Consider the following 57,671-nt stretch of genomic DNA (forward strand, 5'->3'; position numbering starts at 1 on the left):
ATGAAACAGCCTACTGAGGCAAGGCCTCCGACATCTCTGGCCACCTTATCAAAGGCGCTTCCAGGCGACATTGTTGCGGCCCTGGACCGTTTCAGCGCTATGGAGGGCGCGGGCATGACCCGTGAGCAAGCCCTTCTCACGGCGCTCAGAACATGGTCTCATTCACGCGGTCTGCTAAAGACGGACGACGGCGGCAGCGAGGGCTTGCGGCCCGAGCAACTCAACGCCACAAACGATGATTGATCCTTTTGCGCATGAGAGACCCCATGCCCTCCGACGATGAGCGCCCGGTGCTGCTCCTGTTTCGACACGATCTGCGTGTTGGCGACAATCTCGCCCTCTGCGCCGCAGCAGCAACAGGGCGTCCGGTTGTCGCCGCCTTTATCCTTGACGAACAAAGCGAGGGCGCCCGACCAATAGGCGGCGCACGCCGCTGGTGGCTGCACCACAGCCTGACCGCACTGAGAGAAGCGCTCGAAAGGCTCGGATTAAATCTGGTGCTTCGCATGGGACCCATCGTGGAGACAGCCACTGCGCTGGTTGAGGAAGTGCATGCAGGCACCGTCTTGTGGAACCGGCGTTATGATCCCGCCGGCATCGCAATCGACACCCGGTTGAAAGCCATTTTCAAGGAGCGCGGCATCGAAACAGACAGTTTCTCCGGGCACCTGCTTCACGAGCCCAGGCGTCTCAAAACCGCTTCCGGAGGTCCCTACAGGGTTTTCACGCCTTTTTGGCGCTCCATGGTGGACACCATCCAGCTGCGTCCGCCAGCCGACCCGCCAGAAACGATCACCCCCTATGAGGGCCATTTGCCGGGCGATTCGCTTGAAGACTGGGGCCTTCTTCCAAAGAAGCCTGATTGGTCGAAAGGTCTTGGCGAAAACTGGAAACCGGGTGAGGCTGGCGCATGTGAACGACTGGCAGACTTCATGGATGGAACCGGCGAAAATTACAAATCCCGTCGCGACTTCATGGCCGAGACTGGCACCTCGGGCCTCTCACCACATCTGGCGCATGGAGAGATCACCCCTTTTCAGATCTGGCAGGCTTTGGAAGGCGAAAGCGACATCGGCGGGGAGGATCTGCAAACGTTTCGCAAGGAGATCGGCTGGCGTGAGTTCTGCTGGCACCTCCTGTACCACAATCCGCAGCTCGCCACGGAAAACTACAATCGCGATTTCGACGCCTTTCCATGGAGCGAAAACCCCGAGGCGCTCGAAAAATGGCAGCGCGGCGAAACCGGTTACCCGGTGGTCGATGCGGCTATGCGCCAGCTTTGGCAGATCGGCTGGATGCACAATCGGGCGCGGATGGTCGTCGCCTCGTTCCTCGTAAAACATCTAGGCATTCATTGGCGTGAAGGCGAGGAGTGGTTCTGGGACACCCTGGTCGATGCCGACCCCGCCTCCAACCCGGCCAATTGGCAATGGGTGGCTGGATCCGGAGCCGATGCCGCACCGTTCTTCCGCATCTTCAATCCCGTTCTTCAGGGCGAAAAATTCGATCCGAAGGGAAATTACGTGCGCCGATACGTGCCCGAACTGGCCGCCCTCCCGGACAAGCACTTGCATCAGCCGTGGAAAGCTTCCGAAAACGCTCTTGAGAAGGCCGATGTGGAACTCGGTCAGACCTATCCACGCCCGATGGTCGATCACAAAACTGCCCGCGAACGTGCGCTCGACGCCTATAAATCGCTCAAGAATGCCGGCTGATTATGCCTGTCTGCCGGATTTCCTGGAGATGAAATCCGCAGCCACGCGCATCTCCCGAAGAGGCCGCACCTTTGCAGTACACGCCTGATAGGTTGGGTGCGCCTTATACGCCGCGAGTGCGGCTTCGTCGCGGAATTCTGCATAAACGATCACATCCACCTCGGTGCCGATTTGATCGACTTTGCGGTTGAGGCCAATCTCAAAAAAGTCGGAATGCGGAATGGCCGCCAGCATGCCAAGCCCCTCGGCAATCCGCTCCACGTCTGCCTCATCCTTGGCACTGAAGAAAACGATGTGTCGAATCACGGGCTTGCCTCCTGAAATCGTGCCCGCAGATCGCGCCGTACCATCCGAATGTCAATGCAGCGTCACGTCGCTGGAGCGGAATCAATACCTCAACACCGTCGAGCAAAACCCTGTTTCGTAGAACAAAAAGGCCGAGCACATGGCCCGGCCCCTGGAAACTTCCTCTCTAAAGCGCAATGCGATAGAGGGCGAAGCCCTCCTGCCCCTCGCCCGCCGGTTCAATCGAAACCCCCTCGACGCTGGAAGCGAATTCCGCGCCTTTCGGTCCCGTTTCGAACAGGACCGATGTGTCCGGCAATGGTTTGAACGCCCAGTTGGCATCGGCCGTCGGATTGATCGTTCCCTGTTCGACGATATAGCGCACGATCACGTCACGGTTCGTATCTGGCGCAGCAAAGATCACCTTGTCCGGGCCGATGCCGGGGAAGTTTCCACCGCCCCCACCGCGGTAATTGTTCGTCGCGACGATGAATTTCTGAGCCGGCTCAATGGGCAGGCCATTGAATTGCAAGTCGACGATACGGCTTGCCTCCGCGTTGAGAAGCTCGCCCTTGGATGAATATTTGGGCGGCTGCGACAGGTCGATCCGATACGTCACACCGTCGATCACATCAAAGTTATAGGAGGGGAAGGACGGGTCGAGCAGCGGCTGGTCCGCCTTGCCCGGTTCCACCTGGTTAAAAATTCCGGCGGACATCTCCAGCCATTCCTTCACATCCGCGCCCGTCACGAGAACGGCCTGAACCGTGTTTGGATACAGATAGAGATCGGCCACATTCTTGATGGCCACATCGCCGGCCGGCGCGTCCGTATAATAGTCGGGGCCGCCGCGACCGCCCGCCTTGAAGGGCGCTGCCGCCGAAAGGACCGGCAGATCCTTGTACTCGCCGTCCTTCAGCATGTCGGTGATATACCAGGTTTGCGCCTGGCTCACGATCTGCACGGAGGGATCGTCGGCCACCAGCGCGAAATAGGAATGCAGCGGCGCAGACGTCTTGCCCACAGCCGTGCGCACATATTTCAGGGTCGCCTCATGGTCTTCGCGCACCGCCTCCTCGACCTCGGCCTTGCTCTCGACAAGCGGCTCGGTCTGACGTTCCACACGCTTGAAAATCGGACGCGCCTCGGATGCCGCATTCACCACCACCCAGCTCTGCCCGTCTCGTTCAAGAAGCAGGTCGATAAGACCCAGATGCGAGCCCCAGAAACCGCCCATTACGGCCGGTTTGCCCGCAATCGTGCCCTTCGTATTGTCCGCGCCTTCGACGCCCTCGAACTTCGGACCGGGAAAGTCGAGATGGCTGTGACCGGTTACGATAGCGTCGATGCCCTCAACGCCCGCAAGCAACAAAGACGCATTTTCGAGGTTTTCCTCATATTGTGCCGGGCCGATACCGGAATGAGACAGCCCCACCACGATGTCGGCGCCCTCCTCGCGCATCTGCGGCACCCAGGCCTCCGCCGCGCGAACGATGTCGCGCGTCATCGCCTTGCCGGTCAGATGTTTGGAATCCCAGTTCATGATCTGCGGCGGCACAAAGCCGATCAGTCCCACACGGATGGGATGTTCCGTCCCGCTGCCGTCCTTCACCATCCTGTCCAGGATCACATAGGGTTTCAGGAACAGCTCATCGTCGCGTCCGTTTGCGGCAAGCTGCCCTTTGGTCAGGTTGGCACAGACAAAGGGAAAATTGGCGCCCGCAAGCACCTTGAACATGAAATCGAGCCCATAATTGAATTCATGATTGCCCAACGTCGAGCAATCATAGCCCAGCGTGTTCATGCCTTTGATCACCGGGTGAATGTCCCCCTCGCGCATGCCCCGCTCATAGGCGATATAATCCCCCATCGGGTTGCCCTGCAGGAAATCGCCATTGTCGACGAGGATCGAGTTTGTCGCCTCGGCGCGGATCGCATCGATGATCGATGCGGTGCGGGCGAGCCCCATCGTGTCATTGGGCTTGTCAGCGTAGTAATCGTAGGGAAAGACATGCACATGCAGATCGGTGGTCTCCATGATGCGCAGATGCGCCTGGTTGGCCGAAGCTCTGGCTGAAAATGGGTGCATCAGCACCAGAGAACCTGCAGCAACCGACCCAGCTAAGAACGAACGGCGGGACATGGAAGCGTTTGCGGACATCATGATCGTCTCTCCTTGGCCTTTGAAAAAGAACCGGCGAAGGAGCATGATTGCGCCGTCGCGTTGAGACTTCCAGCAAAATCTCATGACACCGGCGTGACACGGGTCAGGACCGCTCGATGAAGGCCTCCTGTCGTGTTCTGAACAGCATTCTGGCAGCGTTTCCCGCAGCCTCTTTGCAGCGGTGCCGCGCGGTCACGGGGGAGAGATGCAATGAGCGATGAAGCAGACAACCGCAGAAAGACCTATGCCTCGCCACCGTGTTTCATGCACGAACTTGCCGGTGGGGCCGATACGTCACAGGAAGATGCTTGGCCGGAAGTTCGCCGCTGGCGCAAGGCCACGCGCGAGCACCTGATCGCCGAGCGCCTGGCAATCCCGGCCGCCGAACGTACACGCCTTGCCGAAGAGATCGCGCAGAAGCTTGAAAGGCTCATCGGCGATCCTTCAGGCCGCGTGGTTGGCCTCTACTGGCCGTTTCGCGGTGAACCGGACCTGCGCCCCTGGCTCGCGTCTCTGCATGATCGCGGTGCTGTGCCAGCCCTTCCGGTCGTCGTTCAGAAAGCCGCGCCCCTCACCTTCCGCCCCTATCGCCCGGGAGACAGACTTGAACGCGGGGTCTGGAACATTCCCGTTCCTGCAGTCGACAAGGAAATCATGCCCGATATCATCGTCTCTCCGCTGGTGGGTTTCGATGCGGCCAACTACCGGCTGGGCTATGGCGGTGGATTTTATGACCGGACCATCGCCGTCCTCCCGAAACGGCCGCTGCTCATCGGCATCGGCTACACCTTCGCGGAAGTGCCGACGATCTACCCGCAGCCCCACGACATTCCCATGAACCACATTGTTGTTGCCGGCTGATTGCCCCACCGTCACGCCATCTGCGGCTTCAATCCCATACCGGTCCGGTCCACCACCTCGCGCAGCGCAAAAGCGGAATTGATCTTGATCACATGGGGCATGCCTGTCAGCCACTCCTTGTGAACCCGCTCGTAATCCTGAAGGTCACGCGCCGCGATGCGCAGTATGTAGTCATATTCGCCAGACATGAGATGGCAGGACACCACATTCGGACAGCGCTGCACTGCCGCTTCAAACTCGCTGAGCGTGCGTTCAAACTGCCCCGAAAGCGAGATATGAACAATGACTGTAACACCGTGCCCGAGGGCTGCATTTGAAAGCCGGGCATGATATCCCTTGATAACGCCGCTTTTTTCGAGATTATCGAGGCGGCGTGAGCAGGCCGACTGGGACAGTCCCACTTTCTCCGCCAGCGCGGAATTGGAAATTCGCCCATCCTTCTGTAGAACTTCCAGAATGGCGATATCAATCCTATCAAGGGCCATTATTCGAAGATCCTCCCGTTCGGCTCTTATTTTACGCAAAAAATAGCGAAAAATCGAGCGCAACGCAAATAACTTCGCAAGGACGTTCGGCCGTTTTTGTGGTCTCATCCATTGAGCCAGAAAATTCGCCACAATGCCCGGAGGAAACGCCCATGCGCGTCGGCTGCCCGAAAGAGATCAAGAATCACGAATACCGTGTCGGCCTGACGCCCGGTTCAGTGCGCGAATATGTGGCACACGGTCACGATGTGCTGGTGGAAACCGGCGCGGGTGCAGGCATCGGCGCCGATGACAATGCCTATCGCGCCGCCGGTGCCACCATTGCCCGATCGGCTGAGGAAGTGTTCGCCAAATCGGACATGATCGTCAAGGTCAAGGAGCCGCAGCCCGCCGAATGGGTGCAGCTGCGTGAAGATCAGATCCTCTACACCTATCTTCATCTGGCTCCGGATCCCGACCAGACGCGCGGTCTCATCGATGCCGGTGTCAGCGCGATTGCCTACGAAACGGTGACCGACGCGCGCGGCGGCCTCCCCCTCCTCGCCCCCATGTCCGAGGTCGCCGGTCGCCTTGCGATACAGGCTGGTGCCACCGCCCTTCAGAAGGCCAATGGTGGACGCGGCGTTCTGCTTGGCGGCGTTCCCGGCGTTCTTCCCGGCAAGGTAGCCATCATCGGCGGCGGCGTGGTCGGCCTCAATGCGGCCAAGATGGCGGTCGGCCTCGGTGCCGATGTCACCATCATCGACCGTTCCATCCCCCGCCTGCGCGAACTGGATGACATTTTCAATGGCCGCGTCCACACGCGCTACTCCACCGTTGAGGCGCTGGAGGAAGAGTGCTTCTCTTCCGACGTCATTGTCGGTGCCGTGCTCATTCCAGGCGCTGCAGCGCCCAAGCTGGTCACCCGCGAAATGCTCTCCGGCATGAAGAAGGGCGCCGTACTGGTCGACGTCGCCATCGATCAGGGCGGCTGCTTCGAAACCTCCCACGCCACCACGCATTCCGATCCCACCTATGAGGTCGACGGCATCATCCATTACTGCGTGGCCAACATGCCCGGCGCCGTGCCCGTCACTTCTGCACACGCATTGAACAACGCCACTCTGCATTATGGCCTTCAGCTTGCTGACAAGGGCATCAAGGCACTTGTCGACGATCAGAACCTGCGCAATGGCCTCAACGTGCACAAGGGCCGCATCACCAATCAGGCCGTTGCCGAAGCGTTGGGCTACGAAATGGCCGAGCCAAAATCTGCGCTCGCTGCCTGACCATACACGATCTGCGTCCAACATAGCCCGCCGGAAACGGCGGGCTTTTTACTGCGCGGGGTTCAATGTGAATGCGGTCAGGCCCGGTCTATCCGCACCTGGTAGCAGTTGTATTGCGCCGAACGCATGTGCAGATAGGCAATATCGTCACGTTGAAAAAGTTCGTGCGCCCGCGTGCAGATATCCTGCTTCGGTGTCACTGCTCCCGTACCGTAGACGATGCGGTCGTCATGACCGTAACCGCGCAGCAGCCACTCCGTGCGGGCGCGAAACAGTTCAGGCATGACATCACTGTCCGGTGCCCGTTCGCATGCCTCCGCACAGAGGAAAATCGGCCCTGTCTCGGCATAGGGCTGGGTTTGCGGAAACGGCCGATACGCCAGGATAAGATAGGGTTTGCCCTCGGGGACCGAACGCAGGCAATGGCGACAGGGAACACCATTGCCGTCCGATAATCTTCGTTCGGGCTTCATTCCATAGGCATCAGGCCCCCCTTTTTGAAAAGCCTCGGCTTCATCGCTTCCCATGGCCACAAACTTGATCAATCCCATGACAGGTCTCCTTCAAAAAATGATGGAGACGAGCTTGCCTGCTGGAACCGCGGCTGCCACCCGAATCCGGCAAAATCCACCTGTTGCACGCCCCTGTCACCCCCTTGGAAGCCCCTTGTCAGCGCAAGAAATCGTCGACGCGCCGCAGGGTCACGCGTCTATTGCGCCAGTTCTCGTTAGGCGTGGGCACCAGGAGGAATTCCTCGCCATAGCCGACCGTCTCCAGCATGCGCGCGGGCACGTTGAACTCGCGCACCAGAACGTTCCGCAGTGAGGCGGCACGGCGTTCGGAGAGTTGCTGGTTGTAGCTGAAAGACCCGACCGCATCTGTGTGCCCTTCAAGAAGCACAATGGCCCCCGGCCGCTGGCGACGCAACTGCCGCAAAGCGTTGGCGATCTCCTCGACCTTCCGGAACTGCGAGTAAGGAATCTCCGCTGAATCGAAGCCGAAATTAATCGCCTGAATGTCGATGGAAGGCGCACGACGGCGCAGATCCGGCCGGCGTTTCAGCTCGCGCACAGTAACTCGGTCCTGCGAGCGTACGCGCTGGGTTGGAGCTGCCTCCAGGCTTCGCTGAATGCGAGATGCCGATGGCATGGAGGATTGCGCCATGGCCGCATCCGGCAACAGGGTCGCCGCAAAGACGGCCCCAAGCATCTGACGGCGGTTCAACATGGAAAGCTCCTTTCAGGAAACAGGTTCGTCCGTTCCGGCAATCTTTGTCCAAGACTGCTGAATTCAGGATGAACGTGCCGTTGCCTGTCTTTCAGCCTTCCTTCCCTGTCACGACTTGTGTGTCTTCACGACCGCCCCATTCACTCCAGGATCCGTCATAAAGCCGGTTGTCCGTGTGTCCCAGAGTTTCTAATGCCAAGGTGATCGCCGCCGCCGTCACACCGGAGCCGCACGATGTAACCACAGGTCGGTCGAGATCGACGCCTGCCTGCTCGAACAGCGCCCGCAGCTCTTGAGGCGCCCGCAGCCTGCCATCCCGTGAAAGCTCGGAAGCAGGCACGTTGCGTGCTCCCGGCATGTGGCCGGAGCGCATGCCTGAGCGCGGCTCTGGGTCTTCCCCCGTGAACCGCCTCGCAGGGCGCGCATCGGCAATCTGCGCCGATCCGTCTTCAACGATCTTCCGCACGGCATCGATGTCGGCAACGCGCGTTTCATCCAGCGCAGCGTTGAAAACGGAGGGAGCAATCTTGGTAGGCTCGTTGGTCAGCGCGCGCCCCTCGGCGCGCCAGCCGTCCAGGCCGCCATCAAGAACCCGCACATCCTCGGCGCCCATGATCCGGAACATCCACCAAACACGTGGTGCTGAGAACAGACCCGGCCCGTCATAGACAACGATCGTGTCCGACTTCGAGATACCCATGGCGCTCACATGCCGCTGAAAGGTTGCGGCATCTGGCAGCGTATGCGGCAGGTCCGAAACGGCATCCACCACCGCGTCCTGATCAAAAAAAACGGCCCCTGGTATGTGGCCTGCCTCATACTCCCGTTTCGCATCTCTCCCCTGTGCCGGCAAATACCAGGATGCATCCACGATGGAGAGGCCGGGTTTATCCAGCCGCTCCTCCAGCCATGCGGAGGAAATGGTAAATTGGGTTGTTTCACTCATGCGATCCTCGCAATCTCAATTTGCCGGCAGAGGGCCGAAACGAATACGGAAGCGGCGGTTCTCCCGCCCCTTTTTCTCGATCTTTCCGATATGGATCTCCCCGACTTCGGCCGTATTCGCAACATGCGTGCCGCCGCATGGCTGGCTGTCGACACTCGCCTCATCGCCAATACAGACAAGCCTGATGCGCCCTGCCCCTCGCGGCGGACGCACATTCTTCGATTTCACCAGCCTCGGATTGGCATCCAGTTCTTCCTCGCTGATCCAGCGCGTGAAGACAGGATGTTTCCCGTTCACCAGCTCCATCAGCCTGGCGCTGACATCCTCCTTGGTGACGCTGGCATCGGGTAGATCTAGATCCACCCGCGAATCGGCCTCATTCACCGAAGCGCCCGTGATTGGAAAAGGGCAGATCACGCTCAGAAGATGGCAGGCCGTATGCATCTGCATCAACTTGAACCGGCGATCCCAGTCGATCGCCAGCTGCAATGTCTCGCCCACTTCCGGAAGCCCCTGCTCGGCGGCCGGCACGTGGATGATCTCATCCTTCGTTTCTCCGGTCACTGTCGCGGCAATCTGGATAGCCGAGCCATCCTCGCGGACAAAGCGCCCGGTGTCGCCCGGTTGTCCACCAGACGTGGCGTAGAAGATGGTCCGGTCCAAAAGAATTCCGCCGCGATCATTGATACCGATGACACGCGCCGCACCTTCGCGCATATAGGCATCATCTCGAAAAAGCGCCTCCGTCTGCACCATCAGGAAACCTCCTCGAAAGGAACGTGGATTTCCGGAGATCGATCCATCCATTCAGGAACCGGCAAGCCCTTTTCACGCAGGAATGACGGATTGAAGAGCTTGGACTGGTAGCGCGTTCCGTAATCGCAGAGGATCGTCACAATCCGATGCCCAGGCCCCAGCTCGCGCGCAAGCCGAATGGCGCCGGCAATATTGATCCCCGTCGAGCCGCCGAGGCACAGCCCCTCCTCCTGCACCAGATCAAAGACGATAGGCAGCGCCTCGTCGTCGGGGATCTGGAAAGAGAAATCGGGCGCAAATCCATCCAGATTGGCCGTGATGCGCCCTTGCCCTATACCTTCGGTGATGGACGTACCCTCGGATTTCAATTCCCCTGCAGTGTAGTAGCTGAAAAGCGCCGCACCCATTGGATCGGCCAAAGCCACCTTCACATCCTTGCTCTTCCCGCGTAGGCCTTCTGCCACTCCGGCCAGAGTCCCCCCCGTGCCCACGGCCGAAACGAAGCCGTCAATCTTGCCACCCGTCTGTTCCCATATTTCTGCGGCGGTCGTACGCACATGACCTTCGCGATTTGCTGCATTGTCAAACTGATTGGCCCAGATGGCACCATTGGGCTCCGATTTTGCGAGCTGTGCTGCAAGGCGCCCCGAAACCTTCACATAGTTGTTTGGATTCTTGTAAGGGACCGCAGGCACTTCGATCAGCTCTGCCCCCAGCACCCGCAATGCATCTTTCTTTTCCTGGCTCTGGGTTTCAGGGATGACGATCACGGTGCGATAGCCAAGCGCCTTGGCCACCACGGTCAGACCGATGCCGGTGTTACCCGCGGTTCCTTCCACGATGACGCCGCCCGGCTTCAGGAGCCCGCGTTTCTCCGCATCACGGATGATGAAAAGACCTGCCCTGTCTTTCACCGACTGGCCTGGATTCATGAACTCGGCCTTGCCGAAAATCTCGCAACCCGTTTCCTCCGAAGCCCGCTTCAAGCGGATCAGCGGGGTATTGCCAATGGCGTCCACAACCGAGTTTTTCATGGCATCCTCTTTCGATTTTTACGGAAGTTAGAAAGCCCGCAGCGGCGTTGCAAGGTGGGATTTTGCGCAATAGGGCAAAAGCAAGCAAAGCAGTCGCTTGTCGCCTGGCTCCGCAAACGTTTTCCGTGTGTACTGCCTACAAGATACTTTTCAACATGCGCATCGCCCGATAAACCTGCCCAAAACTGGAGGGGATTGGGATGGCGCTTTACCGGGCCAATCCAAAGGATGGAGTAGCATGGATCACCGGTGCCAGCACCGGGATCGGGCGTGCGCTTGCGGTGCGTCTTGCCAGCCAGGGATACACGGTCGCCGCCACCGCCCGCGCCGAAGACGGCCTTTCCTCTATCACCCGAGAAGCAGAACATCTTGAGGGGCGGATATTCGTTTTCCCTTGCGACGTGATGAACGAAGCAGGAATGGAGCGCACAGTTGCGCAGATCGAAAAAAATCTCGGCCCGATAACCTTGGCCGTCTTCAATGCGGGAACATATCTGCCCGTGCGGGGTGACCGGCTGGAAACCACCAATTTCGTTCGCAGTTACCAGATCAATGTTTTTGGCACATTGCACGGCCTGATTCCGGTCTCCGATCGGATGCGTGACCGCGGCTTCGGCCACATCGCGGTCATGGGCTCTGTCACCTCATTCTTCGGAATGCCGTCCGCTGCCGCTTATGGGTCCACAAAAGCCGCGCTCAACAATCTCGTTGAAGGGTTGCGCTATGATTTCGAGAAGCTCAACATCCGAACCCAGATCATCAATCCGGGCTTTGTCGCCACACCGCTCACCAAGAAGACAAATTTTTCGATGCCCGCGCTTTTGACAGCATCCGAGGCTGCCTGCCGCATCGATAGAGGCCTTCACAAGGGCGGGTACGAAATCACCTTCCCAAAGCGACTGGTCTGGCCACTCAAATTTCTCCGGCTCTTTCCGTCCTCTTTCATCTTTTTTGTCATGTATCGCCTGACGGGCTGGAATACGCGCGCCACAGGGCCACGCAAGAAATCAGGCAAACGCATCCGCGCCAGAACCTGATCTCAGTCGGTGCGCGCCCGTTCCACCTCTGGCGGCGCATCCTTGCAGGCCAGGTATATCGCCAATGAAAGCGCAATCAGGGCCGCGTAGAAAACGAACAGGGTCTGATACGCTGCCACCGGGTCGCCAGGCACGGTTGATACCGATACAACGCCGCCGGTAAGAAACTGCATCACCCCGGCGCCCCCCACTGAAAAGAAGTTCAGCAGCGTCACGCCGCGCCCCGTCAAATGGGCAGGAACAAACGCCCGACCATGCGCCATCAACAGGCCATAGCTCGCGCCGCACAGGCCTATCACCACGAAGGCGGTTGTCGTCGTGACAATGGACGAGACCGGGGTGATGGCCACAAACGCAATCGCCATAAGACCGATGAAGTTTCCCCCGACCGCGACCCATTTGCGCGTGCGAAAAAAAACATCCAACGGTCCGTAAACAAGGCCTCCGGCCGACATGGCAAGCGCCATGAACAGCGTTGCTTGCCCGATCATCAGCGCGTCCGCGTTATAGACGTCAGAGAGATAAGGCCCTGCCCAAAGTCCGCGAATGCCTGCAGCCGGAGCGTAGTTCAGGGCGGTCAACGGCAGGATGGGCCAGAGCACACGCAGGCTCAGGAGTTCGCGATAGCCTTTGAACCCGAGTCCGGCTTCCCGTTCGGGCACCCCTGCCGCTTCAGGATCCCGGACAAGAAAATGGATCGCGATACCAGTAAGAATCGTGAAAAAAGCCAGCCCGCCCATCACGCTTCGCCAGCCAAAAGCTTCTGCCGCAGCAGCCATCGGCGCAGACCCCACCACATTGCCGAGCGTCCCGAAAGCAACCAGCCAAGAGATGAGGATGGTGAGCCGTCCCGCCGAAAAGGACTTTGCGAAAATGAACACCGAAGCCATTAGAACGGCGGAACATCCTGCCCCATTGAGTGCCATGGCAAGAATGATGGTGCCGGGCGTCGGCGCCAGCGCAAACATAAGCGCGCCACCTCCGCCACAAACCGTTAGCAGAAATGCTGCCGTACGGCGCGGGCCGTAGCGGTCTAGTGAGACACCCACCACAAACTGCATAAGGGCGAAAACGACGAACCAGGCCCCCGACGCCATCGATAGTTCGGCCTTGGTGGCGCCCAGTTCGGTCGTCAAAGCCGGTGTCAGGACAGCCAGAAACGACCGATAGAATTGCGACAGGACATAGCCGATCGCCAGAGCCGCAAGACCGATCATCGTTTCGCCATTCCCTCCCGCGCAGGCAACAAAGCCAGACAGACTTGGCCTAAACGAACAGGCCATCGGCGACAATTGGGCCAGACCGGCCTATCGGCCGATCAGCCCTGACCGCAAATATGAGTCCGAAGGTTAAGCGGCGCGCGCGCCGGGTCGCCTGTTGCGGCTTCTGCGCCGCCGGCGTACGGGCTTGTCGCCCTCGTTTTGAGCCGATTCGGCGCGTTGCGGCGGTTTCGTGGCAGTTCGTGGCGGCTTGCGATTTTCGCCGCCCTTGGCGGGTTTCGCTCCAGTTCGACGCTCACCGGCGTTGTTGGCCGGCGGCTGGCGGACCGGATCAGGTTCCGACGTGTAATCCGCCTTCAACGGCAGTCGCATCCGGATGATCTTCTCGACGGCCTTCAGCTTGTCAGCCTCGGCTGGATCGCACAACGTCACAGCCTCACCGGAAGCGCCGTTGCGGCCAGTGCGCCCTATCCTATGCACATAGCTCTCCGGCTGGTCCGGCAAATCGAAATTCACCACATGGCTGATGCCCGGCACGTCAATGCCGCGCGCCGCGATATCGGTCGCAACGAGAATGCGCACCGATCCGTCACGAAAGCCGTTGAGTGCGCGCTGGCGCGCATTCTGCGATTTGTTGCCGTGAATCACGGCAGCCTCGAACCCGTCACGCTCCAGATCGCGCGTCACGCGGTCGGCGCCATGCTTCGTACGCGCAAAGACGATCACCGATCGCATGGCCTCGTCAGACAGCATGTCGGAGAGGATCTTGCGCTTCTGTTTTGTCCGCGCCATCACCAGATGCTGAGTGATCTCACCGGCCGTGGTCGACTGCTTTGCAATTTCGACCCGCAGGGGATCGTTGAGCAAGCTTTTTGCAAGCCCCTCGATTTCCTTGGGCATGGTCGCGGAGAACAACGCTGTCTGGCGCGCAGGATGTGTTGCACGCGCGATGCGCCGCACATCATTGATGAAGCCCATGTCCAGCATGCGATCGGCCTCGTCGAGCACCAGCCAGCGTGTTTCGGCCAGCGAAAGCTCGCCTGACCGCACGATATCGGTCAGCCGGCCAGGCGTGGCCACCAGGATGTCGACACCCTGGGCGAGCCGCTTTACCTGGCTGCTGCGGGAAACCCCGCCAAGCACCAGCGCCGTCGACAGATGCGCATGCCGGGAAAGCTCGCGCACCACGTCGTCGATCTGCACTGCCAGTTCCCGTGTCGGGCACAGAATCAGTGCCCGGGCGGTCTTGCGAACGCGTTTGGAGCCAAGCGCGATGATCTGCGAGAGAATGGGCAGTGAGAAAGCCGCCGTTTTGCCGGAACCGGTTTGTGCGATCCCCAGAACGTCCCGCTTCTCGAGCATTGCGGGAATGGCCTTCTCCTGGATCGGCTTGGGGGTCACAAACCCCACACCCTCAGCCGCTTTCAACAGTGAGCCCGTAATTCCCAGTTCCGCGAAACCGATCTGTTTCGCATTGTTGTCATTGGTCAATTTGCAATCTTTCCCATGCTGACGCCGACAGGCGTCGCAATTGATAAGTGGCAGGGCGCAACCTGCCGAATAAATGTTTGAATGAACGACGAGACGACGGGGGTGCCCCGTGCGGCTGCGCTGTCGCGCCGGCAGTGCCGGCTTAAGCTCCCGCCCGCAGGCAGAGGCTTCAGACGCAACCAGTCTTTCTAGAAAGCCGGCAGTGCCGACCCATGCGTCTTGGCGTCATATGGGCCATCCGCCAACAAAGTGCAATCGCTAATTTGTGCATTGCAACCGGAATGCCCCTCACCAGACGCGCCAGCGGTGGCAGGGAACAACCGGGATCGGGGTTCAACCTCAGATGATCAACCCGGCGATCGTGTCATTATTCGTAATGTCCTGATAGGCCCAGCCCGCGGCGTCAAACCGTCCGGTAAGGACGTCGAAATTGGCGTGGTTCCGGGTCTCTATGCCGATCAGAACCGAACCGAAGTTGCGCGCCGATTTCTTGAGATACTCAAACCGCGTAATGTCGTCTTCCGGTCCCAGAAGATCCAGAAAATCGCGCAATGCGCCGGGGCGCTGAGGGAAACGGAAGATGAAATACTTTTTAAGTCCCTCGAAGCGGAGCGCGCGTTCCTTGACGTCCGGCAGACGCTCAAAGTCGAAATTTCCACCTGACACCACAGCAATTACGGTACGCCCGGCAAGCTCCTGCGGCGCGAAATTCTTCAGCGTATCGATCGCCAGTGCTCCCGCCGGCTCCAGCACCACGCCTTCGATGTTCAGCATTTCGATCATCGTCGCGCATAGCCGGTTTTCCGGCACCAGATGTACGGCGTCGGCATCAAACGACTTCAGATGCGAAAACGGCTCCGCGCCGATCTCGGCGACCGCAGCCCCATCGACAAAATTGTCCACCTTATCGAGCCGCACAGGCCGGTCCTGCACCAGCGCCTGCTGCAGACTGGCCGCGCCTTCGGGTTCAGCGAAGGCAAAGGAGCCCGCCTCCCCGCGTGCCATGAGATAGCGCGTCACCCCAGAGGCCAGCCCCCCACCGCCGACCGGCAGAATCACCAGGCTGTCGTCCATGCGCACTCCATCGAACGACTGGATTTGCTCGGCGATTTCTCGCCCGACGGTCGCCTGCCCTTCGATGATGTCCGCATGGTCGAAGGGCGGCACCATCGCTCCGCCGCTTTCCTCTGCGAATGCGAGCGCGGCACGGTAACAATCGTCGAAAAAATCGCCGATCAGTCGGATCTCAACGAATTCTCCGCCAAATATCCGCGTTTTGTCGATTTTCTGCTGGGGCGTCGTGACCGGCATGAAAACCACGCCCTTGCATCCAAAATGACGGCAGACATAGGCAAATCCCTGCGCATGATTGCCCGCCGAAGCGCAGACGAAGGTTCGCTCCTGGCCCCCGCGCGCCATCGCCTTGCGAAAGAAATTGAAAGCACCGCGAATCTTGTAGGATCGAACCGGCGTCAGATCCTCACGCTTCAGGAAAACCCGGGCTCCGGTTTTCTTGGAGAGGTAATCGTTCTCCTGAAGCGGCGTCTCGGCAAAAAGCGAGCGCAGCGCTTCGGCTGCCTCCGCGACCGCATTCACGAACTCGTCCTCTCTCGCTGCTGCACTCATGCTCTCTTGCCTATCCCGTGCTTGTGTCCTACGGGCTATTGCATATCGGGGCGCGGGACGCCACTCTCGCGCCAGGGAGGGGGATCGCTTCCCGAACAACAGACGCTTTGATGAGCAGCCTGAGGTTCAGTCCTTGCAGTATCTTGCCATACGCGCCGCACTCCACATCGCGGCGGTCTTTGCAATCTATCTTTCGGCAGCCATGCTCATCCCGGCAGCCGTTGATCTCTACTATGGCAATGACGACTGGCGGGTTTTTGCTTTCTCCGCACTCTTCACCGGCGGGCTCGCCATCGGGGTGTCACTTGCCACCCAGGGGCGCGCGCCTGCCATTTCCTCCCGCTTCGGCTTTCTTGTCGTCAACCTTTTGTGGATGACGGCCTGCATCGCCGGAGCCGTGCCGATGCTCGCCTCTTCGGTGGAATTCAGTGTCGCAGACGCATTTTTCGAATCCGTTTCAGGCGTTACGGCGACCGGTGCGACTGTTATCGTGGGGCTCGACAGCATGCCTCCTGGGCTGCTCATCTGGCGTTCCATCCTGCAATGGATCGGCGGCCTGGGCGTGATCGCTTTGGGTCTCTTCGTGCTGCCGTTCCTCAATGTGGGCGGTGTCTCGTATTTCCGCATCGAATCCTCGGATATCGAAGACCGGCCTTTCGACCGTTTCTCGACATTCGGGCTGGGCCTCATCAGCATCTATTCCCTGCTCACACTCGCCTGCGCAATTGCCTATGCAGCAGCAGGCATGCGGGCGTTTGATGCCGTAAACCACGCGCTGACAACCATCGCCACGGCAGGCTTCTCCACCCACGATGCGTCCATGGGCTATTACGCCGACAATCCTGCGATCCTCTGGATCAGCACCCTTTTCATGTTCATTTCGGCGCTTCCATTCTCAATCCTGATCCTTTTTGCCATTCGCGGCAGGCTCGATGCGCTGAGCGATCCTCAGATCCGCGTCTTCGCCGGCTACGTGATCGTGTTTGTCCTGGCCGTCGCCATTTATCTGCGCCTTGTTCACGACCACACATTCTTCGACGCCCTCACCCATTCGGCATTCAATTTCGTTTCGATCATCACCACCACGGGCTATGCCAGCGACGACTATTCGCAATGGGGGGCTTTCGCCGTGGCGGCGGCTTTCGTCGCCATGTTCCTCGGCGGTTGTTCCGGGTCGACCACCGGTGGGATCAAGGCTTACCGTTTCCTGATCCTTTTCAAGCTTCTGGCCAACGGCTTGCGTCGCTTCGTCTATCCCAACACGATCGTTACCGTGCGATATGGCGACCGGCCGGTGGATGACGATCTTCAACGCGCAGTCGTGCTGTTCATGTCGGCTTTCCTGGTCATATGGGCGGTCATCATCCTCCTGTTGGCGGCGACCGGGCTGGATTTCGTCACCGCCATTTCAGCCGCCCTCACAGGGCTTACCAATGTCGGTCCCGGTCTCGGGCAGATCGTCGGCCCCGCCGGCAGCTTTGCTCCGGTTCCCGATCCGGCCAAATGGATCATCGCCTTTGCCATGCTCATGGGCAGGCTTGAAATTTTGGCGGTTCTGGTCATTTTCACGCCTGTTTTCTGGGAGAGATAGTCTTCCAAACGAAACCTATCGCCCTCGAAGCAGACTTGGGACCCGATGCCCCTGGTCGACAAAGCATGAGCAGGATTGTCGTCGCATGCCGTTCCGCAAGTTCCCAGACCTGTTCGTCCTTTTGCTGCTCTCCCTGATCGCGGGCTGTGCAAACCCGCACGCTTCCCGTCTGATAGCGGAAAGGATCGCGCCCGCACGCGCTGATCAGATTGCCGGGAGCCATGGCATTTTCATCGCCACCAATCGGATGCAGACCAACAAACCGGGCGAGATATTCGCCGGCGGGCGGGCGCCGGAGCCAGCCTTTGCAAAGGTAGAGATCACGGTGCCCACCGTGCATGAAACCGGGAAAATGGAGCTTGCTCCCAATCCTCGCATCGCCGATCCCGCTCGATATTTTGCGGCTCAGCGCGCCATACTCTTTCCCGGTGAAAGCGATTTCGAAAATGCACTCAGGGACGATATCGCCGCGCACAACGGACGCGCACTCGTCTTTATCCATGGTTACAACACCGGCTTCGATGACGCGGTCTACCGCGCCGCACAGATCTTTCACGATTCAAAATATGCCGGCACACCGATCCTGTTCTCCTGGCCGTCGGCCGGGCGCACGATCGATTACGTCTATGACAGCAACAGTGCTACTTCAGCACGCGACGCGCTGGAAGAGACGCTGCAGACACTGGCCCGTGCCGGCGCACGGCGCATCGACGTGGTGGCACATTCCATGGGCAGTTGGGTGACCATGGAGGCGCTGCGTCAGTTGGCCCTTTCCGGAGATCGTGACCTCGGCGGGCGCCTTGCCGACGTCATCCTCGCCTCTCCAGACATCGATATCGATGTGTTTAAGGGGCAGATGCGGCGCTATGGAGTGCCAAAGCGCCCCTTTGCTGTTCTGACGTCCCAGAATGACAGAGCGCTCACACTGTCCGGATTCATTGCCGGCAATCAGCCCCGGCTTGGTGATTATCGCGATGCAGAAGACCTGACATCTCTCGGCGTGACGGTGATAGACGTCACGAAAGTTTCCTCCGGAGACTGGCTCAATCATACCAAGTTCGCGGAAAATCCGGTTCTGGTACGCCTGCTCGGAGAGCGCCTGTCCAGCGAAGGGGAATTAAACGAAGGCGATGACGACGTCGTCATCGGCCAGATGGAGACTCTGGTGCGCGGCCTGGGGCAGACCTTCGGATCCGCGGCCGACATCGTGATCACCACGCCGCTCACCGTCATCGAACTGGCCACTGGTCAGGGCCGACGCCGCTAGCCCCCTACTCAGAGAAACAGGTCGACCTTGCGGAAAGTCGACACATCGATGATGCCGGTGTCGGAAATCCTGAGTTCCGGGATCACCACCAGCGCCAGAAGCGAGTGCTGCATATAGGCGTTGTTGAGGGCGCACCCCATCTTGCGCATGGCTTCGGTCAGTTTCGCAGTCTTGTGAGCCACCGTTTCCGCCCGCTCGTCCGACATCAGACCGGCAATCGGCATCTCGACAAGGGCGAGCTCGCGCCCCTTCGAGAAGAGCACCACACCACCACCGACTTCACCCAGTCGGTTCGCAGCCTTCGCCATGTCCTGCTTGTTGGTCCCTACGACGATCATGTGGTGCGAATCATGCGCGACCGTAGAGGCCAAAGCACAATCCTGCATATAACCGAAACCGGAGACAAAACCGTTCGTCACCATTCCGGTAGCGCGATGTCGCTCAACGAGAGCGATCTGACAGACGTCATTGCGACGATCCATTGCGACGACGCCGTCTTCAACCTCAAGTTCGGCCTCAAGCGCCCGCGTCGGCGCCTGATTTTCGATCACACCGATCACCCGCACCCGCACATGGCTTGCGCCTTCCGGCGCTGCAATGTCGAAATCTTCCGCCGTAAGCTCCTTGCCGAGCCGCACGGTGTTTTTTGCCTTGTCGGGGTAGTCATAGACAGGGATATCCGCTTCCAGCCGGCCGCCCCGCGCCAGCCTCACGCCGCGTGCAAAAACCTCATCAATCGCAAGTTCGGCCAGATCCGAGACAATGAGGAAATCCGCGCGCCGTCCCGGTGCGATGGAGCCCAGCTCACGCTCGAGCCGGAAATGTTCGGCGCTGTTGATGGTCGCCATCTGGATCGCCGTCACCGGTTTCAGCCCCTGGGCAATCGCGTGGCGCACCACACGATCCATATGACCATCTTCTACCAGCGTCCCGGAGTGGCTATCATCGGTGCACAGAATGAAGTTGCGCGGATCGAGCCCTTGCTCCGTCACCGCCTTGATCTGGCTCGCAACATCGTACCAGGCGGACCCCAGCCGCAACATGGCCTTCATGCCCTGCCGCACCCGCGCGATGGCGTCCTCGGCGCGCGTTCCTTCATGGTCGTCCTCTGGTCCACCAGCCACATAGCCATGAAACGGCAGACCAAGATCCGGCGAGGCATAATGCCCCCCAACCGTCTTTCCCGCTTTCACGGTCGCGGCAATCGCTCCACACATCGTGACGTCGTTTGCGGCAACACCCGGGAAATTCATCACTTCCCCAAGACCGACAATGTTCGGCCAGCCCATGGCCTCCGCCACATCCTCGGCTGTGAGTTCGGCACCGGCGTTCTCCAACCCCGGCGCGGACGGCACGCAGGACGGCATCTGCACGAACACGTTTATCGCCTGCGCCATCGCCTCGTCGTGCATCAGCCGCACGCCATCGAGGCCGAGAACGTTGGCGATTTCGTGGGGGTCGATGAACATGGAGGTCGTGCCATGGGGGATTACGGCACGGCAGAATTCCGTCACCGTCACCATGCCGCTTTCCACATGCATATGCGCATCGCACAGCCCCGGAACCAGATAACGCCCCATGGCGTCGACCACCTTCGTCGTCTCACCGATGGTGTGGCTTGCGTCCGGCCCGCAATAGGCAAAACGCCCCGCGACGATGGCAAGGTCGGTAGCGGGAATCACTTCGCCTGAATGCACATTCACCCAGCGGCCATTGCGCACCACCAGATCAGCAGGCGACCGCCCCATGGCAACGTCGACGAGAAGCGGAGCAACCGCGTGCCAGGGTTTGAGATCGGCGGACGGCACGGGTTTGCGGTCGGGCATGGGAATCCTCCAGATGAGGCCGATACTTTCGCAAACCAGCGCGGTTCACGCCAGCCCCGTTTCGGCCTGCTGGACACTTCCGCGTCTGGCAATGTCCATGAAATGAGGAACAGCTCTATCGAGCAATCGTGTCCCAGGCAGCGATGGCGCTGTCGACCACACGTTCGAGCTCTTCGGCCGTTGCACCATCCCGCGCGCGGATCGACAGGCCATGCATGACGGTTGCGTAAAACGCTGCAACACTCTGCGGATTGACGCATTCTGGCACATCACCATCGGCAATTCCGCGCTCCACTCGGCGGCGGAAACCATCTTCACCGCAGCGCCTGTTGTCGGCCAGAAAGCGGCAGACCGGATTGTTTTCCGGCGCTCCGGCAAGAGCGGAGATCACAACCATGCAGCCGCGCGGATTGTCTGGATTGGTGTAGCTGCGCGCATTCACGCGCAAGGCCGTTTCGATGGCAGCGCGGGCGGTCGTCCCGTTTTGCAGAGCCTCGCTCACAGGAGCGCCCTCTTCACGCTCATAAAGCTCGATCGCTTCACGAAACAGCGTTTCCTTGCAACCGAACGCCGCATAAAGGCTCGGCTTGTTGATGCCCATCGCTTCGGCGAGCTCGCTCACCGAGGCCCCTTCGTAGCCGCACGACCAGAACACCCGCATCGCCCGATGCAGGGCCTCATTTCTGTCAAAAGCTCTGGGTCTGCCGCGACCAGCCATCTCAATCAACCTTTTGTACCAAGGCGTAAATAATTCTCTTGACCCGATTTCTCAAGCCTGACTATTTTTATAACGTTCGGTACATAAATAGGAGACACACATGACCGAGACCCAAATCAGGCAGGATTTGCGGGGAAAGGCGGCATTGGTAACGGGCGGCAGCCGTGGCATAGGCGCGGCAATCGCCCACCGCCTGGCAGCCCGTGGTGCGGACGTCGCCATCACCTATGCGGCAAGCACCGCAAAGGCTGAGAGCGTCGTGGCGAAGATCGAGGCTGCCGGTCGCCGCGGCCTCGCCATCCGGGCCGACAGCGCCGATCCCCGCGCCATCAAGGCAGCGGTTGACACGGCGGCGGAAACCTTTGGCCGTCTGGATATTCTTGTGAACAACGCCGGCATCTTCCCCTACGGCCCACCCGATGAGGTCACCCTGGAGGAGATCGACCGCACGATCGGCATCCACGTGAAGGGCGTTTACGTTGCCTCACAAGCTGCCCTTTCGCATATGAGCGAAGGTGGACGAATCATCTCCATCGGTTCCTGCTTCGCCCAGCGTGTTCCTCATGGCGGGGTCACGCTCTATTCCATGAGCAAGTCCGCTTTGATCGGCTTCACGAAGGGGCTGGCCCGTGATGTCGGCTCGCGGGGCACTACCGTAAATGTGGTCGATCCCGGATCGACTGATACCGACATGAACCCGGCGGACGGGCCCGGTGCCGACGGTCAGCGCGCCCTCAATGCTGTCGGCCATTATGGCGCTCCCGACGACATTGCCGCCATGGTCGCTCATCTTGCCAGTCCCGATGGACGATACATCACCGGCGCCGCGCTCGCCGTGGACGGGGGCAGCAACGCCTGAACACCACTTTGTCAAACCCATTGTGGAAACCAATGGGGCGGTCATGCCGCTCCTCTCTCCCCCTCCCCGGTCTGCAGCGCATCGCCAAACCTGTTATGAGAGGATAATCACCCGATTCTCCCGACAGGCCCGACGTGACCGCTGATCCGACCCATATCCTCAAAACTGTCTATGGATACGAAAGCTTTCGAGGACGCCAGGCCGAAATCGTCGACCACGTCATCGCCGGCCATAACGCGTTCGTTCTGATGCCGACGGGTGGCGGAAAGTCGCTCTGCTATCAGATCCCCGCACTCTGCCGTCCCGGCCTCGGCCTTATTGTCTCGCCGCTCATCGCACTCATGGCCGATCAGGTCGCTGCATTGAAACAAGCCGGCATTAGGGCGGCCGCGCTCAATTCAAACCTCCCCCCCGAAGCCCGCCAGGCCATCTGGCGCGCCATGGGCAACGGGTCGCTCGACATTCTGTATGTGTCGCCGGAAACCCTGCTGCGCCCTACGGTCCTGGACCGGCTGAAACAGGTTCCCCTGTCGCTCGTCGCTATCGACGAGGCCCACTGTCTCTCCCAATGGGGCCATGATTTTCGCCCGCATTACCGCCAGCTGGACGCACTGGTCACCGAATTTCCCGACACGCCCCGCATGGCGCTCACGGCAACGGCCGATGCGCCCACCCGCGCGGAAATCATCGCCCATCTGGACATTTCCGAGGGCGACAGTTTCATCGCCGGTTTCGACCGCCCCAACATCCATTACGCGATCGAGGAAAAGGACAACCCGCGCCGTCAGCTCCAGCGCTTTCTGGAAAAGCACAAGGATGAGAGCGGCATCGTCTACTGCCTGTCCAAGCGAAAAACAGACGAAACCGCCGCCTGGCTCCAGTCGCAGGGCTACAACGCGCTCGCCTATCATGCAGGCATGGACCGCGAGGCGCGCGAAGCCAACCAGACACGTTTCCAGCGCGAGGAAGCGGTCATCATGGTCGCCACCATCGCGTTCGGCATGGGCATCGACAAGCCAGATGTGCGCTTCGTCGCCCATCTCGATCTGCCCGGCAGCATCGAGGCCTATTATCAGGAGACGGGCCGCGCCGGCCGCGATGGCCTGCCATCGGAAGCTATGATGCTCTATGGTTTCGACGATATCGCGTTACGCCGCCGGTTTATCGACGAATCCGACGCATCCGACCAGCGCAAGCGCATGGAGATGCAGAAGCTGGACACGCTTCTCGGCCTGGCCGAAACCGCTCAGTGCCGCCGCCAGGTGCTGCTCAACTATTTCGGCGACCATTGCGAACCCTGCGGCAACTGCGACACCTGCGCCAATCCGCCAGAACGTTTCGACGGTTCCATCGCTGTGCAAAAGGCGCTGTCCTGCATCTACCGCACCGGCGAGCGCTTCGGGCAGGCTTATATCGTCTCCGTGCTGCTTGGCGCAGACGACGAGCGCATCGCGCGTTTCGGGCACGACCAGATTTCTACCTACGGGATCGGCAAGGAACACGACCAGCGCACCTGGCGCTCCATCCTCCGCCAGATGGTTGCCCACGGCTTTGTCGATGTCGATTTCAGCGGACATGGCGGCCTTTCCATTTCCGAGCGCGGCGCGCAGTTCCTGCGAGAAAAACCAACGCTGATGCTGCGCGTGCCTCGTCCGGCTGCGAAAGGCAAAAACCGCCGCTCGTCCGGCAATGAAGCCGCCACGGCCCTGGCCCCGGCGGATGCCGAACTGTTCAGGGCATTGCGTGAAAAACGCATCGAGATCGCACGGGCTCAAAACCTGCCGCCCTATGTCATTTTCCACGACCGAACGCTGATCGAGCTGGCCACGGCTCGCCCCGCCTCACGCCGCGCGATGGCAGGCATCTCCGGCATCGGCGAAGCCAAGCTCGACCGTTATGGCGAGGCCTTTCTGGATGTGATCGCAGGCCACGGGTGAGACTCCCAAGTTAAGTCGTCCCTACTGGAAGTGATCGACAGAGAGCAGTTGTTTGCCGGCTTACTTTACGTTAATCTTTGTGAATTAATCGTAACAGCAATCATCTCAGAAAGGATCTGCACAGTAAATATTCGACATCCTTCGCGCCGCAGAAATGGCAGATCCACTCAGTTTCCTGAATATAAGGGATGTGGACCACATAAAAAAAAATAAAATGCGGTGCAAAAACGCCAAATATTGAGGGGCGCATGCATTCCCGCACATCAAGCAAGAAATTGACCGCGATTCTATTATCCGGAAGCGCTCTTGCGAGCGTGCTCGGTTGGCCGGTTTCCAGCGCACACGCCGCCTGCAGTCTCGTGCCGACAGCCGGCAACGATGTGTTCATCTGCGACAGCGGAACGCACGGCGGCAACCTGGTGGACCTTTCAGGAGACAATTCCCTTACAATGCCTGCTGGTGGCACCGGCATCATAAATGGCGACGTGACATTCGGTCCCGGCGTTGACACGGTCGAGGTGCATTCGGGCGCGATCAACGGACAGCTCCAACAGGGCGACGGCATCGATGATTTCATCATGACCGGAGGCCAGATTGACAGCCTGAACCAGGGCGGACATTTCGATACATTCTTCATGTCCGATGGCCACATCGTCAATTACTTCGACGACGGCGACGAAGCGGTCATGACCGGAGGGCGCATCGGTCGTGTCGATATGAAGCTCGCCAACAACATTTTCGATATGTCTGGTGGCACCATCGATGGCAATCTTGTCGCCGGGTTCGGGCACGACACGATCATCCTGTCCGGTGGCTCCATCGGTGGCAACATCAGTGTCAGCGGAGGCACAGATCGCGTCACAATCACCGGCGGTTCTGTTGGCGGCGACATCCGGTTGAGCGTGGGATCCGACACGCTTCTGTGGGATGGTGGCGGCAGCATCGGCGGCGATGTGGATATGGGCGGTGACGACGATACCGCAACGCTACGCAACCTGAACGATACCAATCTCGCGGGCATGAATGCGTTTCTCGGTGGCCTTGGCACCGATGACTTGACACTCGAAGGCGTGGTGACCGACACCCCCGACCGTTTCCAGACACTGGAAACCGTCAATGTGAACGCAGCATCCGCACTGACATTCGCGGGCGGTGAAACACTCACCCTCGGCGACAGCGGGACGGGCACCGGCACCGTGAACATCGATGCATCCAGCACTCTGTTCGGCGGCTCTGCAAATGGCGGCATCAATGCGTTCGGCGCCGGCCAGCGCGCGAATGTTCGCAATGCCGGCACCATCGATCTGACCAATGGCGGCGACAGTGCAACCGATACTTTCACCATCACCGGCGATTACCACGGAGATGACGGCAAACTCTCTTTGAACACGGTGCTGGGAGACGATACATCTTCCTCAGACAAGCTGGTGATTGCCGAGGGGAGCGCTGGCGGTTCCACCGGCATTTCTATCGTCAATGCCGGCGGCAGCGGCGGCGCTACGGTTCAGGACGGGATCATGGTCGTCGAGGCCACGGGAAGCGGCACGACTGCCGCCGGAGCCTTCTCCCTCAATGACCGCGTCGCGGTCGGTGCATTCGAGTATCAACTGTATAGAGGTGGTGTTTCAGCCGGGACGCAGGAAAACTGGTATCTGCGCTCGACCATCGTCAACCCGACCTCGCCCACTGTGCCGCAGCCCGCTCCGGGGCCGGTCACGCCTCCCACTCCAGGCGCGACCCCTGTGACAGGCGGGACGGTAGCACTCTATCGTCCGGAGGTAGCAGCCTATTCCGCCGTTCCACCCGCCCTGCAGCATCTCGCAGCGTCCACGCTTGGGACGTTCCATGAAAGACGCGGTGCGCAACCATTTCTGCGGGATGGCGATGCGGTTTTGCCAGCGAGCTGGGGGCGGTTTTTCGGCCAGAACGTGGAAAGCAATTGGGATGGCACCGTCGCACCGGGTTTTGACGGCAGCTTGTTTGGCTTTCAACTTGGTCAGGACCTGATCGAAAGGGATAGCGGCAATGGTCACGTGGATCGAGCCGGAATCTTTCTCAGTCATGCACGATTGAACGGTGACACCACTGGTCAGGCCGTTGGCTGGAATGACATGGCGGTCGGCGAACTCGATTTGCATGGCACCAGCCTGGGCGGCTACTGGACGCATGTTGCGCCCGATGGCTGGTATCTGGATGGCGTGGTGATGGGCACCTGGTTTGGCGGAGAGACACGATCCAGCGCCGGCGAGGCCATTGATGTGGATGGGGCCGGTATCGCAGCCTCTGTCGAGACAGGTTACCCCGTCGCCATCAACGATCGCTGGAACCTGGAGCCGCAGGCCCAGTTGATCTGGCAACATCTTTCCCTCGACAACCAAAGCGACCGATTTTCGACCGTCACCTTCGAAACGAACGACGTCGTGACCGGGCGGTTGGGAATGCGTTTTGAGGGAGATTTTCAAACCGAAGGTGGTCGCGGCCTGAAACCATATTTCAAGGCCAATCTCTGGCACACATTCTCGGCAGATCAGAACCTGCATTTCGATGGAGATGCGATCACAACAGAGCTCGAAGGCACATCACTTGAACTTGGTGCAGGGCTTGTCGCGAACCTCACCAAACAGGTGGGCCTTTTTGCAACTGCCGATTACACAACGAACATCGGCGGTGAGAAGAAGGAAATATTCGAGGGCAATCTGGGCCTGAGCATCACGTGGTAAGGCAGCGCCTGCGGTTTCGCCAAAATCCGCCGTAAGCTGGATGGCTGGTGCGGACGGCGGGGGTCGAACCCGCAAGCCCGAAGGCGGCAAATTTTAAGTCTGCTGCGTCTACCAGTTTCGCCACGTCCGCACAGGTCAACGACTAGCGGTAGAAACCCTGCTGATCAAGCGGGATACGCATGTTCTTCAAAGAATACGCTTGTTCACAAAAGACAAAGGGAGGGACCGCGCATGGCGGCCCTCGCCCTGGTGAGGCTGATCTTCGATCAGGCTGCCAGCTTTGCAGTGATCTCGGCCAACCGCTTGCCCTGGAATTTTGCGCCCTCAAGCTCTTGTTGGGAAGGCATTCGGGAGCCATCACCATTTGTGGTCGTGGTCATGCCGTAGGGCGCGCCTCCCCGTACCTTGTCGTTGCCCTGCTGATCCTGATAGGCATAGGACAATGGCACAATCAGCATCCCGTGGTGTTGGAGGGCAAGCTGCGTAGAAGCCAGCGCCATCTCTGCGCCCCCATGCTGCGTCGCGGTTGAAGACATCACTGTGGCAGGCTTGTCGATCAACTTGCCATCTGCCCAAAGCGACCCGGTCTGATCCAGGAAATTCTTGATCTGCGAAGCCATCATGCCATAGCGCGTCGAAATGCCGAATATGAAGCCGTCATAATCGGCAAGCTCATCAGGTTCCGCGACAGGTGCTTCCTGGTCGAGCTTGTAGTGCGCCTTCTTTGCCACCTCATCGGGCACCAGTTCTGGCACACGCTTTATGGTCACGTCGGCACCGGCGTCCCGTGCGCCCTCAGCCGCTGCCTTTGCCATGGCTTCCATATGCCCCCAGCTCGAATAGTAAAGAACCAGAATTTTGGTCATGCCTGCTCCGTTTTGCTGCGATTTCAGTTTCGGCCGTCGACCACGACCTTGCGGCGTCAACGGATGTACCCCTTGTCTGGTTCACTAAAAACCGCGCTAAAACCGACACACCGTTCACCGTTGCAAAACCATTGCCCTAACCTGGACACAGGTCTATCTCTTCTCCCGACAAAAGGGGTCCCGAAGAATGAGTGAGCTTGTAACGGCCGGTATGGTGGTCATCGGCGACGAAATTCTGTCAGGCCGAACCAAAGACAGAAATATCGGCCACCTCGCGGACATGCTGACAGCGGTCGGCATAGAGCTAAGGGAAGTGCGTATCGTCTCCGATGATGAGGCGGCGATTGTCGAAGCGGTGAATGCCCTGCGCGTCCGCAACACATACGTGTTCACCACGGGAGGCATCGGCCCGACCCATGACGATATCACCGCTGATTCCATCGCCCGAGCCTTCGGAAGGCCATGCGATTACGACGAAAAGGCTTATCACCTTCTTGAAAAGCATTACGCCAGTCGAGGGACTGAATTTTCTGAGGCCCGCAAACGCATGGCACGCATGCCGGTTGGGGTCGAGCACATTGAAAACCCGATTTCTGTTGCGCCCGGCTTCCGCGTCGAGAATGTTTACGTGATGGCAGGTGTGCCGGCGATTTTTCAGGCCATGCTCGACAACGTGATCCCCACCTTGAAGACGGGCGCGAAGCTCATTTCGGAAACCGTCCCCTCCTCGCAGTCCGAAGGTGCGATCGGCGGTCCGCTGGGTGAAATCCAGGCGGCGCATCCCGAAACCATCATCGGCTCCTATCCAAAATATCAGGATGGCACCTTCTGGACCGAGATCGTCGTTCGCTCTCGCTCAGCCGAGGCGCTTGCCACTGCTGTCGATGAGATCCGTGCTATGCTCGCCTCCATTCCGGACAGGCAGAGGGCAAAAGGTTGATCTGGCGCAAACTTTTTGCTCGGCACAGCGTTAAGAACAGAGAAGGCACTCCATCGCAGCTCCAAGGAGGCTGACATGAGCTACAAAACCATTCTCGCGATTCTTCAAAGCGAAGCTGACGCCCCACGCGTCCTCGACCTCACCCTGCCTCTGGCGGCCCGTCACCGAAGCCACGTGATCGGGCTTCACGCGGAAGCCCTGCCGATGGTCATGGCTTCTCCCATGGGTGGCCCGGTGGTCGACCTGAGTGTCGACATGCACGAAGAGGCAGGCCGCCGCCACGCCGTCATTCGAGAGCTGTTCAATGAGCGTGCGCGCAAGGAAGATATCAGCAATGAATGGCGCGGCTTCGACAGCGTATCAGGCGATTCCGCCATCTCTGGCATTGAAAGCGCCCGCAGTGTGGATCTGGTCATCGCCCAGCAGACCGATCCGGACGCCGCAGGCGCCATGGAAGCCAATGTCGAGGCGCTGCTGTTCGAAAGCGGGCGGCCGGTTCTTTTCGTCCCCTATATCCACAAGGCGCGCGAAGCGGAATTCAACAAGATCTTGCTTGCCTGGAACGGCAGCCGGCAGGCAGCAAGGGCGGCCTTCGATGCATTGCCCTTCTTGAAGGAGGCGGACAGCGTTGAGGTATTCTGCATCGATCCGCAGGACACGCCCCGTCGCGATGCCTCCATGGCTGGCACAGCAATAGCCACCGCTTTGGCCCGCCACGAGATCGATGTCACCGTCAAGGTGGAGCAGTCTGGTGGCGTTTCCCACGGAGAGATTCTCGAAAATCGGGTCTCCGATACTGGCGCCGACCTTCTCGTCATGGGAGCGTTCGGACGGTCGAGGTTGCGGGAGTTCGTTTTTGGCGGCGCCACCCGGACGATTTTGCAGAGCATGACCGTGCCAACATTCATGGCGCATTGAGCACGGTTCAATAAGTGGCAAAGCCGAATACTGGCCGGAAACTCATCATCAATGGGTGTCGGGCTTGCGCACGGCATCCCTTTCCGGCTAATTCACCGCGCATTCCGATCAGCCGACCCGATGCGCCCATGGAGTGCGATGCCGATGTCCCTTCCTGAAAAAGCCTTCCCTGTCTCATGGGATCAGTTTCACCGTGATGCGCGGGCCCTTGCATGGCGGCTCGCTGGCGCGAATGGCAGCTGGAAAGCCATCGTGTGCATCACGCGCGGAGGACTCGTGCCCGCAGCCGTCATTTCGCGAGAGTTGGGCATTCGACTGATCGAAACTGTTTGCGTCGCTTCCTATCACGACTACTCCGAGCAGGGTGATCTTCACGTGTTGAAGGAAATCAATCCGGAACTGCTCAAGGAAGATGGCGAAAACGTTCTGATTGTCGACGACCTGACTGACACGGGAAAGACCGCGGCCATCGTGCGCGCCATGATGCCCAAGGCGCATTTTGCGACTGTCTATGCCAAGCCCAAAGGGCGTCCCCTTGTCGACACCTTCGTGACGGAGGTTTCACAGGATACCTGGATCTATTTCCCCTGGGATATGGGTTTCTCGTACCAGAAGCCGATCGCGGAAGACCAGCGTGGCTGAACTGCCTGGCTGGGCTTCCTGGCTGGGCTTCCTGAAGGAAACGGTTTTGATCGGGTCAGGATATTGCACGAAGACCGCGTGAAGGCGGTGCATGGGATCCCCGAGGGGATGCGGCGTGCAGGGAATAGCAGGGTATGGCAGGGTAGAATGTACCAGGCAAGAGCATGGCTTTCATGCGTGGCCCGAATTCGAAAACGCGGGTGGCGAAAGCGTGGTGATCGCGCAATGCAACGCCACAACGAAAGGTGGACTGCTCGGAAAACCGGCAGAGGTCGACGGCGATACGGCACGTTCTGAACGCCAAACCCTTGATTTTTGTCACCAATTCATTATGTCTGCCGACAGGCCTTCTGCGTTCCACGATTCGAGCGCACAAGCGGTTCAGCGGCTTGGTCTGCTCAGCGCGTGAATTTGGCGTAGAAACAGTTACTTGTAGAAAAGAAGCGAATCCCGGCGCATTGTGTTCGGGCGAAGGAGAAGCACGATTTTCACTCACGGCACACGTTTGCGGTTGACCGAAACGGTCCGGCGTCTGTTCGGCGGCAATCCCCGCCGGGTGCAGGCAGCGGCCCTGCCGTGGCGTGCGAAGGCCGACGGTGACGGCATTGAGATCATGCTCGTGACCAGCCGTGGCACCGGTCGCTGGGTCTTGCCCAAAGGGTGGTCGGAAGGCCCCGAAACGCTAGCCATGGCTGCAGAACGCGAAGCGCGTGAGGAGGCCGGGGTGCTTGGCCACGCCAGCGAGAATGAGATCGGACGCTTCTATTACCACAAGCTCGACGGAACCGGTGTCGAATGGCCCTGCGAGGTTGCCGTCATTCCTCTTGAAGTCACGGAAGAGCGTTCCAAATGGCCGGAACGCAAGCAGCGAACCCGCCAGTGGTTCACGCCTCAGGAGGCAGCCACCGCTGTCCAGGAACCGGACCTGGGCGAGCTTCTCGTACAATTCGCTCACAATCCACGGGAAATCGCGGCCTAAGCCTCCTTTTTCGCCGTCAACTCTTGCCGTTTGGAACATAGTTTCCTAACCGGAGGCGGACTTGTTCGCCGAACGCTCGGCCCGTGGCGTCGCATTGGCAGAAACTGGAAAACGCATGAGCGAAACCGCCACCAACCCGCGCAAACAGACCCTCGACAAGGACCTGGACAAGCTGGTTCATGTGGAGGAGGCCACGACAACCGTCGCTCGCGGGCTGGTCGCACCGGGCCTTGGCCTGCTTTTTCTGGCGCTCACCGCCATATTCGCCGCCACTTACACCTTTGGCGAACCACGCGCGGTCATTATCATTGCCGCCGCCGCGATCGGCGCATACATGGCGCTGAACATCGGCGCCAATGATGTCGCCAACAATGTTGGCCCGGCTGTGGGCGCAAAGGCCATGACTCTCGGTGGCGCATTGTTGATCGCTGCCGTTTTCGAAAGCGCCGGCGCACTGATTGCCGGCGGCGATGTTGTTGACACGATTTCCAAAGGCATCATCGACCCGGCCGCGGTGGGAACACCCGAGGCGTTTGTTCGGGCCATGATGGCCGCTCTCATCTCTTCGGCACTATGGATCAACCTCGCCACCTGGATCGGCGCTCCGGTTTCGACGACGCATTCGGTTGTCGGCGGTGTCATGGGCGCTGGTGTTGCAGCTGCAGGTTTTTCTTCGGTAGACTGGTCGACGATGATGCAGATCGCCGCGAGCTGGGTGGTCTCCCCCCTGGTCGGCGGCGTTATCGCAGCTCTTTTCCTCGCTTGTATCAAAACCGCCATCATTTATCAGGACGATAAGATTTCGGCAGCGCGGCGCTGGTTGCCGCTTTTGATCGCCATCATGGCCGGAGCTTTCGCCACCTATCTTACCCTCAAGGGGCTGAAGAAGGTGTTTCCCGTCAGCGGCATGGGTGCCGGGATCATCGGCCTCGCCTTTTTCGCGGTCACCTGGTTTCTCGCTCATCTGTTCGTACATGCCCAGTCCGAGGGTCTAGAGAACCGCAATCAGTCTCTGCGCAGCCTCTTCAAGGTCCCACTGGTCATCTCGGCTGCCCTCCTCTCATTCGCTCATGGAGCGAATGACGTTGCGAATGCTGTCGGTCCCCTTGCCGCCATCGTTTTCACCGTTCACGAAAGCTCTGTGAACACCACCGTCACAATCCCCCTGTGGGTGATGATCATCGGCGCTGCAGGCATTTCGATCGGTCTCGTCCTTTTCGGGCCCAAACTCATTCGCATGGTCGGCGAGCAGATCACGAAGCTCAATCCGATGCGTGCGTTCTGCGTCGCCCTATCGGCCGCCATCACCGTTATCATCGCCTCCGGTCTCGGCCTGCCCATCAGTTCCACCCATACCGCAGTCGGCGCGGTGTTCGGCGTCGGCTTTTTCCGTGAGTGGTACACGGCCCATTCCAAGCGCCGTCGCGCCTATCTCGAGCGCAAGGGCGTTCGTCTCAAAGCGGACAATGGCGCCAGCGATGACGACGATCTGGAAATCGAATTGCAGAAAACATCTCGCGAAGAGATTGCTCGGCGCAAACTGGTGCGTCGTGCGCATGTCCGCACCATCATTGCTGCATGGGTGACAACGGTCCCGGCGGCAGCGCTACTTTCAGCCGGCATTTTCCTGGTACTCGACTTCATCAGCTGACGTCAGCATTTTTCTTCCGACGGGTCGGCTCGTGGCTTCCCCGCTGTCCGAACCCGGCGCCTCTGCCCGCAATGCACCGGGAACGGTGGGTTTCGCAAACCGCAACAGCGGCTGAGTGACTTCCCCATTATTCACACATGTGACACACAACATCTTGCGGTCATAAATGATCCAAACTCGACTCCTTGACGTCCGGGTACGAGTCGCTTTTTATGGGTTTCGCGCCTGCGTTCGTAAGGTGCGATTGGTCGGCGAAAAATCCGGTCGATTTTCCAATTTTGTATTGAGTTTCCGAGACCTGCCCAAACAGCTTTTGGGTGGAACGGTGTCGTTTGCACCGCGGAAAAATGCAAGCGGGGGTGCGAGTTCCCATCTGGTATAAAGAAGCTGTTAACACTATATTTAGTGTCTTCAGATATTTTACGCACCAGATAATGTGAATGTTATGTGACGGTAGCGTTGCATCGGCGTCAGGTTGGGGGCGATTTCGCCAAGGGCGAGACAACGCTTCGAATGGATCTTCTTCCCGATCCTTTGAGAAGCACCAACCTTCGGTCAAGGAGAGTCATTCGCTGCGGTGGATGGCAGTCGGCGGACACAGCGTCTGCACGGTGAAAATGTGATGAGGCATTCTCCGTTGCAGACACTATATTTGGATTAGGGGCGAAGAGGACAAAATGCGCATCGAACGCCGGTTCACAAAGCAAGGCCAGAGCCCATATGCGGAGATTTCCTTCCGCAAGGCCACGAGCGAAATCAAGAACCCGGATGGCTCCATTGTCTTCCGGCTGGAGAATATCGACGTTCCGGCGCAGTTCTCCCAGGTTGCCAGCGACATTCTGGCCCAGAAATATTTCCGCAAGGCCGGTGTGCCTGCGCGCCTGAAGAAGGTCGAGGAGAATGACGTCCCCTCTTTCCTGTGGCGTTCGGTGGCTGACGAGGAAGCCCTGAAGGACCTGCCGGAAGACGAGCGCTATGGTTCCGAGACCAGCGCCGCGCAGGTGTTCAACCGTCTTGCTGGCACCTGGACCTACTGGGGCTGGAAAGGTGGCTATTTCAATGGCGAGGAAGATGCGCAGACCTTCATGGACGAGCTGTGCTACATGCTCGCCACCCAGCGCGTTGCTCCCAACTCCCCGCAGTGGTTCAACACCGGCCTTCACTGGGCCTACGGCATCGATGGTCCCGGCCAGGGCCACTATTATGTCGATCCCTTCACCGGCAAGCTGACGAAGTCCAAATCCTCCTACGAACACCCGCAGCCCCATGCCTGCTTCATCCAGTCCGTCGGTGACGATCTGGTCAATGAGGGCGGCATCATGGACCTTTGGGTCCGCGAGGCGCGCCTGTTCAAATACGGATCGGGCACCGGCTCCAACTTCTCGCATCTCAGGGGCGAAGGCGAGAAGCTCTCCGGCGGCGGCAAGTCGTCGGGCCTCATGTCCTTCCTGAAGATCGGTGACCGCGCTGCCGGCGCCATCAAGTCGGGTGGCACCACGCGCCGCGCGGCCAAGATGGTCGTCGTCGATGTGGATCACCCCGACATCGAATCCTATATCGACTGGAAGGTGAAGGAGGAGCAGAAAGTTGCCGCCCTCGTCACCGGCTCCAAGATCGCCAAGAAACATCTCGACGCCATCATGAAGGCCTGCATCAATTGCGAAGGCGCCAATGATGATTGCTTCGACCCGTCCAAGAACCCCGCGCTCAAGCGCGAGATCAAGGCCGCCAAGCGCAATGCCGTGCCGGAAAACTACATCCAGCGCGTCATCCAGTTCGCGCGCCAGGGCTACACCGATCTGGGCTTCAAGACCTATGACACGGATTGGGATTCGGAAGCCTATCTGACCGTCTCCGGCCAGAATTCCAACAATTCCGTCTCCTTGAAGGACGACTTCCTGCGCGCTGTCGAGGCCGATGGCGAGTGGAATCTCATCAACCGCATCGACGGCAAGGTCGCCAAGACCGTGAAGGCCCGCGACCTGTGGGAGAAGATCGGCTATGCCGCATGGGCATCCGCTGATCCGGGCCTCCACTACAACACCACCATGAACGACTGGCACACCTCGCCGGCCGCGGGCCCGATCCGCGCCTCGAACCCGTGCTCGGAATACATGTTCCTGGACGACACGGCCTGCAATCTCGCCTCGATGAACCTTTTGCAGTATCGCAACAAGGACGGCTCCATCGACATTGCCGCCTATGAGCACACGGTGCGCCTCTGGACCATGGTGCTCGAAATCTCCGTCATGATGGCGCAGTTCCCGTCCAAGGAGATCGCCAAGCTCTCCTACGAATACCGCACGCTGGGCCTCGGCTATGCCAATATTGGCGGCCTTCTGATGACCTCCGGCATTCCCTATGATTCGCCTGAAGGCCGCGCCATCTGCGGCGCGCTGACGGCGATCATGACCGGCGTTGCCTATGCGACCTCCGCCGAAATGGCAGGAGAACTCGGCCCCTTCGCCGATTATGAGCGCAATGCGGAAAACATGCTGCGTGTCATCCGCAACCACCGCCGCGCCGCCCATGGCGAAAGCCAGGGCTATGAGAAGCTCGCGGTGAACCCGGTGCCGCTTGTGGCCGAGGATTGCCCCCATGCCGATCTGATCGAGCATGCACGCGCTGCCTGGGACCGCGCACTGGAGCTCGGCGAAAAGCACGGCTACCGCAACGCGCAGGCCACCGTCATCGCGCCCACCGGCACGATCGGCCTTGTCATGGACTGCGACACGACCGGCATCGAGCCCGACTTCGCGCTGGTGAAGTTCAAGAAGCTGGCCGGTGGCGGCTACTTCAAGATCATCAACCGCGCCGTGCCGGAAGCGCTGCGCACCCTCGGCTATACCGAGGCCCAGATCGCCGAGATCGAGGCATATGCCGTCGGCCATGGCAATTTCGACCAGGCGCCTGCCATCAACCCGACGAGCCTCAAGGGCAAGGGTTTCGACGACGAGAAGATCGCCGCCGTCAACGCCGCGCTCAAATCGGCCTTCGACATCAAGTTCGCCTTCAACAAGTGGACCTTGGGCGAGGATTTCTGCCGCGAGAAGCTTGGCTTCACCGACGAGCAGCTCGACGATTTCTCCTTCGACATGCTGGCCGCTCTCGGCTTCTCGAAGAAGGAGATCGAGGCAGCCAACATCCACATCTGTGGTGCCATGACGCTGGAAGGCGCGCCGCATCTGAAGGAGGAGCACCTGCCCGTCTTCGACTGCGCCAATCCCTGCGGCAAGATCGGCAAGCGCTATCTCTCGGTGGAAAGCCACATCCGCATGATGGCGGCTGCCCAGCCCTTCATTTCCGGGGCCATCTCCAAGACCATCAACATGCCCAATGATGCCACGGTCGAGGACTGCAAGGAGGCCTATCTCCTGTCCTGGAAGCTGGCGCTCAAGGCCAATGCGCTCTACCGCGATGGCTCCAAGCTTTCACAGCCGCTCAATGCCTCGCTCATCGCCGATGATGAAGAGGATGCCGACGATCTGGTCGAGGAACTGGCCGCAGCACCAACCGCCGCCCAGGCCGCGACGATCTCCGAGAAGATCATCGAGCGCGTGGTCGAAAAGGTGGTGCGCGAGCGCGAGAAGCTGCCCAACCGCCGCAAGGGCTATACCCAGAAGGCGGTGATCGGCGGGCACAAGGTCTACCTGCGCACCGGCGAGTTTGACGATGGCCGCCTCGGCGAGATCTTCATCGACATGCACAAGGAAGGCGCAGCCTTCCGCGCCATGATGAACAACTTCGCCATCGCCATCTCGCTCGGCCTGCAATATGGCGTGCCGCTCGACGAATATGTGGAGGCCTTCACCTTCACCAAGTTCGAGCCGGCCGGCATGGTCATGGGCAATGACGCGATCAAGAACGCCACGTCGATCCTCGACTATGTGTTCCGCGAGCTGGCCGTTTCCTATCTCGACCGGTCCGACCTTGCCCATGTGGACACGTCCGACTTCACCAACACCGCGCTTGGCCGCGGCATCAATGAAGGCAAGGCCCTGCCCTATTCCAAGGGCCTGACCCGCGGCGCGCCGCTCAAGGTCGTCTCCGGCAAGTCCGGTGGCGAGCCCAAGGGCTCATCCGGCAGCACGGTGCGTGCCATCTCCTCCGGAGCAACGGTGCATGCGCTGAAGCCGGCGGTCTCCGAACTGCACGAGGAAGCCACCGCCTTCCGTCGTGACTATGAGGAGCGTGCGAAGGAACTGGCCGAAGAGGTTGCACAGGATAACGACATCAACGATGTCTTCACCGACGCCGCCGCCACGGAAGCCGCCGATGCCAAGAAGGTCGAAACCCACCGCCGCCAGCAGGCGATCATGCAGGGTTACACGGGCAATATGTGCTCGGAGTGCCAGAACTTCACCATGGTGAGAAACGGCACCTGCGAAAAATGCGACACCTGCGGCGCAACGAGCGGATGTAGCTGAGAGCGCCGTTTTGGGTGAAAGAAAACGGCGCCTCGACGTCTTCAGGAAGGCCCATCCATATTGTTGTTTCTGTGGGGGAAACTCCCCCACAGAAAGCATTGATCATATCCCTGCTAAGATACTGTTTACCAACAGCCAGTTGCCAGGGGACAAAAAATTTGAGTTCCCTTCCTGCTACCAGTGCAACCATGCTTCCAAGCAGTATGATCAAATCGCGGCCCTATTAACCCTCAGTACGATCGACGCACACGCGACTTCCTCAGCTCACTTTCAGAAGGTCGCCTCTGGCGTAAAGAACAATGCCCGAAAAGCTATTTCCGATGTGGTTCAAGGTGCTACAGGCCAACGTCATCGCAGCAAACAGTTGAGTGAAGCATTCGGAATCCCAGTACAGGCGTCTAAGCTTGATGGCGCAGCTCTTCTTTCCCTAAAGGTCTTGGGTGCAAAAATAGGAATGGCTCATTACTATGAGGACAACGGCATACCATTGGCGATTGAGGGCGGGCTCTGGACAATGTCTCTTACCCCAGCGGCCTTACTTGAAGGAGGAATACCAGATTTTCTGAGATTCGGCGAGCCTTTTGAGGATTTAACTTCAAAATGCAGAGAAAAAGAACAAATAAAATTCCGATCGATACGAAATAAAGAAGAAGGATTGTACTTATATCAGGTTCTTATTCGGGATCATATGCTTATCACCAGCATAGTCGACAAGGATATGACTAGGCACTCTGAAAGTCAGCCGTATGTAATCCGCCCGGGCTTCCTGAAAAGCCTGCAGAATCCTGCTCCACTTTTTTCGACGTCACTCTCAATCCAACTAAAATCCAACGACTGAAGGTTCACCAACACGCTTCCAAGGTTGCTAAAGAGCGCCATGGTCGTTTCGGTAGAAAATCGTACCGCGCTTGCGTTTATCCACTTCCGCTAAGCCGCCTTCGTAAACTCCAGCGCCGGCACCGTGCGCTTCGGATCGATCTCATAAGTCTCCGCGCTCACGACGCCATACTCCATGAACGGATCGGCGGCAATGCGTGCATCATGGGCTTCCCGGCTCTCCCCACGGACGATTACCGCCCCCGGCATCCAGAGAGTCCACGCTCAGAAACACTCCGTCGAAACAATCCCCCGGCGGGCCAAATCCTTAAAATTTTCGGCGTGAATCAAACCCCATCTTCATCCCCCTCTGCTCCACTGCCGGGAGGGAGCGGAGCCGGGAGGGAGCGGACAATGGCGCGCATTTACGATCTTTGCTCCAGAAGAAGCAGAAACAACAGCCACTGGCGCACGTCTTCGGGCCGCGGAAGGAAGCGCAACACCCGGTCATGGCGCCCGTTTCAGGTGCTCAAGGATGGTTTCGGCCTGATCGCGCTCGCGCTTGTCGCTGGCTGGGCGGCAGCGCATTATTCCGTTGTCCCCACGGACAGGATCTCAGGTCTCTTTAGCGCTCCCCGATCGGAGAGCCAGCCACATATCGCCCGGTATTTCCCGATCTGTGGAAGCGGCAAGCGGGTGAACTGCATCGTCGATGGCGACACGCTCTATGTGAATGGCGAGAAGATCAGGGTGACAGGCTTCAACACGCCAGAACTGTTCTCGCCCGAATGCGCATACGAGAAGAAACTGGCCCGCCGCGCGCAGCGCCGTTTTCAGCAACTGGTCAATTCAGGTCCGTTCGATCTGCGGCGCACGAGCCTGCGCGACGAAGACGTTTACGGCCGCAAGCTCAGAAGTCTCTACCGGGACGGCAAGCCGATCGGCGATCAGCTCATCGCCGAGGGCCTTGCCCATCGCTGGCGCGGTTTCAAGGAATCCTGGTGTTCCTGACGGAAAGCCCCTTTTGCCAGGGGATCAGCCAGCCGCCTTGCCAAGCCAGCGCCACCAGGCGCTTTCATCGCCGTGGAAGACATTGAGGTCGATCCTGCCATTCACGCCCTGGCTCAGGCCAGAGCCTGAATACTGCCAGAACACCCAATCCCGACCCGGATAGACTTTTGAGGGGTGTTCGGCCACGGCACGCAGCCAGAACGGGTGGTTCGGGAAAGCCCCCTTCAGATTGTCCTCATAGAAGTCGGGCGCTGTATAAATGACAGGTCTCTGGCCATAATGACGTTCCAGCCGATCCATAAAAACCTGCATTTTTTCAATGACTTCAGCTCGAGAAGGCTTCCACTTGCAGCTTGACTGGTGGTTCCATTCCACGTCCAGAACCGGCGGCAGCGCACCCTTCACCTTCGGAACATTGCGGATAAACCATTCCGCCTGGTCGGAAGCCCTGCGACACCAGAAAAAGAAATGATAGGCCCCGCGGCGAATGCCGGCCTTGGCAGCCCCGTTCCAGTTCTTCTTGAACATCGGATCGATATGGTCGACCCCGTCCGTCGCCTTGATGTAAGCGAAATTGGCCCCGCGCTTGCGCAGTGTTACCCAGTCGATATCGCCCTGCCAGCGCGAAACATCCACACCGTGCACCGCATGATGCTTCGGGGTGATCTTTCCGAAATTGATGGGATGTGCATCCCCGAACTGGCTGCGGTAGACCTCACCGCGCGCTACACTCTTGGGCCGCAGCGTCGGCTTGGGCGGCGTGATCATGGCCACCTGCTCAAGCGCTGGTGTCGAGACACGATCGGGTTCGGCAATCGCCGTCATCCCCGCCTCGCTCACATGATTGGTCTCGCTCTCGGCGCCGGCGCCATGCGGCAGTCCCACATCGGGCCGTATGATCGAACTCGTCACCTCGCGTGAGGGCGGATCGATGTCTAGTGCGGCGTCAATGCTGGGTCCGCCAGTGCAGCCGGTCAGCACTAGCGTAAGAAAGACAGGTCGAAGGAATGCAGGAAAACGCATGGACGATCTGCAGGAGCTCGAGGAATTTGGAAACCCGGTGCCCGTTCCACCGGTTGAAAGCGCAGTGTTATTCCAAACTTACCAATAAAGTTTGAATCAACCCGTTAACCACGTTGCAGACGCCGGTGCGCAGCGCATCGATTTATCGTATCCGGACGTGCCAGCCACAAACGCCATTGGGAGAGATTTCACGGGCCACCGACTGTGGGAAAAATGCCTCACTGCCTGGTGAGATATCGGCTGAAGGACGCAATTCGCGCGACATTCGGGCACAGGTCCGGTCTTTGCCACATTTTCTCGGAAACCGCGTGCCAAGCGCCTTCCAATGCTTCTGCGCATCCGCGCCGAAGACGCGAACCACCCGCATGAAATCCGGAATACCACACCTAAGGAGAGTCTTCTTGTTTCCTATCCATGTTGCACGCGCAGCCCCCCGCGTTGCGCGGCTCGCCCTGCTGCTGCTCCTGCCTGCCCTCGCAGCCGCCTGCACCACCACGGGCCGCAGCACCATCCCCGCGGCAGACGTCCCCGGCCCCACGCTCTCCTATTATCAGGAGATGTACCGCGAGATCGATGACAATGGCACCATCATTCCGGCAGTCGATGTCACGAAGATGGATCGCAAATATCTGCGCCAGATGGTCGACTATCCGACCAGCGAGCCGGTGGGCACAATTGTCGTCGACCCGGAAAACCGGTTCCTCTACCTGATCATGGAGAACGGCAAGGCCATGCGCTATGGGATCGGGGTGGCCAAGGCGGGGCTTGAATATGAAGGCGATGGCGTCATTGGCCGGAAGGCGGAATGGCCGAACTGGGCTCCGACCCTTTCCATGATCAACCGCGAGCCGGAGCGCTATCGGCCGCTTGCAGCTGGCATGAAAGGCGGTCTCGACAACCCGCTGGGAGCGCGTGCACTCTATCTGTACAAGGACGGCAAGGACACGCTCTACCGGATTCACGGCACCACGGAGCCCTGGTCGATCGGCCGGTCTGTGTCATCAGGCTGCATTCGCTTGCTGAATCACGACATCATCGATCTCTTCAAGCGCGTCCCGCGCGGCTCACGCATGGTTGTGCTCGGCGGCGGACAGCCCGAGCCAGGCACGGTCTGATACAGAACAGAAAAACCTTGCCGGCTTTCGGCCGGCAAGGAACGTTCTCCCACAGCGCGCCTATTTGCGCATGAGGTCATCCGCGGTCCAAGGCGCGTTGATCTGGTCATCGTTCAGGAATGGCAACACGGTTTCAGCCAGCCTTGGCGACACACCGATGTCGTAATGCGTCAGGTTCGGCAGGATTGCCAGGCGGTTCTGAGACATGTTCTCGCGCTGCCAGCCCGCATCCTTCAGTCCGCCTCCAAGAAGCTGGTAAAACGCCACAACATGCTCGGGCCGATACATGTCGGAATCGCCGAACACAAGCATCACCGGCATTTTCAGCGTCTTCACATCCTCAGCGAAATTGTAGGGGTTGCGCATGAAGGCGCCCATGCGGTCGAGCAACTCCGGAAAGAGAGAGGGATCCGGCGCCACGGCCGCATAGGACTGATACATGGGCGTGTCCTTCATCATCTCGGCCATACCGGCCCCCACCTGAGCCTGCATCGGAAGCATTTCCGGATAAAAGCCATCCTGTGCAAAGCCCGTCGAGACCAGCGCGACGCGCCGCACCTTTTCCGGATGCTGCACGGCCAGACGCAGGACAACACCGCCTCCCATGGAATAGCCCATGGCATCCACACGATCATAACCCAGTTGATCGAGAATAGACGCCATATCATCGCCCATGGCCTCCAAACTGATCGGGCGATCGCCAAGTTCACTGCGTCCATGCCCCTGCAGGTCGATGGCAATGACTTCCCGTTCGGCTGCAAGCATGGACAACACCGGCCCGAACATCTCGATCAGCCCAAGCCCTCCATGCAAGAGGAGCAGCGGCTCGCCCTCCCCGTGGATCTGGTAGTGATACTGAATGCCGCCAGCTTCCACCTCTCCACTCCTGAGAGGCTGGGACATCCCCGTTTCGGCGCGCGCTGACGTGCCGGCGAATACTGTGAGCATCCAGGCCACACATGCGGCGGCAAGGGCAGTTCTGAACATCGCGCTCTCCTGTCAAACCGGCCGTCACTGCGACGCACCGTCATTGCGATGCTCAAAGGACGCAGAAAACCATCCCGATCCGACAGGAAAACGGATTCCATTGAAATTCATTCAAGAACGATGCCGCCGACCTGCACCGCCCCCAGGCTTCTCAGGGGCTCGGATTGCCGATCCGCTGATGGAGATCATCGACAGCCGTCTGCATCTCGTCGGTCCAGCTCACATTGAGAGAATCCAGCGCCTCTTCGAGTTGAGCCATCGTGGTCGCACCAATGATGTTAGAGGCCATGAAAGGCCGCGAATTGACAAACGCATGCGCGAAGATCGCCGGCGTCAGTCCAAATTCCCGCGCCATCGAATTGTAAGCCTTGGCAGCTTCCGGCCCACCCGGTTTTTCGTACCGTTGAAGACGATCGAACAGCACCTTGCGCGACCCTTCGGGCATCGCGCCGTCATCGTATTTTCCGCTGAGGTAGCCCTGGGCCAGCGGCGAGTAAGCCAACAGCCCGACCTCTTCACGCTGACAGGTCTCGGCGAGATTCACTTCAAATGTACGGTTCATGAGATTGTAGGCGTTCTGCAACGAGACGACCCGCGGCCCCACCCCCTTGTCGGCCTCGGCAATGAACCGCATGACGCCCCAGGAACTCTCATTGGAAAGGCCGAAATGACGGATCTTCCCAGCTTTCACCAGGTCATCGAACACTGCCAGCGTTTCCGCAATCGGCGTTTCATCGGCCAGAGGCTCCGACACCGCCGTAACTCGCGTCGGGTTCGAGCCAAATGGATTCTCGCGGTCTGGCCAATGTATCTGGTAGAGATCGATGTAGTCCGTCTGCAGCCGGGCAAGCGACTTGTCGATGGCATCCATGATGTCGGCCCGCACCAGCTTTGACGGCCTGTCGCCCCGGAACCATTCATTGGCCGTGCGGCCAATCACCTTGGAGGCTACGATCACCTGATCGCGATTTCCGCGCGCTTTCATCCAGGTTCCGACAACGCGTTCCGTGCGGCCCTGAGTCTCCGCCTTCGGTGGGATCGGGTATAATTCGGCCATATCGAGAAAATTGACCCCGCGCTCCACCGCACGGTCCATCTGCTGGTGACCTTCCGCCTCGGTGTTTTGCTCACCATAGGTCATGGTTCCCAGGCAAATCTGCGAAACAAGGAGATCGCTGCGTCCAAGACGGCGCTTTTCCATCAAAACTCTCCGGGTGCTGAAATCAGGCGCGGACGCGCCAGTTGCCATATCATAAGCCGGCTGCCACCACACGCAAGTTTTCATCCGCCGGGCGACACGCTGACCATTCCATACGCCATAATATGGTACCAGAAGCCTGTCACAGCCAGCGCTTTCAGAACGTCCAGAACAGATTGAGGACTTTATGTTTATTCGACGTCGCATCCTTCTCAATGCCATTGCCCTTCTAGCCAGCGCCGTCATCGGCACAAACGCGCTTGCACAGCAAAAAGAGAAAACCATGCTCACGATTTCCGGAGAACTCGCCTATCTCGTGCGCATGGCATTGCCAAAAGACAGCGTTGCGATTGTTGTGCTCCGTAATGCAATGGCCTCCGACGATGAACCCCCTCTCGCCGAAACCAGGATTGCACTCAACGGCAAGCAGGTGCCAATCGCCTTCAGCCTTTCGGTCGAGAAACAGAAACTGCCGCCGGAAAAGGCATACAATTTCTACGCTGCCATTCACGATGGCGAAAAACAGCGTTGGAGCTCGGAAGCGGTTTTGATCGACCCCGAACAGGGGGAAATCGATCTCGGTACTTTGTTCCTCGTTCCTGCGGGAACGGCGTCCCGGCTCACCCGTGCTACCATGGATGCAATCATCGATACCGAGTGGGTGGTGGAAGACATCGACGGCCGCGGCATCATAGACAGCTCGCGCGTGTCCCTCACCTTCGCCGGAAACGGTAGCGTCAGCGGGCGCGCCTCGTGCAACAGCTATTCGGCGAACTGGACCGAGGAAAATGGCAAACTGACGCTGGGTCCGGCTGCCACCACGAAAATGGCCTGTGCCGAAGCCTTGATGGACCAGGAGCAAAAATTCCTGTCCATACTGACCGACCTTAAACTTTACGCCACCACGCCCGAAGGAGCTCTAGTGCTACAGACAATCGACGGTCGAAAGCTTCGCGCGTTTCCGGCTGGCTGATCTCACGTGAAGGCGTCGGGCATCGATTCCTTTCGGCGAGCGATGAAATCAAGGAGGCCCTCTTCGATGCCCGGATCGAGCGGCGGAGCCTGATACATTTCGAGCCAGCTTCGGGCGAGATGGTTGGCGCGCTGCGCCGCGGTTTTCTCGCCCTCTCCCGCCCATTGTTCATAGGAATTGTTGTCAGCAATGGACGAGCGGTAGAACGCCGTCTGGAAATTGGCCTGCGTGTGGGTGCATCCCAGATAATGGCTACCCGGTCCGACTTCGCGGATCGCGTCCATCGCCTGACCGTTCTCCGAAATGTCGAGCGGTTCGCATAGGCGCTGTTGCATGCCGAGCTGATCGACATCCATCATGAATTTCTCGTAGGATGAGACCAGTCCGCCCTCCAGCCATCCGGCGGCGTGGAGCACGAAATTTGTTCCTGCGAGAACCGTCGAGTTCAGGGTGTTTGCGCTCTCATATGCCGCCTGAGCATCGGCAATCTTGGAGCCCGTGAGCGAGCCACCGGTTCGAAAGGGAAGCCCGAGACGCCGCGCAAGCTGCGCTGCCCCGTAGGAAACCAGCGACGGTTCGGGGGTGCCGAAAGTGGGCGCGCCCGATTGCATGGAAATGGACGAAGCGAACGTCCCGAACAGAACCGGCGCTCCCGGACGAACCAGCTGCGTGAAGGCGGCACCGGCCAGAACTTCGGCCAGCACCTGCGTCAATGTGCCGATAACCGTCACCGGGCTCATGGCACCGGCGAGAATGAACGGCGTGACAATGCACGCTTGATTGGCCCGCGCATAGACCTTCGCCGCTCCCAGCATGGTTTCGTCGAAAACCATGGGTGAGTTGGCGTTGATCAGATTGATCACCACCGCGTTCTGGTCGACAAAATCCTCACCAAAAAGGATTTTCGCCATCGCGACCGTGTCTTCAGCACGGTCCGGCGCTGTAACAGAGCCCATGAAGGGCTTGTCGGAATAGCGCATATGCGCAAACACCATGTCGAGATGGCGCTTGTTGACTGGTACATCCACCGGTTCGCATACGGTACCACCCGAATGATGGATCGATGGCGCCATGTAGGAGAGTTTCACGAAATTGCGGAAATCCTCGATCGTCGCGTAGCGTCTGGTGCCTTCTAGATCCCGCACAAAAGGCGGACCATAGACCGGCGCAAAAACCGTCGTGTTGCCACCAATCTCGACCGAACGCTCCGGGTTGCGTGCGTGCTGAGTGAAGATCGAGGGGGCCGTCTTGAGGAGTTGCCGGCACAACCCCTTGGGAAAATGCACCCGGTCTCCGGCGACATCCGCTCCCGCCTCCTTCCAGAGAGAGAGCGCCTCCGGATCATCACGGAATTCAATCCCTATTTCCTCAAGAACCGTGTCGGCATTCGCCTCCACAAGCGAAAGCGCTTCCTCATCGAGCACCTCATAGGGTTTCAGCGACCGGCGGATATAGCTTAGTGGCAGCCCTGGCCCGCCACCGCTTCGCGCCGCCCTGCGCGCCGCCGCGCCCCCGCGCTCGCCGCGTCCGGAGCGGCTCCGGCGCGGCAGATCCCGTGTTTCCTCGTCACTGGCCATCATCGTCATCGCTCAAACTCCACGCCAGGATCATCATAAGCTCACCGTGTGAGCCTAGCGTTTGCAGCCGCAACCTCCGTTCCGCCAGCGGCAGATGGTGTCGCAACTGATGAGCTGAACGAACCAGAAACATTGGCCAGCCTGCGTCTTATCCAGGCGGCCCGAGGCCGACCGTCCTTAAAGGCGATGGCCAATGAACTTTCCGCAGATCTGCGCCTTCATACCCACTCCCTTGCCTGAGAGGGGCACGCTCTCGGTGCAGATACGGACCCGTCGCTCACGCGCTCCATTGAAATTCACAACAACCAGAACCGAGCGCGAAGCACCGGCGCCAAGCGAGAAATCCGCTGGCGATATGCGTGCCTCAATTGGCCTGAAATCCGCATCATACGCACGAATGCCCACATTTATGCGATGCTTGTACGGATTTCGGGGCTGAACCCTCACGGCGAAACTGTCAGTGTAACTGCGGATTTCTCCCCGCATGGGCGACATGGATTGTGACAAGGCCGGAGTCGATCCGAAACAAGCCGCAATCAGCGCCACGGATATCAATCTGTACATGTCACCTTCACTCACAGGTCACCGTGACAAAGGCTTCATATTCGCCTTTGTGAAAGATAGCGTTGCTCGCCACCGCGCGCAGATCGACTGAAAGGGTGCTCGCGCCCACTTCCAGCGATGTCATGGTCGAGCCCGCCACTTTTGGAGTGGTTGTCGCTCCTGTTGAACTGTAGGTCGTTGTAAAGGTCGCTTCGCCGGTACCGAGCGGCGCTCTCGAAAAAGCCTGCGGCGTATCCAGCGACGTTTGAAACCCCGCACCGGTCGCGTAGATCGTGGCCCGGCCAGCGCGCCCACCGGCAGCGGCCGAATCCAGAACATCGAGACCATCCCGAACGAGCAGACCGTCGGACTGAAGCTCAATGGTGCAACTCTCCTCGAGACTGGCTCGAAAAGGAATATCCAACTGCGTCCCGAAAGAGGAAACGGTACCCAGAAGCAACAGCGCACTAGAAAGAATATACTTCATGACAAAACCCTAGGTTGAAAACAAGGGCGCCATTTAGTAGTCAAAAAATATCCCGTCAACTAAAATAAAGGCACGAAAACAAACAATTATGATAGAGAACAGGCGCATTTAGCGCCTGCCCTCATTGGACCATGAAGCGTCATTCGCCCAGTTCCCCTCCGAGTTTGATCGCATGCGCGGGTCAAGCCCCTGCCGCATGAGTTCAACCTCCAGTTCCAGCCGCTTGAGCTCCAGCTGATAGAGTTTGTCGCAATCAAGCCGCCTTGGCTTTTGCCCCAGAGGCACAACCAGTCGTCCATACGCGGAAATGCGTTGCGAGCTGTTGTCTCCAATGACACCCGAGTCGAGATAGGCACCGGAATTTGCCATGGATGCTCGGCAGGTGGTTCCGTCCGCAGCCCTGATCTCGTCAAAGCCGTTCGGCATGACAACTCCCGGCAGGGTCACACCTGTCTGGTTCTGGTTGATGACATACTGATCACTATCCCCGTAGACGACGGATGCGCTCAGAACCACGAGCGCGCAGGCCCCGATCAATCGATACGATAAGCTATGAAACGTCCGCATACTTGAGCCTTAATATTTGTACCGCGGCCAGGGAACGGCACACTTTCGGCGCAGATCCTGACACGTCTGACCCTTTGGTCGTTGAACCCTATCGAGACGAGGACAGCGCGGGACGATTGGCTTCCAACCATTGCTTCCGCAGGAGAAACCTGTGCAGCGATCGGTCGGAAGTCCTGATCGTAGACTTTCACCGCCATGCGAATTCTGTGCGGATAGGGATTGTAGGGAAAAACCCGCACTGAAAACGTGTCGTCAAAACTCGATATCTTGCCACGCATCGGCGTCATCGACTGCGCAGCGCTTGCGCCGCAACCGGCTGCGAAAACCGCAGCCAGCACGACATTCGTCCAGACAGAATTACTCACAGGTCAGCGTTACCTCGGCGATGTAATTTCCGGCAGGAAAAACACCGACCGTCTTCGTTGCGGACAGATCGACATTGACATTGGTCAAGCCAAACCCGAGCGGAGACGTTACCGAACCCACAACATCGAGAAGCGTGGTCACCCCTGACGCGCTGTACTGGGTGGAGAAGGTGACATCGTCATCGCCATACTGGGGAGCTTGGAAAAAGGAGGTCGGTGCGGAGGTCGAGAGACTGTAGTTCCCGCCGGTGGTCAGAATGGTTGCCGTACCTGAAACGCCGCCAGCTTCGGTGGAAGAAAGGGTGGTCAATGCGCCGTTGGTGCTCAGAAGACCAGGTGTTTCTACAGTAATCAGACATGTGGAAATCACACTGCCGTTGAAGATGACCTTGTTGGTCACGGCGGCGGCGGGCGCAATAAAAGCGGCGCTCAACAAAACTGCGGTTAGAGAGGTTCTGAACATGTCCCTGCTCCTTACAAACAAGCAGACAAGCCCCCTCTTACGGAGGATATGAAAGCGCAAACCGCTTAACATACCGCTAAAATTCAATCTCTGATTTATAAATCATAATAATACAATCAATTCATTTCGACATCCTCCGCGCCGATGCCGGCTGTGTCGCGTCGTCGCTTTCCTGACGGCGCAAGTCGCAAATCAGCTATATATTCAGCTGCTTCGAACCGTATTCTGGTGGCAATACAACATCGCGGCCGAACATGAGCGCGGCCTGTGTGCAACGCCCGCGCGACATGACCAGCAGGAGGCAGAGCATGTCCGACGACGAAATCATTCTCTCGGAGCTTCCCGACGACGAACTCGTGCAGCAGATGCATGACGACCTTTATGACGGGCTCAAAGAGGAGATCGAGGAAGGCACGCACATTCTACTGAGCCGCGGCTGGAAACCTTATGAGGTGCTGACCGATGCTCTGGTTGAAGGCATGAGGATCGTCGGTGAGGATTTCCGCGACGGCATTCTTTTCGTTCCGGAAGTGCTTCTTTCCGCCAACGCCATGAAGGCTGGCATGGCCATCCTTCGACCCCTTCTTGCCGAGACAGGCGCCCCGAAGCAAGGCAAGATGGTAATCGGCACGGTGAAGGGAGACATCCATGACATCGGCAAGAACCTGGTGGGGATGATGATGGAAGGTGCCGGGTTCGACGTGATCGACATCGGCATCAACAACCCGGTTGAAAACTACCTCAATGCAATCGAGGAACATCAGCCCGACATTGTCGGCATGTCGGCACTGCTGACGACCACGATGCCCTACATGAAGGTAGTGATCGACACGTTGATAGAGAAAGGCATTCGGGACAAGTATATTGTGCTCGTCGGTGGCGCGCCGCTGAACGAGGAGTTTGGCAAGGCGGTGGGAGCAGACGCCTATTGCCGCGACGCCGCAGTGACAGTTGAAATGGCCAAGGAACTGATCAAGCGCAAGCACAACGTATCGGCTGGCGCCTGATCCTGGCTACGGTCGCCCGACGGGCAGATTCTAGTAGGTGGATTGCGAGATGTCGCGCCCCGCGCTCTGTGTCGCATCGACCGCGTTGGCGGTATCCTTGCCGACCCCGCGAATTGTATTGGCGCAGCCGGCAGTGGAACCGGCAACAAGAATGAGTATAGCCAGCCGGGAAAGAACGGACAATTTCATGGTTTGTCTCCATCACAGATAAACCGCCCGCATCAACGGGACAGCAACAATGCAGCAACGCACGAAACCGGAAAAAGTTCTCGGTCCCGAAAAGGTTCTCGTGATTGCCTGCGGCATGATCGCGCGAGAGGTTCTGGCCGTGCGAGAGACACTTGGCTTCACACACCTGGAGCTGACTTGCCTTCCCGCGGAATTTCATTATCGCCCAGGCCGCATCGCCCCCGCCATGGACGCCGCCATCGTCAAAGCGCGCGCGGCGGGTTATCGAAATATTTTCGTCGGATACGCGGATTGCGGCACCGGCGGAGCGCTCGACCGGGTTTGTGAAAAACACGGCGTTGCGCGCATCGACGGCCCGCATTGCTTCGCATTTTACCAGGGGCTTTCAGCCTTCAATGCCGTCGCCGAAAAGGACATGCTTTCCTTCTACATGACGGACTTTCTGTGCCGCCAGTTCGACGCCTTCTTCTTGAAACCCCTCGGTCTCGATCGACACCCCGAATTGATCGACGACTTTTTCGGCAATTATGAGAAGCTCGTCTACCTCGCACAGACGGAAGATCCGCAACTCGAGAGCGTCGCTCAGAACGCGGCGCAGTTTCTGGGATTGGCCTATGAAAAGCGCCAAACGGGTTACGGCGATCTGACAAACGCGCTCGAATCCACGCTGCCAAGCGCTTGATCGACCCGTTCAACGCCATGAAATGGTTACATTAACGATGCAGATTTCCAGCATATTGCGCGATTTTCAGGAGAAATTTTCATGCATCGTATTTTCCTTCCCCTTCTGGCTTTCGGCCTGAGCTCGGTCCCGGTATTTGCACAGTCGCTGGTTCAGGAAAAACTCGATATGGAACGGGCCGGCTTTGAAAAGGACACGGTGATGCAGGACATCACCTACCGCGACGCCGCGCGTCTCGACGCTTATGAACGGATACGTGCCGAAGCCGTGAAGCAGGCGAAATCCGGCGGGGCAGCGTCGGATGTTGCAATTCTGGAAGAGATCGAGAAGCGGGATCAACGTTCGTTCGACGGATTTGATCTCGCGGGCGAATGGGAGTGCCGCACCATCAAAGCCGGCGGTCTTGTTCCACTCGTGGTTTATGACTGGTTCCGCTGCAAGGTCGGTGACGATGGAGCCAGCTGGGTGCTGGAAAAGCTGACCGGGTCGCAGCGAACCAGGGGCCGCTTTTACACCGACACCGACAATCGACTGATCTATCTCGGCAGCTATTACGTCTCGACCGACCGCCCGCCCTCCTATGGCTCGGGCCGCGAGAGTGATCAGGTGGCTTATGTTTTTCGCGGCCGCGACGATGGCTGGCGCATGGAATTTCCCGCCCCGGAGCGTGAATCCGTGCTCGATATTCTCGAGTTCCGCCAGGCCCGATAAGCTGCAAACAGTCGAACGATGCTTGCAGCTTCTGTCATGAAGGCTTAACCGCATGCGGACATAACTGTATGTCACCCGGATCGGGATTCGATCGGTTGTCGAGAAGAGTGGAATGATGGTGGAGGGAACGAACTTGGACACGGTGTTGGGCGCACCGCCAGCTCAGTTACCTCCGCGCCGGCTGTCGCGTATTTTTCGCGATCTCGCGAAGCACGCTGAAGACAAGGTCACCATAGGCCAGATCCGCCAGGCGCTCGGCGATCGCAGCTTTGCGACCCTTCTCGTGTTCTTTGCCAGCTTGAACCTTCTGCCCTTCCCCCCGGGCAGCACGCTCGTGCTCGGCCCCCCACTGGTTCTTGTCGCCCTGCAAATGGTGATGGGCAATCGCACGGTCTGGCTGCCGCAGTTTCTGCTCAACAAGGCAATCGGTGCAGACAAGTTTCGCCACATGAGCGAACGGCTCATTCCGCGCCTGATCTGGCTGGAGCGGCTTATCAAGCCCCGCTATTGGCCATTCGCACGCGATCATGCCGACAGAATCATCGGCCTTGCCGCCCTGATCCTCTCGATCGCCGTGACGCTGCCCATTCCGCTGGGCAACTGGTTTCCCGCCTTCTCCTGTGCGCTGATCGGACTGGCTCTGTCCGAGCGCGATGGCGTGCTTCTCGGCATCGCCGTCACTTGTGGTGTTCTGTCCCTCATGGTGATTGCCGGCGTGGTGGTCGGCGCCAGCATGATGGCCGGCGCCGTCATGCACTGAGGTCACCCCTCTCCTTCCCTACGTCGCATTTGAATGCACGCACGTCGCCTCGCAGCAAGCGGGCGCTCAGCAATGCGGCAATTCTGAAAACCGAGGAAGGAACAGGCGCTTATGGCCCAGCTGATCGTTGTATACTGGCGCGACATCCCCGCTCAGGTGATCGTTAAAAAGGGACGGCAGACAGCCAAGCGCGAACTGCCCGTCCGCTTTACCGAGGCCATCGACATGTGCGCCATGCGCGTCGGCGCACAGGACACGGACGCCTATCTCGCCGAGTGGCGGCGCGGCGAACCGGTCATCGTCGGCGACGATCTGGAGGCAGAGGCCGATCTGGCTCTCGAGGCGATCAACCTCAATTTCGACAGGGAACGCCTGCTGGCGCTCGTTGAGGCGGGTGGCCATGCTGATCGATAGCCCCACAAGGCAAGCGACGATCACTCACGCAACGCTGGTGAAACGCGCACGCGAAACCCTTGCTTACAAGCCAGCCGATGTTTCGCCGCAGCGCCGCATCCAGCGCCGCTACACCATGCGGCATTGGTCTGTGCGCCATGCCCGGCTGCTGGAATGGGTCTATGCGCGTCTTTCCAGCGTGTTTTTGGCCCTGCACCCGTTCTGGAATGCCATCGGCTACGGACGGGTGGAAACACCGGTCAAATTCGTCGAGCGCCGAGTAAAGGGGTTGATGTTCGATTGCCGCATGTGCGGAGAGTGCATCCTCTCATCCACGGGCATGTCATGCCCCATGAACTGCCCCAAGCAGTTGCGCAACGGCCCCTGCGGCGGCGTGCGCAGCAACGGGAACTGCGAGGTGGAGCCGGACATGCCCTGCGTCTGGGTCAAAGCCTGGGAAGGCGCACAGACCATGCGTGGCAGTGAAGCGATCTTCGATGTGCAGAAAGCCGTCGATCAATCCTTGAGAGAAAGTTCCGCCTGGTTGCGGGTCACGGCACAGGCTGCACGCGAGCGAGACGCTACCGGGAACCGCGCCGCATGATGCCCCGCCCGCCGCAGATCGACGAACATCCCGACGGTGTCGATCTGCCGCTGGAGCCCCTGCCCGGTCATTCCTCGCGTGGACGGTTGGAACGCGTGCTCCGGCGCGGCGAATTTGCGGTCACGGCAGAACTCAACCCACCCGACAGCGCCAATGCGCAGGATGTCTATGAACGGGCAGCGATCTTCGACGGATGGGTAGACGGCATCAACGCGGTGGACGCGTCCGGCGCCAATTGCCACATGTCCTCCATGGGCATCTGCGCCCTTCTCACCCGGATGGGCTACGCCACGATCATGCAGATCGCCTGCCGCGACCGGAACCGCATCGCCATTCAGGGCGATGTTCTGGGGGCGGCTGCCATGGGCGTGGGCAACATCCTTTGCCTGACGGGCGATGGCGTGCAGGCAGGCGACCAGCCGGGCGCAAAGCCTGTCTTCGATCTCGACTGCATGTCGCTTCTTCAAACCGTGCGCACCATGCGTGATGAGGAAAAATTCCTTTCCGGTCGCACGCTCACCACGGCCCCCGCCGTATTCCTCGGCGCGGCCATCAATCCATTCGCCCCGCCCTTCGATTTTCGCCCTCACCGGCTTGCCAAGAAAATCGCAGCCGGCGCGCAGTTCGTCCAAAGCCAGTATTGCTACGATGTGCCGATGCTGAAGGAATACATGAAACGCGTGCGCGATATGGGGCTTGACGAAAAATGCTTTATTCTGGTCGGCGTCGGACCGCTCGCGTCGGCCAAAACCGCCCGCTGGATCCGCTCGAACGTCCCCGGTGTGCACATTCCCGACGCGGTCATCACGCGGCTTGAGGGGGCGGAAAAACAGAAGGAAGAAGGCAAGCGCCTGTGCATCGACATCATTAATGAGGTCAAGGAGATCGAAGGCGTTTCCGGCATCCACGTCATGGCCTACCGGCAGGAGGAATTCGTCGCCGAAATCGTTCATGATTCTGGCGTCCTGAAAGGCCGCAAACCGTGGAAGCGCGAGCCGGGCCTCGATGATGCGATGGTGGCCGAGCGGCTCGACCACATCCTGCATGACAATCCGAGCGAAGCGCCCGTCGATCTGGTGAAGGACGCAAGCGAGGCGTCCGGCGAATGACAGTTCCTGTCGGCCTCGAAGATCATCTGCATGGAAGCCCGCCATGCTTTAAGGAGGATATTGAATGACCCGAACCATCGTCGCCTCTGCGAGGCGGGAAATCGTGATCGGCTTCGACCAGCCCTTCTGCGTTATCGGCGAGCGCATCAACCCGACCGGGCGCAAGAAGCTCGCTGCGGAAATGATGGCCGGCAATTTCGAGACCGTAAAAAGCGATGCGCTCGCGCAGGTCGCAGCCGGGGCCACCATGCTCGACGTGAATGCCGGCGTTACGGCAGTCGATCCCAACGCGACGGAGCCCGGCCTTCTCGTTCAGACCCTTGAGATCGTGCAGGAACTGGTGGACGTACCGCTCTCCATCGATTCCTCGGTTTCGGCTGCCATCGAGGCAGGGCTGAAGATCGCCCGGGGCAGACCGCTGATCAATTCCGTGACGGGCGAAGAAGAAAAGCTCGAGGCGATCCTGCCGCTGATCAGGAAATACGACGTTCCGGTCGTGGCCATTTCCAACGACGAGACCGGAATATCCGAGGACCCCGATGTGCGCTTCGCGGTTGCGAAAAAAATCGTCCAGCGCGCCGCCGACTATGGCATTCCCGCCCACGACATCGTTGTGGACCCTCTGGTCATGCCCATCGGCGCCATGGGCACGGCGGGCCAGCAGGTCTTCCGACTCCTGCGGCGCCTGCGCGAGGAACTGAAGGTGAACACCACCTGCGGGCTCTCCAACATCTCCTTCGGCCTTCCGCATCGACATGGCATCAATGCGGGCTTCATCCCCATGGTGATTGGCGCCGGCATGACCAGCGCCATCATGAACCCCTGCCGTCCGCAGGAGATGGAAATGGTGCGCGCGGCCAATGTGCTGAACGGAACCGACCCCAACTGCCAGAACTGGATCATGACCTACCGCGACCACCAGCCCGCAGCATCCGGCGAGGCGGTTGCGGCTGCTGCAGCCCCCGTTTCCTCCGATGGTCGGCGGCGCGGCGGCCGCGAGGCGCGCCTGGCACGGGGGTGAAAGAGCCTTGTTCCACCGGTCACACCGCGCCTTCCAGCCTACGCTTCCAGGGAAACGAGCCTCGCCATGAATGACGATCCCCTTGTCCTCTTCATGCCGTCGGGAAAACGAGGGCATTTCCCAAGGGGTACGCCCCTGCTTGATGCCGCACGAAAGCTTGGTGTCTATGTGGAGAGTGTCTGCGGCGGGCGGGCGACCTGCGGGCGATGCCAGATAGAGGTGCAGGAAGGCCATTTCGCCAAGCACAAGATTTCTTCGTCACCGGATCACATATCCCCGCCTGGCGCAAAGGAAACCCGATACGCCGAAAAGCGCACGCTGCCGCCCGGCCGCCGCCTTTCCTGTTCCGCCACCATCGAGGGTGATCTGGTGGTTGATGTGCCCCAGGATGCGGTCATCAACGCGCAGGTGGTGCGCAAGGACGCCGATACGCGGGTCATCGAGCGACACCCCGCCGTGCACCTTTGCTATGTCGAGGTCGAAGAGCCCGACATGCACAAGCCCCTCGGCGACCTAGACCGGCTGAAAGCCGCTCTGCAGAGAGACTGGAGCTTTGGTCCCATCGAGGTGGACGCGCATCTCCTGCCGCAGGTGCAGCCGACCCTGCGCGAAGGGAAATGGGCGGTTACCGCGGCCCTCTTTCAGGACGGCGACAACGACATCGCGCGCCTGGCTGCCCTGTGGCCGGGCCTGAAGAATGAAGCCTACGGCCTTGCCTGTGACATCGGCTCCACCACCATCGCTATGCATCTCGTGTCGCTTCTGTCCGGTCGTGTCGTCGCCTCGGCCGGCGCGTCAAACCCGCAGATCCGCTTTGGCGAAGACCTCATGAGCCGGGTATCCTACGTGATGATGAACCCGGACGGACGCGAGGCAATGACGCGTGCCGTCCGTCAGGAAATCTCCAAACTCGTGCAGAAAGTTGCCGAAGACGGCGGGATCGCGCGCAGCGACATTCTGGACGCCGTCTTTGTTGCCAATCCCATCATGCACCACCTGTTTCTGGGCATCGACCCCACGGAGCTTGGCGGCGCGCCCTTCGCGCTGGCCGTCTCCGAAGCTGTTCTGCTCAAGGCTGAAGATCTGGATCTCAAGCTCAACCCGGGCACACGCACCTATCTTCTGCCCTGCATTGCCGGCCATGTGGGAGCCGATGCCGCCGCCGTCACCCTGTCGGAAGGGCCGCATAGACAGGATGAGATGATGCTCATCGTCGATGTGGGCACCAATGCAGAGATCGTTCTTGGCAACAGGAACCGTGTGGTTGCCGCCTCCTCCCCCACCGGCCCGGCCTTCGAGGGTGCGGAAATCTCATCCGGTCAGCGCGCGGCCCCCGGCGCCATCGAACGCGTGCGCATCGACCGTGAAACGCTCGCACCTCGTTTTCGTGTGATCGGCAGCGAGCTCTGGTCGGACGAGGCGGGCTTTCTCGATTCACTCGGCCAGACCGGTGTCACCGGTATCTGCGGCTCCGGCATCATCGAGGTAATCGCGGAGATGTATCTGTCCGGCATCATCTCGGAAGATGGCGTGGTGAACGGTGCACTGGCGGACAAAAGTTCGCGCATCGTCGCCGAAGGCCGCACCTTCTCCTATGCTCTTTGCGAGACCGAACCGCGCATCACGATCACCCAGAACGATGTTCGGGGGATACAGCTTGCCAAGGCCGCGCTCTATGCGGGTATCAAGCTTCTGATGGAGAAACAGGGCGTTGAAACGGTCGACATGATCCGATTTGCCGGTGCCTTCGGCTCCTTTATAGATCCGCAATACGCCATGGTTCTCGGCCTCATCCCCGATTGCGATCTCTCACGGGTCTCGGCGGTCGGCAATGCCGCCGGTACGGGTGCACGCATGGCGCTGCTCAGCCGCGACCACCGCCGCGAAATCGAACAGACTGTGCGCCGCATCGAGAAAATCGAAACGGCCTTGGAGCCAAGATTCCAGGAGCATTTCGTGAACGCCATGGCGCTGCCAAACAAGGTGGAGCCATTTCCAAAACTGGCCGAACTGGTTCAACTGCCGCCTCGGACGATGGCCGGCATACCAGGGGAGGAAAGCAATCCCTCACGCCCACGGCGTCGCTCCCGCGAGGAACGTGCGGCGCGAAGGCGGCGCGTTTGAACGGCGAGCGGGTTCAGGTGAAATGGCAGACTGCTAATCTTGATCCTTAGGCAACGCTTTTCAACATTGACGCGGTAATGGATTGGCGCCACCGCTTGCTTCGCTCCCATGGATCGGGCTGCGCAAACCGTTCTTTCATGTCCGCCAGCGTAAAGGCACCGGATTTCGTGATCGCCGTCAGTTCGTCCCACGACACGGGCGTGGCCACCGGCGCGCCCGGTTTGGCCCGCGTCGAATATGGTGCGATGGCCGTGGCCGAGCGATCGTTGCGCAACCAGTCGACAAAGACCCGACCTTCCCGTTTGGCTTTCGATGCCTCCGCAAGGAAGCGCTCCGGCTCATCTTCGGACAGGCGCTTGGCAAAACCTCTGGCGAACTCTTTGACATCCGACCATGCCCGGCGACGCTCGAGCGGTGCGATGACATGAATACCCTTGCCTCCGGTCAATAGCGGCACGGTCTTCAGGCCCAGATCGGCCAACCGTTCGCT

54 protein-coding genes and 1 tRNA gene (1 of these 55 cut by a window edge) are annotated in these 57,671 nt (G+C 59.4%); 29 read left to right on the top strand and 26 right to left on the bottom strand.

Features of this window, described 5'->3' with window-relative positions; translation table 11 throughout:
- Window positions 1-114 precede the first annotated feature (114 nt).
- Window positions 115-243, top strand: a complete 129-nt coding sequence (locus tag KW403_RS19425; RefSeq protein WP_281425622.1) for a hypothetical protein — start codon at window positions 115-117, stop codon at window positions 241-243.
- A 23-nt stretch (window positions 244-266) separates the two neighbouring features.
- Window positions 267-1,715, top strand: a complete 1,449-nt coding sequence (locus tag KW403_RS01065; protein WP_223020949.1) for a cryptochrome/photolyase family protein — start codon at window positions 267-269, stop codon at window positions 1,713-1,715.
- On the opposite strand, the gene KW403_RS01070 is transcribed toward KW403_RS01065, so the two are convergent.
- Both KW403_RS01070 and KW403_RS01075 read right to left on the bottom strand, forming a co-directional pair.
- Window positions 1,716-2,021, bottom strand: a complete 306-nt coding sequence (locus KW403_RS01070; RefSeq protein WP_223020950.1) for a Dabb family protein — start codon at window positions 2,019-2,021, stop codon at window positions 1,716-1,718.
- A gap of 166 nt (window positions 2,022-2,187) precedes the next feature.
- On the bottom strand, window positions 2,188-4,161 hold the full coding sequence (locus KW403_RS01075; RefSeq protein ID WP_223022384.1) for a bifunctional 2',3'-cyclic-nucleotide 2'-phosphodiesterase/3'-nucleotidase: 1,974 nt from the start codon (window positions 4,159-4,161) through the stop codon (window positions 2,188-2,190).
- A 213-nt stretch (window positions 4,162-4,374) separates the two neighbouring features.
- On the opposite strand from KW403_RS01075, the gene KW403_RS01080 reads away from it, so the two are divergent.
- Entirely contained in the window at window positions 4,375-5,025 is a 651-nt protein-coding gene (locus KW403_RS01080; RefSeq protein ID WP_223020951.1) for a 5-formyltetrahydrofolate cyclo-ligase, read from the top strand.
- 11 nt (window positions 5,026-5,036) lie between these two features.
- On the opposite strand, the gene KW403_RS01085 is transcribed toward KW403_RS01080, so the two are convergent.
- Window positions 5,037-5,510 carry an Lrp/AsnC family transcriptional regulator gene (locus KW403_RS01085; protein ID WP_223020952.1) on the bottom strand — a complete coding sequence of 158 codons (474 nt, stop codon included), beginning with the start codon at window positions 5,508-5,510 and terminating at the stop codon, window positions 5,037-5,039.
- Window positions 5,511-5,662: 152 nt separating this feature from the next.
- Here KW403_RS01085 and ald point away from each other — a divergent pair, with 152 nt between their 5' ends.
- Complete coding sequence (gene ald / locus KW403_RS01090) at window positions 5,663-6,778, top strand: alanine dehydrogenase (RefSeq protein ID WP_223020953.1); 1,116 nt, start codon at window positions 5,663-5,665, stop codon at window positions 6,776-6,778.
- A 77-nt stretch (window positions 6,779-6,855) separates the two neighbouring features.
- Here ald and KW403_RS01095 read toward each other — a convergent pair whose 3' ends face one another.
- From KW403_RS01095 to KW403_RS01115, 5 genes are all read right to left on the bottom strand, one after another.
- Window positions 6,856-7,329, bottom strand: coding sequence for a DUF1203 domain-containing protein (locus KW403_RS01095; RefSeq protein ID WP_223020954.1), 474 nt, complete (start codon window positions 7,327-7,329; stop codon window positions 6,856-6,858).
- A gap of 118 nt (window positions 7,330-7,447) precedes the next feature.
- On the bottom strand, window positions 7,448-8,005 hold the full coding sequence (locus KW403_RS01100; RefSeq protein WP_223020955.1) for an OmpA family protein: 558 nt from the start codon (window positions 8,003-8,005) through the stop codon (window positions 7,448-7,450).
- A gap of 91 nt (window positions 8,006-8,096) precedes the next feature.
- Complete coding sequence (gene sseA, locus KW403_RS01105) at window positions 8,097-8,951, bottom strand: 3-mercaptopyruvate sulfurtransferase (protein WP_223020956.1); 855 nt, start codon at window positions 8,949-8,951, stop codon at window positions 8,097-8,099.
- Window positions 8,952-8,966: 15 nt separating this feature from the next.
- Window positions 8,967-9,707, bottom strand: a complete 741-nt coding sequence (locus KW403_RS01110; protein ID WP_378596698.1) for an alanyl-tRNA editing protein — start codon at window positions 9,705-9,707, stop codon at window positions 8,967-8,969.
- On the bottom strand, window positions 9,707-10,741 hold the full coding sequence (locus tag KW403_RS01115) for a cysteine synthase A (protein WP_223020957.1): 1,035 nt from the start codon (window positions 10,739-10,741) through the stop codon (window positions 9,707-9,709). The genes KW403_RS01110 and KW403_RS01115 overlap by 1 nt, the downstream gene beginning before the upstream one ends.
- Window positions 10,742-10,941: 200 nt before the next feature.
- Here KW403_RS01115 and KW403_RS01120 point away from each other — a divergent pair, with 200 nt between their 5' ends.
- Window positions 10,942-11,778 carry an SDR family NAD(P)-dependent oxidoreductase gene (locus tag KW403_RS01120; RefSeq protein ID WP_223020958.1) on the top strand — a complete coding sequence of 279 codons (837 nt, stop codon included), beginning with the start codon at window positions 10,942-10,944 and terminating at the stop codon, window positions 11,776-11,778.
- A 2-nt stretch (window positions 11,779-11,780) separates the two neighbouring features.
- On the opposite strand, the gene KW403_RS01125 is transcribed toward KW403_RS01120, so the two are convergent.
- From KW403_RS01125 to ilvA, 3 genes are all read right to left on the bottom strand, one after another.
- The gene (locus KW403_RS01125; RefSeq protein ID WP_223020959.1) at window positions 11,781-12,995 is read right to left on the bottom strand and encodes an MFS transporter; all 1,215 of its coding nucleotides are present in this window, start codon (window positions 12,993-12,995) and stop codon (window positions 11,781-11,783) included.
- A gap of 132 nt (window positions 12,996-13,127) precedes the next feature.
- A complete protein-coding gene (locus KW403_RS01130; protein WP_378596826.1) occupies window positions 13,128-14,564 on the bottom strand; it encodes a DEAD/DEAH box helicase in 1,437 nt (478 codons plus the stop codon).
- Window positions 14,565-14,828: 264 nt separating this feature from the next.
- Window positions 14,829-16,115, bottom strand: coding sequence for a threonine ammonia-lyase IlvA (ilvA, locus tag KW403_RS01135; RefSeq protein WP_223020961.1), 1,287 nt, complete (start codon window positions 16,113-16,115; stop codon window positions 14,829-14,831).
- Window positions 16,116-16,248: 133 nt separating this feature from the next.
- On the opposite strand from ilvA, the gene KW403_RS01140 reads away from it, so the two are divergent.
- Both KW403_RS01140 and KW403_RS01145 read left to right on the top strand, forming a co-directional pair.
- Window positions 16,249-17,706: a TrkH family potassium uptake protein gene (locus tag KW403_RS01140; protein WP_223020962.1), complete on the top strand. Its 1,458-nt coding sequence runs from the start codon at window positions 16,249-16,251 to the stop codon at window positions 17,704-17,706.
- A gap of 85 nt (window positions 17,707-17,791) precedes the next feature.
- Window positions 17,792-18,973, top strand: a complete 1,182-nt coding sequence (locus KW403_RS01145) for an alpha/beta hydrolase (protein ID WP_223020963.1) — start codon at window positions 17,792-17,794, stop codon at window positions 18,971-18,973.
- An 8-nt stretch (window positions 18,974-18,981) separates the two neighbouring features.
- Here the strand turns inward: KW403_RS01145 and ade are convergent, their stop codons facing one another.
- Both ade and KW403_RS01155 read right to left on the bottom strand, forming a co-directional pair.
- Entirely contained in the window at window positions 18,982-20,799 is a 1,818-nt protein-coding gene (gene ade / locus KW403_RS01150; protein WP_223020964.1) for an adenine deaminase, read from the bottom strand.
- Between the two features lie 115 nt (window positions 20,800-20,914).
- Window positions 20,915-21,517 (bottom strand): TetR/AcrR family transcriptional regulator, encoded by a 603-nt coding sequence (locus KW403_RS01155; RefSeq protein WP_223020965.1) that lies wholly within the window; start codon window positions 21,515-21,517, stop codon window positions 20,915-20,917.
- Between the two features lie 100 nt (window positions 21,518-21,617).
- On the opposite strand from KW403_RS01155, the gene KW403_RS01160 reads away from it, so the two are divergent.
- The 3 genes from KW403_RS01160 to KW403_RS01170 all read left to right on the top strand — a co-directional run bounded on the left by KW403_RS01160 (window position 21,618) and on the right by KW403_RS01170 (window position 27,033).
- Window positions 21,618-22,376, top strand: coding sequence for a 3-oxoacyl-ACP reductase family protein (locus KW403_RS01160; protein ID WP_223020966.1), 759 nt, complete (start codon window positions 21,618-21,620; stop codon window positions 22,374-22,376).
- A gap of 134 nt (window positions 22,377-22,510) precedes the next feature.
- Entirely contained in the window at window positions 22,511-24,313 is a 1,803-nt protein-coding gene (gene recQ / locus KW403_RS01165) for a DNA helicase RecQ (RefSeq protein WP_223020967.1), read from the top strand.
- Between the two features lie 248 nt (window positions 24,314-24,561).
- Window positions 24,562-27,033 carry an autotransporter family protein gene (locus KW403_RS01170; RefSeq protein WP_223020968.1) on the top strand — a complete coding sequence of 824 codons (2,472 nt, stop codon included), beginning with the start codon at window positions 24,562-24,564 and terminating at the stop codon, window positions 27,031-27,033.
- Between the two features lie 45 nt (window positions 27,034-27,078).
- Here the strand turns inward: KW403_RS01170 and KW403_RS01175 are convergent.
- Together KW403_RS01175 and wrbA are read right to left on the bottom strand one after the other, a co-directional pair.
- Window positions 27,079-27,163 (bottom strand) — tRNA-Leu (locus tag KW403_RS01175).
- Window positions 27,164-27,299: 136 nt separating this feature from the next.
- Complete coding sequence (wrbA, locus tag KW403_RS01180; protein WP_223020969.1) at window positions 27,300-27,899, bottom strand: NAD(P)H:quinone oxidoreductase; 600 nt, start codon at window positions 27,897-27,899, stop codon at window positions 27,300-27,302.
- Between the two features lie 187 nt (window positions 27,900-28,086).
- Here wrbA and KW403_RS01185 point away from each other — a divergent pair, with 187 nt between their 5' ends.
- From KW403_RS01185 to KW403_RS01215, 7 genes are all read left to right on the top strand, one after another.
- Window positions 28,087-28,839, top strand: coding sequence for a competence/damage-inducible protein A (locus KW403_RS01185; protein WP_223020970.1), 753 nt, complete (start codon window positions 28,087-28,089; stop codon window positions 28,837-28,839).
- 75 nt (window positions 28,840-28,914) lie between these two features.
- Window positions 28,915-29,757, top strand: coding sequence for a universal stress protein (locus KW403_RS01190; protein ID WP_223020971.1), 843 nt, complete (start codon window positions 28,915-28,917; stop codon window positions 29,755-29,757).
- A 144-nt stretch (window positions 29,758-29,901) separates the two neighbouring features.
- Window positions 29,902-30,399: a xanthine phosphoribosyltransferase gene (gene gpt / locus KW403_RS01195; protein WP_223020972.1), complete on the top strand. Its 498-nt coding sequence runs from the start codon at window positions 29,902-29,904 to the stop codon at window positions 30,397-30,399.
- 511 nt (window positions 30,400-30,910) lie between these two features.
- Window positions 30,911-31,378, top strand: coding sequence for an NUDIX hydrolase (locus tag KW403_RS01200; protein ID WP_223020973.1), 468 nt, complete (start codon window positions 30,911-30,913; stop codon window positions 31,376-31,378).
- A 115-nt stretch (window positions 31,379-31,493) separates the two neighbouring features.
- Entirely contained in the window at window positions 31,494-33,029 is a 1,536-nt protein-coding gene (locus KW403_RS01205) for an inorganic phosphate transporter (RefSeq protein WP_223022386.1), read from the top strand.
- 677 nt (window positions 33,030-33,706) lie between these two features.
- Entirely contained in the window at window positions 33,707-37,456 is a 3,750-nt protein-coding gene (locus KW403_RS01210; RefSeq protein ID WP_223020974.1) for a vitamin B12-dependent ribonucleotide reductase, read from the top strand.
- 10 nt (window positions 37,457-37,466) lie between these two features.
- The gene (locus tag KW403_RS01215; protein ID WP_223020975.1) at window positions 37,467-38,294 is read left to right on the top strand and encodes a hypothetical protein; all 828 of its coding nucleotides are present in this window, start codon (window positions 37,467-37,469) and stop codon (window positions 38,292-38,294) included.
- Window positions 38,295-38,383: 89 nt separating this feature from the next.
- On the opposite strand, the gene KW403_RS01220 is transcribed toward KW403_RS01215, so the two are convergent.
- Window positions 38,384-38,542, bottom strand: coding sequence for a YciI family protein (locus KW403_RS01220; protein ID WP_223022635.1), 159 nt, complete (start codon window positions 38,540-38,542; stop codon window positions 38,384-38,386).
- A gap of 144 nt (window positions 38,543-38,686) precedes the next feature.
- Here KW403_RS01220 and KW403_RS01225 point away from each other — a divergent pair, with 144 nt between their 5' ends.
- The gene (locus KW403_RS01225) at window positions 38,687-39,283 is read left to right on the top strand and encodes a thermonuclease family protein (RefSeq protein ID WP_223020976.1); all 597 of its coding nucleotides are present in this window, start codon (window positions 38,687-38,689) and stop codon (window positions 39,281-39,283) included.
- A gap of 24 nt (window positions 39,284-39,307) precedes the next feature.
- Here KW403_RS01225 and KW403_RS01230 read toward each other — a convergent pair whose 3' ends face one another.
- On the bottom strand, window positions 39,308-40,306 hold the full coding sequence (locus KW403_RS01230) for a glycoside hydrolase family 25 protein (protein WP_223020977.1): 999 nt from the start codon (window positions 40,304-40,306) through the stop codon (window positions 39,308-39,310).
- A 401-nt stretch (window positions 40,307-40,707) separates the two neighbouring features.
- Here KW403_RS01230 and KW403_RS01235 point away from each other — a divergent pair, with 401 nt between their 5' ends.
- The gene (locus KW403_RS01235) at window positions 40,708-41,421 is read left to right on the top strand and encodes a L,D-transpeptidase (RefSeq protein ID WP_246637846.1); all 714 of its coding nucleotides are present in this window, start codon (window positions 40,708-40,710) and stop codon (window positions 41,419-41,421) included.
- A gap of 60 nt (window positions 41,422-41,481) precedes the next feature.
- Here KW403_RS01235 and KW403_RS01240 read toward each other — a convergent pair whose 3' ends face one another.
- Both KW403_RS01240 and KW403_RS01245 read right to left on the bottom strand, forming a co-directional pair.
- Entirely contained in the window at window positions 41,482-42,408 is a 927-nt protein-coding gene (locus tag KW403_RS01240) for an alpha/beta fold hydrolase (RefSeq protein ID WP_223020979.1), read from the bottom strand.
- A gap of 151 nt (window positions 42,409-42,559) precedes the next feature.
- Complete coding sequence (locus KW403_RS01245; protein ID WP_223020980.1) at window positions 42,560-43,609, bottom strand: aldo/keto reductase; 1,050 nt, start codon at window positions 43,607-43,609, stop codon at window positions 42,560-42,562.
- A gap of 184 nt (window positions 43,610-43,793) precedes the next feature.
- Between KW403_RS01245 and KW403_RS01250 the strand changes: the two genes are divergently transcribed.
- Window positions 43,794-44,579: an META domain-containing protein gene (locus KW403_RS01250; RefSeq protein WP_223020981.1), complete on the top strand. Its 786-nt coding sequence runs from the start codon at window positions 43,794-43,796 to the stop codon at window positions 44,577-44,579.
- A 2-nt stretch (window positions 44,580-44,581) separates the two neighbouring features.
- Here KW403_RS01250 and KW403_RS01255 read toward each other — a convergent pair whose 3' ends face one another.
- The 5 genes from KW403_RS01255 to KW403_RS01275 all read right to left on the bottom strand — a co-directional run bounded on the left by KW403_RS01255 (window position 44,582) and on the right by KW403_RS01275 (window position 48,581).
- On the bottom strand, window positions 44,582-46,156 hold the full coding sequence (locus KW403_RS01255) for a trimethylamine methyltransferase family protein (protein WP_223022387.1): 1,575 nt from the start codon (window positions 46,154-46,156) through the stop codon (window positions 44,582-44,584).
- A 177-nt stretch (window positions 46,157-46,333) separates the two neighbouring features.
- Entirely contained in the window at window positions 46,334-46,720 is a 387-nt protein-coding gene (locus KW403_RS01260) for a hypothetical protein (protein ID WP_223020982.1), read from the bottom strand.
- Between the two features lie 7 nt (window positions 46,721-46,727).
- Window positions 46,728-47,186 (bottom strand): hypothetical protein, encoded by a 459-nt coding sequence (locus KW403_RS01265; RefSeq protein WP_223020983.1) that lies wholly within the window; start codon window positions 47,184-47,186, stop codon window positions 46,728-46,730.
- Window positions 47,187-47,294: 108 nt separating this feature from the next.
- Entirely contained in the window at window positions 47,295-47,753 is a 459-nt protein-coding gene (locus KW403_RS01270) for a hypothetical protein (RefSeq protein WP_246637847.1), read from the bottom strand.
- A gap of 357 nt (window positions 47,754-48,110) precedes the next feature.
- The gene (locus KW403_RS01275) at window positions 48,111-48,581 is read right to left on the bottom strand and encodes a hypothetical protein (RefSeq protein WP_246637849.1); all 471 of its coding nucleotides are present in this window, start codon (window positions 48,579-48,581) and stop codon (window positions 48,111-48,113) included.
- A gap of 308 nt (window positions 48,582-48,889) precedes the next feature.
- Here KW403_RS01275 and KW403_RS01280 point away from each other — a divergent pair, with 308 nt between their 5' ends.
- Window positions 48,890-49,588: a corrinoid protein gene (locus KW403_RS01280; protein WP_223020984.1), complete on the top strand. Its 699-nt coding sequence runs from the start codon at window positions 48,890-48,892 to the stop codon at window positions 49,586-49,588.
- A gap of 30 nt (window positions 49,589-49,618) precedes the next feature.
- Here KW403_RS01280 and KW403_RS01285 read toward each other — a convergent pair whose 3' ends face one another.
- Entirely contained in the window at window positions 49,619-49,777 is a 159-nt protein-coding gene (locus tag KW403_RS01285; protein ID WP_223020985.1) for an entericidin domain-containing protein, read from the bottom strand.
- A gap of 49 nt (window positions 49,778-49,826) precedes the next feature.
- On the opposite strand from KW403_RS01285, the gene KW403_RS01290 reads away from it, so the two are divergent.
- The 8 genes from KW403_RS01290 (at window position 49,827) to KW403_RS01325 (ending at window position 57,181) form a co-directional block, all read left to right on the top strand.
- Complete coding sequence (locus KW403_RS01290; RefSeq protein ID WP_223020986.1) at window positions 49,827-50,459, top strand: DUF1638 domain-containing protein; 633 nt, start codon at window positions 49,827-49,829, stop codon at window positions 50,457-50,459.
- 81 nt (window positions 50,460-50,540) lie between these two features.
- Entirely contained in the window at window positions 50,541-51,170 is a 630-nt protein-coding gene (locus KW403_RS01295; RefSeq protein WP_223020987.1) for a DUF4893 domain-containing protein, read from the top strand.
- A 142-nt stretch (window positions 51,171-51,312) separates the two neighbouring features.
- Window positions 51,313-51,930: an exopolysaccharide biosynthesis protein gene (locus KW403_RS01300; protein ID WP_246637940.1), complete on the top strand. Its 618-nt coding sequence runs from the start codon at window positions 51,313-51,315 to the stop codon at window positions 51,928-51,930.
- Window positions 51,931-52,041: 111 nt separating this feature from the next.
- Window positions 52,042-52,344, top strand: a complete 303-nt coding sequence (locus tag KW403_RS01305) for a virulence factor (protein ID WP_223020988.1) — start codon at window positions 52,042-52,044, stop codon at window positions 52,342-52,344.
- Window positions 52,331-52,927 carry a methylenetetrahydrofolate reductase C-terminal domain-containing protein gene (locus KW403_RS01310; RefSeq protein ID WP_223020989.1) on the top strand — a complete coding sequence of 199 codons (597 nt, stop codon included), beginning with the start codon at window positions 52,331-52,333 and terminating at the stop codon, window positions 52,925-52,927. Before KW403_RS01305 ends, KW403_RS01310 begins: the two co-directional genes overlap by 14 nt.
- A complete protein-coding gene (locus KW403_RS01315; protein ID WP_223020990.1) occupies window positions 52,924-54,036 on the top strand; it encodes a methylenetetrahydrofolate reductase in 1,113 nt (370 codons plus the stop codon). Before KW403_RS01310 ends, KW403_RS01315 begins: the two co-directional genes overlap by 4 nt.
- Before the next feature lie 64 nt (window positions 54,037-54,100).
- Window positions 54,101-55,057 carry a methyltetrahydrofolate cobalamin methyltransferase gene (locus tag KW403_RS01320; RefSeq protein WP_223020991.1) on the top strand — a complete coding sequence of 319 codons (957 nt, stop codon included), beginning with the start codon at window positions 54,101-54,103 and terminating at the stop codon, window positions 55,055-55,057.
- A 66-nt stretch (window positions 55,058-55,123) separates the two neighbouring features.
- Complete coding sequence (locus KW403_RS01325) at window positions 55,124-57,181, top strand: ASKHA domain-containing protein (RefSeq protein ID WP_223020992.1); 2,058 nt, start codon at window positions 55,124-55,126, stop codon at window positions 57,179-57,181.
- Window positions 57,182-57,227: 46 nt separating this feature from the next.
- On the opposite strand, the gene ligD is transcribed toward KW403_RS01325, so the two are convergent.
- Window positions 57,228-57,671, bottom strand: partial view of a non-homologous end-joining DNA ligase gene (gene ligD, locus KW403_RS01330; RefSeq protein ID WP_223020993.1) — the end only. 456 nt of this gene lie beyond the right edge of the window; 444 of the gene's 900 nt are visible here — the last part of the coding sequence; its start codon lies off the right edge, out of view; it ends in the stop codon at window positions 57,228-57,230.

This window comes from Nitratireductor kimnyeongensis (assembly GCF_019891395.1).
Lineage (GTDB): Bacteria > Pseudomonadota > Alphaproteobacteria > Rhizobiales > Rhizobiaceae > Nitratireductor > Nitratireductor kimnyeongensis.

Coding starts and splice junctions, on each gene's coding strand:
- KW403_RS01270 (WP_246637847.1), bottom strand. CDS start 47,753: ATGCGGACGTTTCATAGCTTATCGTATCGATTGATCGGGGCCTGCGCG.
- KW403_RS01305 (WP_223020988.1), top strand. CDS start 52,042: ATGGCCCAGCTGATCGTTGTATACTGGCGCGACATCCCCGCTCAGGTG.
- KW403_RS01115 (WP_223020957.1), bottom strand. CDS start 10,741: ATGAAAAACTCGGTTGTGGACGCCATTGGCAATACCCCGCTGATCCGC.
- KW403_RS01075 (WP_223022384.1), bottom strand. CDS start 4,161: ATGTCCGCAAACGCTTCCATGTCCCGCCGTTCGTTCTTAGCTGGGTCG.
- KW403_RS01240 (WP_223020979.1), bottom strand. CDS start 42,408: ATGTTCAGAACTGCCCTTGCCGCCGCATGTGTGGCCTGGATGCTCACA.
- KW403_RS01125 (WP_223020959.1), bottom strand. CDS start 12,995: ATGATCGGTCTTGCGGCTCTGGCGATCGGCTATGTCCTGTCGCAATTC.
- KW403_RS01205 (WP_223022386.1), top strand. CDS start 31,494: ATGAGCGAAACCGCCACCAACCCGCGCAAACAGACCCTCGACAAGGAC.
- KW403_RS01145 (WP_223020963.1), top strand. CDS start 17,792: ATGCCGTTCCGCAAGTTCCCAGACCTGTTCGTCCTTTTGCTGCTCTCC.
- KW403_RS01225 (WP_223020976.1), top strand. CDS start 38,687: ATGGCGCGCATTTACGATCTTTGCTCCAGAAGAAGCAGAAACAACAGC.
- ald (WP_223020953.1), top strand. CDS start 5,663: ATGCGCGTCGGCTGCCCGAAAGAGATCAAGAATCACGAATACCGTGTC.
- KW403_RS01290 (WP_223020986.1), top strand. CDS start 49,827: ATGCAGCAACGCACGAAACCGGAAAAAGTTCTCGGTCCCGAAAAGGTT.
- KW403_RS01120 (WP_223020958.1), top strand. CDS start 10,942: ATGGCGCTTTACCGGGCCAATCCAAAGGATGGAGTAGCATGGATCACC.
- KW403_RS01065 (WP_223020949.1), top strand. CDS start 267: ATGCCCTCCGACGATGAGCGCCCGGTGCTGCTCCTGTTTCGACACGAT.
- KW403_RS01185 (WP_223020970.1), top strand. CDS start 28,087: ATGAGTGAGCTTGTAACGGCCGGTATGGTGGTCATCGGCGACGAAATT.
- KW403_RS01095 (WP_223020954.1), bottom strand. CDS start 7,329: ATGGGATTGATCAAGTTTGTGGCCATGGGAAGCGATGAAGCCGAGGCT.
- KW403_RS01100 (WP_223020955.1), bottom strand. CDS start 8,005: ATGTTGAACCGCCGTCAGATGCTTGGGGCCGTCTTTGCGGCGACCCTG.
- KW403_RS01210 (WP_223020974.1), top strand. CDS start 33,707: ATGCGCATCGAACGCCGGTTCACAAAGCAAGGCCAGAGCCCATATGCG.
- KW403_RS01280 (WP_223020984.1), top strand. CDS start 48,890: ATGTCCGACGACGAAATCATTCTCTCGGAGCTTCCCGACGACGAACTC.
- KW403_RS01255 (WP_223022387.1), bottom strand. CDS start 46,156: ATGGCCAGTGACGAGGAAACACGGGATCTGCCGCGCCGGAGCCGCTCC.
- KW403_RS01245 (WP_223020980.1), bottom strand. CDS start 43,609: ATGGAAAAGCGCCGTCTTGGACGCAGCGATCTCCTTGTTTCGCAGATT.
- KW403_RS01190 (WP_223020971.1), top strand. CDS start 28,915: ATGAGCTACAAAACCATTCTCGCGATTCTTCAAAGCGAAGCTGACGCC.
- gpt (WP_223020972.1), top strand. CDS start 29,902: ATGTCCCTTCCTGAAAAAGCCTTCCCTGTCTCATGGGATCAGTTTCAC.
- KW403_RS01110 (WP_378596698.1), bottom strand. CDS start 9,707: ATGGTGCAGACGGAGGCGCTTTTTCGAGATGATGCCTATATGCGCGAA.
- ade (WP_223020964.1), bottom strand. CDS start 20,799: ATGCCCGACCGCAAACCCGTGCCGTCCGCCGATCTCAAACCCTGGCAC.
- KW403_RS01285 (WP_223020985.1), bottom strand. CDS start 49,777: ATGAAATTGTCCGTTCTTTCCCGGCTGGCTATACTCATTCTTGTTGCC.
- wrbA (WP_223020969.1), bottom strand. CDS start 27,899: ATGACCAAAATTCTGGTTCTTTACTATTCGAGCTGGGGGCATATGGAA.
- KW403_RS01310 (WP_223020989.1), top strand. CDS start 52,331: ATGCTGATCGATAGCCCCACAAGGCAAGCGACGATCACTCACGCAACG.
- KW403_RS01250 (WP_223020981.1), top strand. CDS start 43,794: ATGTTTATTCGACGTCGCATCCTTCTCAATGCCATTGCCCTTCTAGCC.
- KW403_RS01295 (WP_223020987.1), top strand. CDS start 50,541: ATGCATCGTATTTTCCTTCCCCTTCTGGCTTTCGGCCTGAGCTCGGTC.
- KW403_RS01160 (WP_223020966.1), top strand. CDS start 21,618: ATGACCGAGACCCAAATCAGGCAGGATTTGCGGGGAAAGGCGGCATTG.
- KW403_RS01325 (WP_223020992.1), top strand. CDS start 55,124: ATGAATGACGATCCCCTTGTCCTCTTCATGCCGTCGGGAAAACGAGGG.
- KW403_RS01220 (WP_223022635.1), bottom strand. CDS start 38,542: ATGCCGGGGGCGGTAATCGTCCGTGGGGAGAGCCGGGAAGCCCATGAT.
- KW403_RS01265 (WP_223020983.1), bottom strand. CDS start 47,186: ATGAAGTATATTCTTTCTAGTGCGCTGTTGCTTCTGGGTACCGTTTCC.
- KW403_RS01155 (WP_223020965.1), bottom strand. CDS start 21,517: ATGGCTGGTCGCGGCAGACCCAGAGCTTTTGACAGAAATGAGGCCCTG.
- KW403_RS01230 (WP_223020977.1), bottom strand. CDS start 40,306: ATGCGTTTTCCTGCATTCCTTCGACCTGTCTTTCTTACGCTAGTGCTG.
- sseA (WP_223020956.1), bottom strand. CDS start 8,951: ATGAGTGAAACAACCCAATTTACCATTTCCTCCGCATGGCTGGAGGAG.
- KW403_RS01260 (WP_223020982.1), bottom strand. CDS start 46,720: ATGTACAGATTGATATCCGTGGCGCTGATTGCGGCTTGTTTCGGATCG.
- KW403_RS01080 (WP_223020951.1), top strand. CDS start 4,375: ATGAGCGATGAAGCAGACAACCGCAGAAAGACCTATGCCTCGCCACCG.
- KW403_RS01170 (WP_223020968.1), top strand. CDS start 24,562: ATGCATTCCCGCACATCAAGCAAGAAATTGACCGCGATTCTATTATCC.
- KW403_RS19425 (WP_281425622.1), top strand. CDS start 115: ATGACCCGTGAGCAAGCCCTTCTCACGGCGCTCAGAACATGGTCTCAT.
- KW403_RS01275 (WP_246637849.1), bottom strand. CDS start 48,581: ATGTTCAGAACCTCTCTAACCGCAGTTTTGTTGAGCGCCGCTTTTATT.
- KW403_RS01320 (WP_223020991.1), top strand. CDS start 54,101: ATGACCCGAACCATCGTCGCCTCTGCGAGGCGGGAAATCGTGATCGGC.
- KW403_RS01315 (WP_223020990.1), top strand. CDS start 52,924: ATGATGCCCCGCCCGCCGCAGATCGACGAACATCCCGACGGTGTCGAT.
- ilvA (WP_223020961.1), bottom strand. CDS start 16,115: ATGAGTGCAGCAGCGAGAGAGGACGAGTTCGTGAATGCGGTCGCGGAG.
- KW403_RS01085 (WP_223020952.1), bottom strand. CDS start 5,510: ATGGCCCTTGATAGGATTGATATCGCCATTCTGGAAGTTCTACAGAAG.